This is a genomic window from Rhodococcus sp. 15-725-2-2b (assembly GCF_002259075.1).
Classification (GTDB): domain Bacteria; phylum Actinomycetota; class Actinomycetes; order Mycobacteriales; family Mycobacteriaceae; genus Rhodococcoides.
In genome coordinates this window covers 284,090-340,350 of sequence record NZ_NPFL01000010.1, presented here as the reverse complement: position 1 = coordinate 340,350, position 56,261 = coordinate 284,090, and the positions used below count along the sequence as shown (strand labels likewise).

At 66.1% G+C, this 56,261-nt stretch carries 61 protein-coding genes and 1 pseudogene (2 of these 62 running past the window's edge); 10 read left to right on the top strand and 52 right to left on the bottom strand.

Annotation, left to right across the window (positions count from 1 at the left end):
* A protein-coding gene (locus tag CH306_RS13815) for a PLP-dependent cysteine synthase family protein (RefSeq protein WP_045198946.1) crosses the window boundary here: on the bottom strand, positions 1–596 show its 5' portion. It extends 487 nt beyond the left edge of the window; only the first 596 of its 1,083 coding nucleotides appear in the window; it begins with the start codon at positions 594–596; the stop codon falls past the left edge of the window.
* Positions 593–946 (bottom strand): DUF4229 domain-containing protein, encoded by a 354-nt coding sequence (locus CH306_RS13810; RefSeq protein ID WP_094646901.1) that lies wholly within the window; start codon positions 944–946, stop codon positions 593–595. The genes CH306_RS13815 and CH306_RS13810 overlap by 4 nt, the downstream gene beginning before the upstream one ends.
* A gap of 199 nt (positions 947–1,145) precedes the next feature.
* On the opposite strand from CH306_RS13810, the gene CH306_RS13805 reads away from it, so the two are divergent.
* The gene (locus tag CH306_RS13805; RefSeq protein WP_008713732.1) at positions 1,146–1,361 is read left to right on the top strand and encodes a BldC family transcriptional regulator; all 216 of its coding nucleotides are present in this window, start codon (positions 1,146–1,148) and stop codon (positions 1,359–1,361) included.
* Positions 1,362–1,496: 135 nt separating this feature from the next.
* Positions 1,497–1,694, top strand: coding sequence for a hypothetical protein (locus tag CH306_RS13800; RefSeq protein WP_032393904.1), 198 nt, complete (start codon positions 1,497–1,499; stop codon positions 1,692–1,694).
* Between the two features lie 12 nt (positions 1,695–1,706).
* On the opposite strand, the gene CH306_RS13795 is transcribed toward CH306_RS13800, so the two are convergent.
* From CH306_RS13795 to hemL, 7 genes are all read right to left on the bottom strand, one after another.
* On the bottom strand, positions 1,707–2,933 hold the full coding sequence (locus CH306_RS13795) for a nucleotide-binding protein (RefSeq protein ID WP_441344278.1): 1,227 nt from the start codon (positions 2,931–2,933) through the stop codon (positions 1,707–1,709).
* A 778-nt stretch (positions 2,934–3,711) separates the two neighbouring features.
* Entirely contained in the window at positions 3,712–4,677 is a 966-nt protein-coding gene (gene ccsB / locus CH306_RS13790) for a c-type cytochrome biogenesis protein CcsB (RefSeq protein ID WP_032393902.1), read from the bottom strand.
* A 3-nt stretch (positions 4,678–4,680) separates the two neighbouring features.
* Entirely contained in the window at positions 4,681–6,300 is a 1,620-nt protein-coding gene (gene resB, locus CH306_RS13785; protein WP_032393901.1) for a cytochrome c biogenesis protein ResB, read from the bottom strand.
* Positions 6,297–7,115, bottom strand: a complete 819-nt coding sequence (locus CH306_RS13780; protein ID WP_032393900.1) for a cytochrome c biogenesis CcdA family protein — start codon at positions 7,113–7,115, stop codon at positions 6,297–6,299. The genes resB and CH306_RS13780 overlap by 4 nt, the downstream gene beginning before the upstream one ends.
* Positions 7,112–7,708, bottom strand: a complete 597-nt coding sequence (locus tag CH306_RS13775; RefSeq protein WP_094629718.1) for a TlpA disulfide reductase family protein — start codon at positions 7,706–7,708, stop codon at positions 7,112–7,114. The genes CH306_RS13780 and CH306_RS13775 overlap by 4 nt, the downstream gene beginning before the upstream one ends.
* Positions 7,701–8,363: a histidine phosphatase family protein gene (locus CH306_RS13770; protein WP_032393898.1), complete on the bottom strand. Its 663-nt coding sequence runs from the start codon at positions 8,361–8,363 to the stop codon at positions 7,701–7,703. The genes CH306_RS13775 and CH306_RS13770 overlap by 8 nt, the downstream gene beginning before the upstream one ends.
* A gap of 35 nt (positions 8,364–8,398) precedes the next feature.
* On the bottom strand, positions 8,399–9,718 hold the full coding sequence (gene hemL, locus CH306_RS13765; protein WP_032393897.1) for a glutamate-1-semialdehyde 2,1-aminomutase: 1,320 nt from the start codon (positions 9,716–9,718) through the stop codon (positions 8,399–8,401).
* Between the two features lie 117 nt (positions 9,719–9,835).
* Here hemL and CH306_RS13760 point away from each other — a divergent pair, with 117 nt between their 5' ends.
* Positions 9,836–10,342, top strand: coding sequence for a pyridoxamine 5'-phosphate oxidase family protein (locus tag CH306_RS13760; RefSeq protein WP_032394174.1), 507 nt, complete (start codon positions 9,836–9,838; stop codon positions 10,340–10,342).
* Positions 10,343–10,388: 46 nt separating this feature from the next.
* Here CH306_RS13760 and CH306_RS13755 read toward each other — a convergent pair whose 3' ends face one another.
* The 4 genes from CH306_RS13755 to CH306_RS13740 are packed head-to-tail and all read right to left on the bottom strand — an operon-like array spanning position 10,389 to position 14,140.
* The gene (locus CH306_RS13755; protein WP_094646864.1) at positions 10,389–10,973 is read right to left on the bottom strand and encodes a hypothetical protein; all 585 of its coding nucleotides are present in this window, start codon (positions 10,971–10,973) and stop codon (positions 10,389–10,391) included.
* Positions 10,974–11,015: 42 nt separating this feature from the next.
* Positions 11,016–11,714 carry a dethiobiotin synthase gene (gene bioD / locus CH306_RS13750; RefSeq protein ID WP_094646899.1) on the bottom strand — a complete coding sequence of 233 codons (699 nt, stop codon included), beginning with the start codon at positions 11,712–11,714 and terminating at the stop codon, positions 11,016–11,018.
* Positions 11,711–12,844, bottom strand: a complete 1,134-nt coding sequence (locus tag CH306_RS13745) for an 8-amino-7-oxononanoate synthase (RefSeq protein WP_094646863.1) — start codon at positions 12,842–12,844, stop codon at positions 11,711–11,713. The genes bioD and CH306_RS13745 overlap by 4 nt, the downstream gene beginning before the upstream one ends.
* Positions 12,845–12,868: 24 nt before the next feature.
* Positions 12,869–14,140: an adenosylmethionine--8-amino-7-oxononanoate transaminase gene (locus tag CH306_RS13740; protein ID WP_373453972.1), complete on the bottom strand. Its 1,272-nt coding sequence runs from the start codon at positions 14,138–14,140 to the stop codon at positions 12,869–12,871.
* Positions 14,141–14,227: 87 nt separating this feature from the next.
* Here CH306_RS13740 and CH306_RS13735 point away from each other — a divergent pair, with 87 nt between their 5' ends.
* Genes CH306_RS13735 through CH306_RS13725 form a run of 3 tightly spaced genes read left to right on the top strand, consistent with a single transcriptional unit; the run spans position 14,228 to position 17,835 of the window.
* Positions 14,228–15,571, top strand: a complete 1,344-nt coding sequence (locus CH306_RS13735; protein WP_094646862.1) for a serine hydrolase — start codon at positions 14,228–14,230, stop codon at positions 15,569–15,571.
* Positions 15,572–15,617: 46 nt separating this feature from the next.
* The gene (locus CH306_RS13730; protein ID WP_045198931.1) at positions 15,618–15,824 is read left to right on the top strand and encodes a hypothetical protein; all 207 of its coding nucleotides are present in this window, start codon (positions 15,618–15,620) and stop codon (positions 15,822–15,824) included.
* A gap of 43 nt (positions 15,825–15,867) precedes the next feature.
* Positions 15,868–17,835 (top strand): acyl-CoA dehydrogenase family protein, encoded by a 1,968-nt coding sequence (locus CH306_RS13725; protein WP_094646861.1) that lies wholly within the window; start codon positions 15,868–15,870, stop codon positions 17,833–17,835.
* A gap of 13 nt (positions 17,836–17,848) precedes the next feature.
* Here the strand turns inward: CH306_RS13725 and CH306_RS13720 are convergent, their stop codons facing one another.
* The 17 genes from CH306_RS13720 to CH306_RS13645 form a co-directional block, all read right to left on the bottom strand.
* Entirely contained in the window at positions 17,849–18,646 is a 798-nt protein-coding gene (locus tag CH306_RS13720) for a cyclase family protein (RefSeq protein WP_094646860.1), read from the bottom strand.
* On the bottom strand, positions 18,646–19,824 hold the full coding sequence (locus CH306_RS13715) for a PQQ-dependent sugar dehydrogenase (protein WP_094646859.1): 1,179 nt from the start codon (positions 19,822–19,824) through the stop codon (positions 18,646–18,648). The genes CH306_RS13720 and CH306_RS13715 overlap by 1 nt, the downstream gene beginning before the upstream one ends.
* Positions 19,825–19,987: 163 nt before the next feature.
* Positions 19,988–21,163 carry a PQQ-dependent sugar dehydrogenase gene (locus CH306_RS13710; protein ID WP_094646897.1) on the bottom strand — a complete coding sequence of 392 codons (1,176 nt, stop codon included), beginning with the start codon at positions 21,161–21,163 and terminating at the stop codon, positions 19,988–19,990.
* A gap of 117 nt (positions 21,164–21,280) precedes the next feature.
* Positions 21,281–21,484 carry a heavy-metal-associated domain-containing protein gene (locus CH306_RS13705; RefSeq protein WP_094646896.1) on the bottom strand — a complete coding sequence of 68 codons (204 nt, stop codon included), beginning with the start codon at positions 21,482–21,484 and terminating at the stop codon, positions 21,281–21,283.
* Positions 21,485–21,504: 20 nt separating this feature from the next.
* On the bottom strand, positions 21,505–21,786 hold the full coding sequence (locus CH306_RS13700) for a metal-sensitive transcriptional regulator (protein ID WP_032393890.1): 282 nt from the start codon (positions 21,784–21,786) through the stop codon (positions 21,505–21,507).
* A 16-nt stretch (positions 21,787–21,802) separates the two neighbouring features.
* Entirely contained in the window at positions 21,803–22,054 is a 252-nt protein-coding gene (locus CH306_RS13695; RefSeq protein ID WP_032393889.1) for a hypothetical protein, read from the bottom strand.
* Positions 22,051–22,509, bottom strand: coding sequence for a hypothetical protein (locus CH306_RS13690; RefSeq protein ID WP_094646895.1), 459 nt, complete (start codon positions 22,507–22,509; stop codon positions 22,051–22,053). The genes CH306_RS13695 and CH306_RS13690 overlap by 4 nt, the downstream gene beginning before the upstream one ends.
* Before the next feature lie 19 nt (positions 22,510–22,528).
* The gene (locus CH306_RS13685; protein ID WP_094629727.1) at positions 22,529–22,969 is read right to left on the bottom strand and encodes a hypothetical protein; all 441 of its coding nucleotides are present in this window, start codon (positions 22,967–22,969) and stop codon (positions 22,529–22,531) included.
* 71 nt (positions 22,970–23,040) lie between these two features.
* Positions 23,041–23,214, bottom strand: coding sequence for a hypothetical protein (locus CH306_RS29070; RefSeq protein ID WP_155290783.1), 174 nt, complete (start codon positions 23,212–23,214; stop codon positions 23,041–23,043).
* A gap of 97 nt (positions 23,215–23,311) precedes the next feature.
* Complete coding sequence (locus CH306_RS13675) at positions 23,312–23,950, bottom strand: hypothetical protein (RefSeq protein ID WP_094629728.1); 639 nt, start codon at positions 23,948–23,950, stop codon at positions 23,312–23,314.
* The gene (hemB, locus tag CH306_RS13670; protein WP_094629729.1) at positions 23,947–24,921 is read right to left on the bottom strand and encodes a porphobilinogen synthase; all 975 of its coding nucleotides are present in this window, start codon (positions 24,919–24,921) and stop codon (positions 23,947–23,949) included. Before hemB ends, CH306_RS13675 begins: the two co-directional genes overlap by 4 nt.
* Before the next feature lie 49 nt (positions 24,922–24,970).
* On the bottom strand, positions 24,971–26,533 hold the full coding sequence (locus CH306_RS13665; protein ID WP_032393884.1) for a uroporphyrinogen-III synthase: 1,563 nt from the start codon (positions 26,531–26,533) through the stop codon (positions 24,971–24,973).
* The gene (locus CH306_RS29065; protein WP_156516050.1) at positions 26,530–26,700 is read right to left on the bottom strand and encodes a hypothetical protein; all 171 of its coding nucleotides are present in this window, start codon (positions 26,698–26,700) and stop codon (positions 26,530–26,532) included. Before CH306_RS29065 ends, CH306_RS13665 begins: the two co-directional genes overlap by 4 nt.
* Positions 26,693–27,670, bottom strand: a complete 978-nt coding sequence (gene hemC, locus CH306_RS13660; protein WP_032393883.1) for a hydroxymethylbilane synthase — start codon at positions 27,668–27,670, stop codon at positions 26,693–26,695. Before hemC ends, CH306_RS29065 begins: the two co-directional genes overlap by 8 nt.
* Positions 27,667–29,079, bottom strand: a complete 1,413-nt coding sequence (locus tag CH306_RS13655; RefSeq protein ID WP_032393882.1) for a glutamyl-tRNA reductase — start codon at positions 29,077–29,079, stop codon at positions 27,667–27,669. The genes hemC and CH306_RS13655 overlap by 4 nt, the downstream gene beginning before the upstream one ends.
* Positions 29,076–29,906, bottom strand: a complete 831-nt coding sequence (locus tag CH306_RS13650) for a redox-sensing transcriptional repressor Rex (RefSeq protein WP_032393881.1) — start codon at positions 29,904–29,906, stop codon at positions 29,076–29,078. Before CH306_RS13650 ends, CH306_RS13655 begins: the two co-directional genes overlap by 4 nt.
* A gap of 156 nt (positions 29,907–30,062) precedes the next feature.
* The gene (locus CH306_RS13645) at positions 30,063–30,344 is read right to left on the bottom strand and encodes a glutaredoxin family protein (protein ID WP_032393880.1); all 282 of its coding nucleotides are present in this window, start codon (positions 30,342–30,344) and stop codon (positions 30,063–30,065) included.
* Positions 30,345–30,549: 205 nt separating this feature from the next.
* Here CH306_RS13645 and CH306_RS13640 point away from each other — a divergent pair, with 205 nt between their 5' ends.
* Positions 30,550–31,485, top strand: coding sequence for an HAD family hydrolase (locus CH306_RS13640; protein WP_045200988.1), 936 nt, complete (start codon positions 30,550–30,552; stop codon positions 31,483–31,485).
* Between the two features lie 19 nt (positions 31,486–31,504).
* Here the strand turns inward: CH306_RS13640 and CH306_RS13635 are convergent, their stop codons facing one another.
* From CH306_RS13635 to CH306_RS13590, 10 genes and pseudogenes are all read right to left on the bottom strand, one after another.
* Positions 31,505–31,993 carry a GNAT family N-acetyltransferase gene (locus tag CH306_RS13635; protein ID WP_094646894.1) on the bottom strand — a complete coding sequence of 163 codons (489 nt, stop codon included), beginning with the start codon at positions 31,991–31,993 and terminating at the stop codon, positions 31,505–31,507.
* A 22-nt stretch (positions 31,994–32,015) separates the two neighbouring features.
* Positions 32,016–33,065 carry a lysophospholipid acyltransferase family protein gene (locus tag CH306_RS13630; RefSeq protein WP_045198911.1) on the bottom strand — a complete coding sequence of 350 codons (1,050 nt, stop codon included), beginning with the start codon at positions 33,063–33,065 and terminating at the stop codon, positions 32,016–32,018.
* Positions 33,062–34,189, bottom strand: a complete 1,128-nt coding sequence (locus CH306_RS13625; protein ID WP_256981153.1) for an NAD-dependent epimerase/dehydratase family protein — start codon at positions 34,187–34,189, stop codon at positions 33,062–33,064. The genes CH306_RS13630 and CH306_RS13625 overlap by 4 nt, the downstream gene beginning before the upstream one ends.
* A 144-nt stretch (positions 34,190–34,333) precedes the next feature.
* Positions 34,334–34,435, bottom strand: coding sequence for a 30S ribosomal protein bS22 (locus CH306_RS13620; RefSeq protein ID WP_003402602.1), 102 nt, complete (start codon positions 34,433–34,435; stop codon positions 34,334–34,336).
* Positions 34,436–34,639: 204 nt separating this feature from the next.
* Positions 34,640–34,876, bottom strand: a complete 237-nt coding sequence (locus tag CH306_RS13615) for a helix-turn-helix domain-containing protein (RefSeq protein ID WP_008713658.1) — start codon at positions 34,874–34,876, stop codon at positions 34,640–34,642.
* Between the two features lie 127 nt (positions 34,877–35,003).
* Complete coding sequence (gene proC, locus CH306_RS13610; RefSeq protein WP_032394165.1) at positions 35,004–35,819, bottom strand: pyrroline-5-carboxylate reductase; 816 nt, start codon at positions 35,817–35,819, stop codon at positions 35,004–35,006.
* Positions 35,820–35,838: 19 nt separating this feature from the next.
* Entirely contained in the window at positions 35,839–36,696 is an 858-nt protein-coding gene (locus tag CH306_RS13605; RefSeq protein WP_032393878.1) for a thioesterase family protein, read from the bottom strand.
* 22 nt (positions 36,697–36,718) lie between these two features.
* Entirely contained in the window at positions 36,719–37,561 is an 843-nt protein-coding gene (locus tag CH306_RS13600; protein WP_094629733.1) for a sugar phosphate isomerase/epimerase family protein, read from the bottom strand.
* A 12-nt stretch (positions 37,562–37,573) separates the two neighbouring features.
* Complete coding sequence (locus tag CH306_RS13595; protein WP_094646858.1) at positions 37,574–38,728, bottom strand: hypothetical protein; 1,155 nt, start codon at positions 38,726–38,728, stop codon at positions 37,574–37,576.
* Positions 38,725–38,979 (bottom strand): annotated as a pseudogene (locus CH306_RS13590) (Ppx/GppA phosphatase family protein); the annotation flags it as partial. The pseudogene CH306_RS13590 and the gene CH306_RS13595, both read right to left, overlap by 4 nt.
* Before the next feature lie 111 nt (positions 38,980–39,090).
* On the opposite strand from CH306_RS13590, the gene CH306_RS13585 reads away from it, so the two are divergent.
* Entirely contained in the window at positions 39,091–39,852 is a 762-nt protein-coding gene (locus CH306_RS13585) for a hypothetical protein (protein ID WP_179272857.1), read from the top strand.
* Positions 39,853–39,922: 70 nt separating this feature from the next.
* Here the strand turns inward: CH306_RS13585 and CH306_RS13580 are convergent, their stop codons facing one another.
* The 11 genes from CH306_RS13580 to CH306_RS13530 form a co-directional block, all read right to left on the bottom strand.
* Positions 39,923–40,612: a response regulator transcription factor gene (locus tag CH306_RS13580; RefSeq protein ID WP_032393874.1), complete on the bottom strand. Its 690-nt coding sequence runs from the start codon at positions 40,610–40,612 to the stop codon at positions 39,923–39,925.
* A complete protein-coding gene (locus tag CH306_RS13575; RefSeq protein WP_032393873.1) occupies positions 40,609–41,781 on the bottom strand; it encodes a sensor histidine kinase in 1,173 nt (390 codons plus the stop codon). The genes CH306_RS13580 and CH306_RS13575 overlap by 4 nt, the downstream gene beginning before the upstream one ends.
* Positions 41,782–41,918: 137 nt before the next feature.
* Positions 41,919–42,674: a phosphoglyceromutase gene (locus CH306_RS13570; protein WP_094646857.1), complete on the bottom strand. Its 756-nt coding sequence runs from the start codon at positions 42,672–42,674 to the stop codon at positions 41,919–41,921.
* Positions 42,671–43,813, bottom strand: a complete 1,143-nt coding sequence (locus CH306_RS13565) for a low temperature requirement protein A (RefSeq protein WP_094646856.1) — start codon at positions 43,811–43,813, stop codon at positions 42,671–42,673. The genes CH306_RS13570 and CH306_RS13565 overlap by 4 nt, the downstream gene beginning before the upstream one ends.
* 226 nt (positions 43,814–44,039) lie before the next feature.
* Positions 44,040–44,441 (bottom strand): hypothetical protein, encoded by a 402-nt coding sequence (locus tag CH306_RS13560; protein ID WP_094646855.1) that lies wholly within the window; start codon positions 44,439–44,441, stop codon positions 44,040–44,042.
* A 17-nt stretch (positions 44,442–44,458) separates the two neighbouring features.
* Entirely contained in the window at positions 44,459–45,001 is a 543-nt protein-coding gene (locus tag CH306_RS13555; protein WP_143545377.1) for a DUF3558 domain-containing protein, read from the bottom strand.
* A 158-nt stretch (positions 45,002–45,159) separates the two neighbouring features.
* Positions 45,160–46,362, bottom strand: coding sequence for a lipase family protein (locus tag CH306_RS13550; RefSeq protein WP_254924034.1), 1,203 nt, complete (start codon positions 46,360–46,362; stop codon positions 45,160–45,162).
* A 32-nt stretch (positions 46,363–46,394) separates the two neighbouring features.
* The gene (locus tag CH306_RS13545) at positions 46,395–48,116 is read right to left on the bottom strand and encodes a CocE/NonD family hydrolase (RefSeq protein WP_179272840.1); all 1,722 of its coding nucleotides are present in this window, start codon (positions 48,114–48,116) and stop codon (positions 46,395–46,397) included.
* A 26-nt stretch (positions 48,117–48,142) separates the two neighbouring features.
* Positions 48,143–49,351 carry a lipase family protein gene (locus tag CH306_RS13540; protein WP_094646893.1) on the bottom strand — a complete coding sequence of 403 codons (1,209 nt, stop codon included), beginning with the start codon at positions 49,349–49,351 and terminating at the stop codon, positions 48,143–48,145.
* Between the two features lie 92 nt (positions 49,352–49,443).
* A complete protein-coding gene (locus CH306_RS13535) occupies positions 49,444–50,895 on the bottom strand; it encodes an MFS transporter (protein WP_094646852.1) in 1,452 nt (483 codons plus the stop codon).
* Positions 50,892–52,346 (bottom strand): condensation domain-containing protein, encoded by a 1,455-nt coding sequence (locus tag CH306_RS13530; RefSeq protein ID WP_094646851.1) that lies wholly within the window; start codon positions 52,344–52,346, stop codon positions 50,892–50,894. Before CH306_RS13530 ends, CH306_RS13535 begins: the two co-directional genes overlap by 4 nt.
* Positions 52,347–52,605: 259 nt before the next feature.
* On the opposite strand from CH306_RS13530, the gene CH306_RS13525 reads away from it, so the two are divergent.
* A complete protein-coding gene (locus CH306_RS13525; RefSeq protein ID WP_032393866.1) occupies positions 52,606–53,628 on the top strand; it encodes an alpha/beta hydrolase in 1,023 nt (340 codons plus the stop codon).
* Positions 53,629–53,663: 35 nt separating this feature from the next.
* Positions 53,664–54,629, top strand: a complete 966-nt coding sequence (locus CH306_RS13520; protein WP_094646892.1) for a glucosyl-3-phosphoglycerate synthase — start codon at positions 53,664–53,666, stop codon at positions 54,627–54,629.
* A 69-nt stretch (positions 54,630–54,698) separates the two neighbouring features.
* On the opposite strand, the gene CH306_RS13515 is transcribed toward CH306_RS13520, so the two are convergent.
* Positions 54,699–56,261, bottom strand: the 3' portion of a protein-coding gene (locus CH306_RS13515; protein ID WP_032393865.1) for an AMP-binding protein. 27 nt of this gene lie beyond the right edge of the window; only the last 1,563 of its 1,590 coding nucleotides appear in the window; its start codon lies off the right edge, out of view; its stop codon occupies positions 54,699–54,701.

Genomic DNA, 56,261 nt, shown 5'->3' with positions numbered 1-56,261 from the left:
CCTCCGGTCCCCGCACCGACGACCACCCAGTCGGGAATGGGGCACTCCTCGAGCCGAAGTTGGTCGAAGATGGACTCGGCGATGTTGTTGTTTCCGCGCCAGTCGGTGGCTCGTTCGGCGTGCGTGAACTGGTCCATGTAGTGACTGTCGGGCTCGGCCGCGAGTCGATGCGCTTCGGTGTACATCTCACCGGGCTTGTCGACGAAGTGACATCTTCCGCCGTGAGACTCGATGAGTGCGACTTTGGCGGGACTGGTACTGCGTGGCATCACGGCGACGAACTTCAGTCCGAGCAGTCCGGCGAAATACGCTTCACTGACGGCAGTGGAGCCCGACGAGGCCTCGATCACCGTGGTGCGTTCGGTGACCCAGCCGTTGCAGATCGCGTACAGGAAGAGCGACCGAGCCAGCCGATGCTTCAGGCTGCCGGTGATGTGCGTCGACTCGTCTTTCAGATACAGCGAGATTCCCCAGGCCGCGGGGAGGGGGTATCGCAGCAGGTGCGTGTCGGCGCTGCGCTGGGAATCGGCCTCGATCAACCGGACCGCGTTGTCGACCCACTCCCGGGATCCCGAATGATCGACCGACCTGGTCACTTCTTGCCGTCTTCACCGCGCAGCTTCGACTGCAGGTCCGCGCGCGCGGCGCGCCTGTCCTCGTCGACGGCTGCGATGGACTCGTTGACGCGGATGCGCATGTTCTTGAACAGGAGCAGCGAGAGAGGTAGTGAGATCAGCACCGAGAAAATCGCGGCCACGAGTACCGGGACCTCGACGCCGAAGAGTAAACCGACGCCGACGATGACGGCCGCGATCACGACGACGAGCGCCAGTCGCGCGAAGGTGTAGACACCGAGGTTGACGGCGAGTGACTTCTTCGCCGACCTTTCTGGCGCGGCATTTCCGCTGGTTGAATCGTTGCTCTCGGCATTCGTCGCGTCGCTCACGGGTCCCAATCTACCGGGCTCGGCAGCCACTCCGACCCACCCCCAGCATGACCGATTTGTCCATTACCTCCCCTTTACCAACCTTGTATCAGTCGAGTACCTAGGGGTTCGAGTGCAACCATGGGGATCGAACGCAGCAGACCGATATCTCCGGTTCGACGCATATGCACCGAACCGCATCGTAGGAGGACACGACAAGATGAGCGCACCCACATTTCACAAGGCTCAGGACTCACTGCTCACTCCGGGTCAGGTAGCCGCGCTTTTCCACGTCGACCCCAAGACAGTGACGCGCTGGGCACATGCCGGCCGCCTCGGATCCCTCCGCACTCCGGGCGGGCACCGTCGATTCCGCGAGACCGAGGTCATGCAGTTGCTGACCTCACTGACGACGGAAGCCGGCACACACCACTGATCGGCTGGCTCTGGGGCCGATCCACCCGCAGTATCCGCACCCGTACGAACTCATCGAACATTCTCAGGAATCTTCGACGCTCGACGGGTGCGGAGGTGGTTGCATCACAGCTACTCTCGTAGTAGGAGGTGCGTCGTGATCTATCTTTTGGCGTTGATCGGCTTGGTGGCAGTAATCGTGCTGTTCTGGAAGGCATTCGGACCCAGTACGCAGGCTCCACCCACCCGCACTGTGGGACCCGATGACGATCCCGATTTTCTGTGGCGGATCAACCGTGAGGCTCGCCGCGGAGGGAAAGACGGAACCGAGGCCGGCACCGAACCCAGCGAATAGGTCCGGTGGTTCTCAGTTGCGTTGGGCAGCGGTGGGCGCGTCGGGGAATCCCGCCGCTACCGCCGCCGCGACTTCCAGCAGTGCCTTTCGTGTGCGCCCACGAAGACGATCGAGTTCGATTTCCGCCCCCTCCTCGAGATGCGGGTCGAACGGGATCGTGCGAACCCGAGCGCAACGCTGCTCGAAGTGTTCGACGACTTTCTGCAGGTCGACCTTTCCGGCCCTCTGCCGAACGCCGTTGACGACCGCAACCGATGTGGCGACCAGCTCCCGGTAGCCGTGCGCATCGAGCCAATCCAGCGTTGCCGACGCGCTGCGCACACCATCCACCGACCCCGAGCTGACCACCACCAGAGTGTCGGCTCCCTCGAGAATTCGTTCCATGGCCGAGTGCATCAGACCGGTGCCGCAATCGGTGATGACGATGCTGTAGAACTTCTCCAACAGCGACACCGCGCGATCGTAATCCTCACCGCTGAATGCCTCCGAGGCTGCCGGATCCGAATCGGATGCCAACACCTCCAGTCGATGCACGTTTTGCGACGTGTATGCCCTCACGTCGCTGTAGCGGTCCAGAGAATGTATGTCGCGCAACAGATTACGGACGGTGGAGGTCGTCTCGAGCGGCACCTTCTGACCCAGCGTTCCGCGATCGGGGTTGGCGTCGATCGCGATCACCCGATCACCTCGAATCTCGGCGAAAGTCGAGCCGAGGGTGGCCGTCGTCGTGGTCTTGCCGACACCGCCCTTCAGCGACAGCACCGCGACGCGATGGCATCCGACAAGAGGCCGATCCACCTGCGCGGTCAGGGCCGAGCGTCGCTGCTGGGCGGCACTGTTTCCGACATCCACACGACCACCCGTCATCAGATACAACGCCCGACGCCACCCTCCCAGCGGCGGCGCATTCCCCGATCGGACGAGCAACGAACTGCCCAGATCGAGTGAGGAGACCGGCTGCTCCGCCGACCGACTCTGGTCGAAGGCCGCCGGTGCCGGTGCCGGTGCGACCACCATCGCATCACCCGGGGCTTGCCTGAGCTGCTGTGGCTGACCAGGATGCGGCTGATTCGGATGTTGCCGACCGGGCCACTGGCCGGGCTGAGGTCCCCATTGCGTCTGAGGGTTCCACTGATTCTGGGTATGCCACTGACCCCCCGCCACCGAGTGCTCCTGCGGATCGCCGTGGTTCTGCGGTGCCCAATTGTGTTGCGGCCCAGCCTGATTCTGCGGAGCCAACTGATTTTGCGAAGCCCACTGGTTCTGGGGCCCCGGGTTCTGAGGGGCCCAGTTCTGAGGCACCGAATTCTGAGCAGCCCAGTTCTGCGGAGCCGAGTTCTGAGCAGCCCAGTTCTGCGGAGTCGAGTTCTGAGGCAACGGGCCCGAAGGCAACGGGCCCGAAGGCACCGGGCCTGACGGCATCGGACCCTGCGGCGGGGGTGGTGCCGACGCGACGGGCGGGCTCGCCTCGGGGGGCGTGTGTGGAGGAGTCGGTTTCACGGTCGGCGCCACGGGAGCCTTCGGCGCTTGCACCGGTGTCGTCGGTGTTGCCGTCGCGGTCTTGCCTTCCTCGGCCGGGGTCGCGGCGACCCCGGCATCCTTGCCGTCACCTTCTACCGGCCCAGACAGGTCTTTCGGTCGGGAAGCGCGCGGTGCAGGATTCGGCGGAGGTGTCGGCGCGGTCTCGGGTTGCGGCGCGGGCGGGTTCGAGATGCTTTCGGGCGGCATGGTGATGGGGGTCGATCGAAAGGGCTCGCGCGGCGGTGTGGGTGTGGCCTCCGTCGTCGCTGCGACGGCGATCGGTTCGGACCCCGTGGGCGGCGCTGCATGATCTTCCGGTACATCGTCGTCCAGTGGCCGGACGGGTTGCCAGTTGTCCTCGTGCCGATCGGCCATGACCGATTCCCCCCAGTTCGCGTCCCACATCGAAGATCCGAGCTCGGATGTGTCCCCCATCGAGCCGGATCGGACGCTACCAGCTGGAGGTCCAGCGTGGAGGCTGTGGAACGAGCGAAGGTCAGTTCAGTCCCGCGTAGCTGTGCAGTCCCGAGACCACCATGTTGATGATGAAGAGGTTGAAGAGCATGGCGGTGAATCCGGCGATGTTGATCCACGCTGCGCGGGTGTTGCGCCATCCGGAGGTGGCGCGGGCGTGCAGGTAGGCGGCGTAGATGATCCAGGTGATGAACGACATGGTCTCTTTGGGGTCCCAGCCCCAGAAACGTCCCCATGCGGCTTCGGCCCAGATTGCGCCGAGGATGACGCCTGCTCCGAAGAGCGGGAAGGCGACGATCGTCGTCTTGTAGGCGAGTCGGTCGAGAGCTTGGGCGTCGGGCAGCTTGGAGGCGAATTTGCCCCAGAACCCGACGCTTTCCTCTCCCAGGGGCTGCTTGATGCGGAGCAGGAACAGCAGGCTCGCGACGCCGGAGACCAGCAGGATGCCGCTTCCGACGCTGACGATGGTGACGTGGATGGGCAGCCAGTACGAGCGCAGAGCGGGGACGACCGGTGCGGCGTCGGCGTAGAGCTTGGTGGCGGCGAAGAACATCAGCACGATGATGGGCGCGAGGACGAACACGAGCATCGGGCGCATCGTCTTCTTGCGCAGCACGATCACCGAGGTGAGGGCGGCGGCTGCCGTGGCCATGGTGACGAACTCGTACATGTTGCCGAGCGGGAAGCGGTGGGTGGCGAAGCCGCGGAGTACCACCGAGGCGACGTGCAGGGCGAGGGCTGGGGCGAGCAACGCGAAGCCCATGCCTGCGAGTCGTTCGGACAGCGGTCGCTTCGGTGTTTCGACGACGCGTCCGGGTCGGCTGTCGGCAATGGGGGCACCGGCACCGACGAGTTCCTTGGCTTGTACTGCCGTCGCCTTGGCGGAGGCGTACTGGGCGATGAGCAGGACGAATGCGAGCACGTAGATGGTGAACGCTGATTCGAAGGACCAGTCGCTGTACTGCGAGAGGGTCTCGTTGATCGGCATCGGTCAGTTCTCCTGTTTCGAGGTATCGCCGAGCAGGCGGGTGCACAGGCGGTCGAACTCTTCGCCCCACCCCGCCTGATCGGTGCGTGCAAGTCCGCCGAGGTCTACTACAGTACGTCGTGCCTGGGCGTCGGCGGTGAGTCGGACCCAGATTCTGCGACGTTTGATCACCAGTGAGACGAGCAGTCCGCCCATCATCGTGAGCGCGAAGACGAGTACCCAGGTCTGAGCCGGGTCGTGCGAGACCTGAAGGTTGACGAATTCCTTCGCTCCGTCGAACGTGACGATCGTTCCGTCGCTGAGGGTCGCGGATTCTCCCGGCATCAGGTTGACGCGGTCCTGCTTCACGAGTCTGCCCTGGGCGATCATTTCCTGATCGAGCGAGAAGATGGACTGTGGCAGTCCGGTGTCGAGTCCGGTGTCGCCCTTGTAGATGTCGATGGCGACGGCGGGGTCGTTCATGGCGGGGAAGCTCGACGACAGCAGGCTGCCGTGGAACGACGCCGTCGGCGCGAACAGACCCTCGATGGCGATCTGATTCTTGCGCCGGTCGAGAGGGTCGGGATACAGGCCGCCGGGCGGGTCGACGCGCAGCACTCCGCTGGAGAGGAAGGTCGTGGCGTCCGTCGGCTGCCATTGGATGGTGTCGGTGCGGGTTTCGCCGTTGGGGAACGTCACGGTGAAGGTGGGTGCGTAGCCGTGCCCTTGCAGGTAGACGCGGTCCCCAGCGACGCGCAGCGGGTGGTTGACCTGAAGTTGGTCGTCGCGCCAGACGTTGTTCGTGAGGTCCTGGCCCGCCTGGTACTCGATGTTGGAGGTGAACATCTCGGCCTGGCCGGTGTCGAGGTAGTCGGCGGTGAAGTCCTTGACGCGCACGCACAGTGGCTCGAGGTCGGTGCCGTCGACGAGGTTGCCTGCGCGGAACGAGTCGTAGTTCGCCGGGGTCGAGGTGCAGAAGCCCGGGCCGTCGTCGGCGATGACGATGCGGTTGCCCTCGTAGCCGAGCAGCTTGCCCATGGCGATGGCGGCGAGCAGTCCGACGAGGGAGAGGTGGAAGACGAGGTTGCCGAGTTCGCGGACGTAGCCCTTCTCCGCCGACAGCGTCACTGCTCCGCTGTCCTCGGTTCTCTGGGCGACGCGCCAACCGCGCAACTGAGTGCGCACCTGTGCGGCGATCTCCTCCGGCGTTCCGTCGACGTCGTAGCGGGTGTGGTGCGGCAGGCGGGAGAGGTTACGGGGCGCGCGAACCGGCTTGGTGCGCAGTTGCTTCGCGTGCTCGATGCAGCGCGGCAGGATGCAGCCGATCAGCGAGATGAACAACAGTGCGTAGATCGCGGTGAACCAGAAGCTGCCGAAGACGTCGAACAGTTCCAGCTTGTCCATGATCGGGCCGAGGGTCGGGCGGTTGGCGATGTACTCGTCGACCTTGCCCGCGTTGAGGCTGCGCTGCGGCACCAGGGCACCGGGCACAGCGGCGAAGGCAAGTAGGAACAGCAGAACCAGCGCGGTGCGCATGCTGGTCAGGCCGCGCCAGGTGTTGCGAACCAGGGCCACTCCCCTGCCCAGCACCGATTGCTTGTGCGGCGGCGACGCTTCGGTGCGCTCTTCGGTGTCGGCGGTCATATCGGCAACACCACATCGGAGACGAAGGCGTCGCGCACCCAGCCGACGAACTGATCCCAGGCACCGGTGACCAGTGCAATTCCTACTGCTATCAACATGATTCCGCCGAACACCTGTATCTGTCGTGCATGTGTACGTAGCCAGCCGACGCCTCGCAGCGCGCTGACCGAACCGAACGCGAGGATCACGAACGGTAAGCCGAGACCGAGGCAGTACGCCACGATCAGGACGACGCCGCGCGCTGCCGTCGTACCGTCGGTACCTGCGGCCAACGAGATGACGCCCGCGAGCGTCGGCCCGAGGCACGGGGTCCATCCGAGTGCGAAGACGCCGCCGAGCAGCGGTGCTCCGGCCAGTGAGCCGATCTGTTTCGGCTCGAAGCGCACATCGCGCTGCAGGGCCGGGATCAGTCCGACGAATACCAGGCCCATGGCGATGGTGACGACGCCGCCGATCCGCATGAGCAGTTCGCGGTTGATCGCCAGGACGGAGATCGCTCCGAACACCGACGCGGTGGCGAGAACGAAGACGACGGTGAATCCGAGAACGAACAATCCCGCCGCCCCGGCGACGCGCAATCGACCGCTGCGCACCTTCGTCTGCACAGCTGCCTCGTCGGCGCTGACGGCCGGAGCGTCGGCTCCGACAACTCCGGCGAGGTACGACAGGTAGCCGGGCACCAGGGGCACCACGCAGGGCGACGCGAAGGAGACGAGCCCGGCCAGCACGCAGGCCCCGAGGGCCAGGATCAGTGGCCCGGAGGCCGCAGCTTCCTGGAAACTCGCGCCGATCCCGGCCAGGTGAGTCACGTTCACTGCTGCACTGGCTCCTCGGCTGCCACGCGTTCGACGACGGGTTGCAGGTCCTCGGCGAGCAGCTCACGCAGGAACACTGCTGCGACGCGGTGCTGCCGGTCGAGCACGACGGTCGTCGGAATGACGGAGGTGGGGACGCCGCCGAGCGCGGTCAGGGTGCGCATGGGCGGGTCGTAGATCGAGGAGTAGCTGACGTTGTTGCTGACCACGAAGTCCTGTGCGGCGGTCTGCGACTCGTCGCGCACGTTGATGCCGAGGAACTCGACGCCGAGGGACTTGGTGGCCTCGTAGACGTCTTCGAGGTCGTCGGCCTCACCGCGGCACGGTCCGCACCATTGGCCCCAGACGTTCAGAACCACGACGTCACCGTCGTAGTCCGACAACGAGGTCGTCTTGCCCTCGGTCATCAGATCCGGCCCGGACAGTTCGCCGATGGTGCCGCGTTCGTCGGGCTCGTAGAAGATGTCGGTCTGCCCGCCGGGTGAGACGAACTGGAAAGTGCCGCCCTGCGCCACCGCGTCGGTGCCGGTCGAGCATCCTGCGACAAGAGCGATGGCAGACGCTGCACAGACGGCGAGGAAAAATCTACGCACCGGTGATCCTCGGATCGGATGCTCCCGCGGGCTCGGAGTAGACGAGGTCAACGAGCTGATCGCCCTCGTAGACGAGCGAGGTCAGCGACGCGAGCCCGCACTGACGATTGCGCGGGTCGTGCCAGAGCCGGTCGCCCTGCAGGAACCGGCGCAGCGTCCACACCGGGAGCTGGTGGCTTACGCACACGGCCTCGTGCCCGACGGCTTCGACGCGGGCCGCGTTGACGGCGGCGAGCATGCGGTGCGCGATCTGCAGGTACGGCTCGCCCCAGGAGGGGGTGAACGGGTCGCGCAGCTTCCACCAGTGCCGTGGTCGGCGCAGGGCACCGTCACCGACGGCCACGCGGAGGCCCTCGAATTCGTTGCCTGCTTCGATGAGGTTCTCGTCCTCGGCGATCGACAGACCGTGGGCCGCTGCGATCGGCGCGGCGGTCTGCTGCGCGCGCAGCAGAGGTGATGCCACGACGTGGGTGATGTCGTGGCCTGCGAGCGCATCGGCCACTGCCTTGGCCTGCGACTGGCCGGTCACCGACAGCTTGAAGCCCGGCAACCGCCCGTACAGGATGCCCTTGGGGTTGTGCACCTCGCCGTGCCGGAGGACGTGCACGATGGTGCGCGTCGTCGAGTGCGGATGTGTTGCGGGGGCCTCGGTCACGTCGGGGTCCTGTTTCTCGCTAGTCGGGTGGTGAATCAGTTCGTTGCGGTGGCGGCAGCTGCGGCTTTCGCGGCGGCCGGGGCCGCGTCGGCGATGATCTCGAAGGCTCGGTCGTCGAGGGCAGCGGAGACGAACCAGGCCTCGAATGCACTCGGCGGCGGGTACACCCCGCGGGAGAGGAAGGCGTGGAAGAACGCCGGATATCGCCACGTCTGCGCGGCCTTGGCCTGCGCGTAGTCGGTGACGGGTCCATCGGCGAAGAACACACTCACCATAGTGCCCGCGAACTGCACGTGATGGGTGACGCCTTCGGCGGTGAGGGCGTCGCCGAGCAGTGTTCCGAGTCGCTGCGAGTTGGTCTGCAGCTTCTCGTAGACGGCTGCGTCGGCCAGTTGCAGACTGGTCAGTCCGGCCGCGACGGCGACGGGGTTACCGCTGAGCGTGCCTGCCTGGTACACCGGTCCGGCGGGCGCGAGATAGGCCATCACGTCCGCTCGACCGCCGAATGCCGCGGCCGGCAATCCGCCGGACATGACCTTGCCGAAGGTGTAGAGGTCGCCTGCGATTCCGTCGATGCCGTACCAGCCGGATGCGCTGACGCGGAAGCCGGTCATCACTTCGTCCATGATCAGCAGTGCGCCGTGCTCGGTCGCGAGGCGGCGCAGTCCCTCGTTGAAGCCGGTGACCGGAGGGATGGCGCCCATGTTGCCTGCGGCTGCCTCGGTGATGATGCACGCGATCTGGCCCGGGTTGGCCTCGAAGGCCGCGGTGACGGCGGCGAGGTCGTTGTAGGGAACGACGATGGTGTCCGACGCCTGTGCGCCGGTGACGCCGGGCGAGGTCGGCAGTCCGAGCGTGGCGAGCCCCGAGCCCGCGTCGGCCAGGAGGGCATCGACGTGGCCGTGGTAGCAGCCCGAGAACTTGACGATCTTGGTGCGGCCGGTGAAGCCGCGAGCCAGACGCACGGCGCTCATGGTGGCCTCTGTGCCCGAATTCACAAGACGAACCTGGTCGACGGGGCCGACGCGACGCACGATTTCCTCGGCGAGTTCGATTTCGCGGAGCGTGGGTGCGCCGAACGACAGGCCGGTCGCGGCTGCCTTCTGGACGGCTTCGACGATGGCCGGGTGGGCGTGTCCGTGGATCATCGGACCCCAGGACGAGATGAGGTCGACGTAGGAGTTTCCGTCGGCGTCGGTCATGGTGTATCCGCTGGCCTGCGTGATGAAGCGGGGCGTTCCGCCGACCGACGCGAAGGCACGTACCGGCGAGTTGACGCCGCCGGGAATGACCGCGCTCGCGCGGGCGAAGAGTTGGGCCGATACGGGGGCGTCGTTGCCGGGGGAAACAGTCACGACTTCCAGTGTCCCAGGTTCGGTGAAATCACCAACTACAGGGCGTAATAATCCGGAAAGCGGGGGATCGGCCTGTTTCGGTGGTTGAACGGCGAGTGCGCCGGGTAGTCGGTGCCGATGACCAACACCGATGGCGTCAGCAAAGTCGCCGAATTGATGTCCGAAGCCGGGCTCTGCATGTTCACCACCGTCGGCCGAGACGGTCACCTCATCTCGCGCCCGATGGCGCTGCAGGAAGCCGAGTTCGACGGCGACCTGTGGTTCTTCGCCGCTCACGATTCGCGGAAGGTGAGCGACATCGCGGCGAACCCGACCGTCAACGTCTCGTTCCAGTCCGGCGAGGGCTGGGTGTCGTTGTCCGGTACGGCCGCGGTGGTCGACAACACCACCAAGGCCGAGGAACTGTGGAACACCCGAGCGGCCGCGTGGTTCGAGAAGAACCCCGATTCGCGCGAGGTCGACCTGATCCACGTGGCCGCTGAGGGAGCCGAGTACTGGTCCACCCCTGGGTCGAAGGTCTCGAACCTGTTGGCCTACGCCAAGGCCAAGATCACCAACGAGCGACCGGACCTCGGCGAGCACGACGTCGTCGAACTCGAATTACCGCACAATTCGACCGGCTAGTACCGATCGTGCCGGGCTCGCCCCGGACGGCAGCAGCTTCTACCGGTCAGTTCGTGCGGTGGTGTCCGTTGTCCGTGCGTGGGTCGACGGTGTCGCGAACCTTCTCCCCGGTGCTACGCGGGTCGGCGCTGGTGTGCGTGGCGGCATCACGATCAGCGGCGTTTCGTGTCCCGGAGTCGTGCCGGCCGGGGAAGGTCTCGCCGACGTCTGCCCCGCGGTGATGCGCTCGATCGTGATCATCCGACCGGCCGTCGTTGTCCGTGTGTGCGGCCTCGGCACCCGATCGGTGATCGACGTCCGGATCGAGTTCGTTCGCGCGAGCGAATTCGGCGTCCAGCTCATCGCGCGACTTCGCCGCAACACCCTGATGTGACTGAGCCTGCTGCGCGAGCTTGTCGGCCTCGGCTGCTTTGACATCCGCTTCTGCCCGGGCCCGGCGTGCCTTGGCCTCGCTTTCCCTCGCCAGCAGTTCACGCTCTTCGACGATTGCTGCGTCGTTGGCTGCCTTTTCGCGAATCTCGTTCGCTTCCAACCTCTTACGTTCCTTGCCCTTGCGTGCGACGACGACGGCGAGGGCAACGACGACGAGTACGACTACTACTGCGACGATGATCCATACGGTGGTGCTCATTGGCGGACTCCCATGTTCTCGACTGCCGGACCGGCAGTCGATCTATGCCGGGTACCCGAGTAAAGACTCGACAAACTCACCTAAGGCACCGACCGCCACGGCTTCGAAAGCGCGCAACGGGAGCAGACCCGCCTCCTCCGGGATACACGCGATGAGCCCGACACCCGTCACGAGCGGCAGCTCGTCGAGGTTGACCCGCGCGGCCAGGCTCGGTGCGGCGGGCCACGACCCGATCACCAGACCTGCGCAGTCGACGCCGGCCGCCCGCGCTGCCGCAACGGTCAGAGCACTGTGGTTGAGCGTTCCCAGCTCCGCACCGGCCACGATCACGATCGGCGCAGACATGGCCTTGGCGACGTCGAGCACGGTGAACCCTCCTGCGCCCAAACGCACCGCCACTCCCCCTGCGCCTTCGACCAGCACGAGGTCGTTGGCTGCGTCGAGCTCGCGCACGGCTCCGATCACAGCGTCGAGTTCGAGCATCGGCCGACCCGATCGGCGGGCCGCGACGTCCGGGGCCAGCGGCTCGGGATACCGCGCCAGCTCCACTCCCCGAACGCCCGAAAGGCGTTGCACCACATCGATATCGGCTTCGTCAGGGTAACCGTCTCCGACGCCGGTCTGCGCCGGCTTGCACACAGCGACGGACCGCCCGCCTGCCCGCGCTGCCGCCGCGAGTGCCGCGGTGATCACGGTCTTGCCGACTCCGGTCGACGTTCCGGTCACCAGCAGAACCGTCACCACACAACCGCCGCATTCGACACCGCCGCGAGGACCGACGCGGCACGATCGATGTCGGTGTCGGTGAGATCGGCGCGCGCGGTCAGTCGCAGTCGAGAACCGCCGGCCGGAACCGACGGCGGCCGGAAGCATCCGACGCGGACGCCGAGCTCGAGGCAGTCCGCCGCCGCGCGCACTGCCCGCTGTGCGTCGCCCATGATCACCGGAACGACCGCCGATGTCGTCGGTTCGACGCCTGCTGCGGCGGCAAGTTGTGTTGCACGTATACCGATCGAGTGCACCCGGTCGGGTTCGCCCCGCAGGACGGTCAGCGCGGCCGACGCCGCTCCGACGGAGGCGGGTGCGAGTCCGGTGTCGAACACGAACGTGCGTGCACCGTGCATCACCTGCGTGCGCACCGCTGCCGGCCCGAGCACCACTCCACCCTGCGATCCGAGGGCCTTGGACAGCGTTGCGGTGATCACCAGGTCCGGCGCTCCGGCGAGGCCTGCTTCGTGGACGGCTCCCCTGCCACCGTCCCCGCGTACACCCAATCCGTGCGCCTCGTCGACGACGAGCACCGCGTTCCGTCTCCGGCACACCGCGTACAGCTCGGCCAGAGGCGCGAGATCGCCGTCGGCGCTGAACACCGAATCGGTCACCACGAGGGCCCGCTGTTCGCGACGCTCGCGCAACAGCTGGTCGACGTGGCCGGTATCGCAATGCCGAGCGACGGCCACCCGGGCCCGCGACAGGCGGCAGGCGTCGATGAGCGAGGCGTGCGACGCGGCATCGGAGATCACCAGCGCGTCTCGGCCCGCCAGTGCCGTCACGATCCCGAGATTGGCGGTGTAACCGGAGGAGAACACCAGTCCGGCCTCGGCTCCGACGAACTCCGCGAGATCCTCCTCGAGGCGCTCGTGTGCGGTCGTCGTCCCGGTGACCAGCCGCGATCCGGTGGACCCGCCGCCCCATCGGCGCACAGCGGCGCAGGCTCCGTCGATGACGGCCGGATGCCTGGACAGTCCGAGGTAGTCGTTCGACGCCAGATCGAGGATGTCGTCCTCGGCGGTGCGGGCGATCACGATGCGCTCGAGACCGTCCTCGCGTCGGGCGTGCGCGGTGGCGTCGAGCCAGTCCAGAGCGGTCATGGCAGCACCATACTTGAACGCCGTTCAAGTATGGTCGCGCGCCACCGCCACCAGGGCTTCGGCGATGGTAGCCACCTCCGCATCGGTACAGATGAACGGCGGCATCGCGTACACCAGACGCCCGAACGGCCGCAGCCACACTCCCGCGTCGACGGCCGCTGCCGTGGCCCGTGCCATGTCCACCGGACTGTGCATCTCGACGACGCCGATGCCGCCGAGAACGCGAACATCGTCGACTCCCGACAGCGACCGGGCCGGCGCGAGGCCGGCGGCCAGTCCCGATGCCAGAGCCGCGACCTCGGCGCGCCAGTCACGCGAGAGCAACAGATCCACCGAGGCCACCGCGATCGCGCACGCGAGCGGATTGCCCATGAACGTCGGCCCGTGCATCAGGCCGCCGGCCTCGCCGGCCGAGACCGTCTCGGCCACCTCGGTGGTGCACAGCGTGGCCGCCAGGGTCAGATATCCGCCGGTCAACGCCTTGCCGATGCACATGATGTCGGGCGCGACACCGGCGTGGTCGGCTGCGAACAACTCCCCGGTTCGGCCGAAGCCGGTGGCGATCTCGTCGAAGATCAGCAGGAGGCCGTACTCGTCGGCCAGGCGGCGTAGTTCCACGAGGTAGCGCGGGTCGTGGAACCGCATTCCACCGGCGCCCTGCACTATCGGCTCGACGATGATCGCCGCCAGTTCGCTCGCGTGTTCACCGAGTATCTTCTCGAATTCGGCGACGTAGTCGGCGTCGAACGCCACGGGCGGGGCCGGAGCGAACACCTGCTTCGCCAAAACATCGGTCCACAGCGTGTGCATCCCGCCGTCCGGGTCGCACACGCTCATCGGAGCGAAGGTGTCTCCGTGGTACCCGCCGCGCCAGGTCAACAGCCGCGTGCGGCCGTTCTCGCCGCGCCCACGCCAGTACTGCAGCGCCATCTTCACCGCGACCTCGACCGAGACCGAGCCGGAATCGGCGAGGAACACCTTGTCGAGCCCGGCGGGGGTGATGTCGACCAGCAACTCGGCCAACCTGGCCGCCGGAGCGTGTGTCAGTCCGCCGAACATGACGTGGCTCATCCGGCCCAGCTGATCGTGCGCGGCGGCGTCGAGCACCGGATGGCGGTAGCCGTGCACCGCCGCCCACCACGAACTCATGCCGTCGATGAGCTGCCGACCGTCGGCCAACGTCAGCCGCACGCCCGACGCACTGTCGACCACCAGCGGGGTCGCACTCGCCGGAAACCGGCTGTAGGGGTGCCAGAGATGGTCGGAGTCGAGTCGACGGACGTCTTCGGAAGTCAGCACGCCAGAGCACACTGCCACAGCACCCGACCGGCCGTCCCGAGACTGGCGAGGTGGCGAAATGTCCGAATCCATTAGCATCGCAGCATGACGACGCGGACCGTGACGAGACTCGTGGGGGTGGTCGTGGCCGCAACGCTGACGCTTGCCGCCTGCGGGGGCACGGCCGCAGCGCCCGTGCCCACCACGACCGTTCCGGACTTCGCCGTCGACACCTCCACCCCCGTCGGTGCCCTCAACGAACGCATCCTGCGATGGATCAACGCCGAGGAGGCACCCGACCCCGCCGAGGTCGACGCCGTCACCGGACCCGAGCTGGCCGAGGCTGTCGCTCCGCTGGGTGGTCTCGCCGGGCCACTCGAACAGCTGCGCGCAGGCGCTCCGAACGTGGCCATGGGGTTCGAGGCCGGTCCCGATTCCGGCGTTCTGCGTTTCACCACCGCAGGCATCCCGGCCACGATCACGACGTCGATCGATGCGGACGGCAAGCTCGACGGCTTCCTGGCCCGGCCGGACCTTCCGACGATCTCGTCGTTCGACGATCTCGACGCGGCACTGTCGAAGGTGGCTCCGAACTACTCCTACAGCGCGTCACGGCTCAACGGCGGCGACTGCGAGTCGATCTACTCCACCGATGCGGACTCGGTGCTGCCCCTCGGGTCGGTGTTCAAGCTGTACGTCCTCGGCGCTCTCACCGACGAGATCGAGGCAGGCACGGTCCGATGGGACGAGCAGCTCACCGTTCGCGACGCCACCAAGAGCGCGCCGTCCGGCGAACTGCAGAATCTGCCCGACGGCACGAAGGTGTCGGTCCGCGACGCGGCCGAGAAGATGATCTCGTTGTCCGACAACACCGCAACGGATCTGTTGATGGATCGCCTCGGCCGCGACCGGGTCGAGCGCCAGCTCTTGGTCATGGGTCATCACGATCCGTCGGTGATGACGCCGATGATGGACACTCGGCAGTTCTTCGTCATCGGGTTCGGCGATCCGAACATGCGGGCCGAGTGGTCCGCGGCCGACCCCGACACCCGGGCCGAGCTGCTGGCGCAGGCGGACGCGAGGCCGCTCGAGATCGACTTCGAGAACTTCCTGGACAACCCGGCGTCGGCCGACGGGGTCGAGTGGTTCGCCAACGCGCAGGACGTCTGTGCCGCGATGGGTTACCTGGCGACGAGTGAGTCGGCCGAGGAGAACCGTCGCATCCTGGCGATCACTCCGGGGGTGCAGCTCGACGCGGCGCTGTGGCCGTATTCGGGGTTCAAGGGCGGCAGCGCTCCCGGCGATCTGGCGGGCGCGTTCCTGGCCACCGATGCCGCCGGTCAGGACTGGATCGTCACCGAGCAGTTCCGGGCCGACGACGCGATCGATCCGATCCCGTCCAGCTACGCGTTCCTCGTCGCCCAGCAGGCTTTCGCACTGCTGAAGTGAGTGGGATTTGTAACATCGGTGTTACTGCTGCATTACACTCGCGGTCGTGGAGGCACAACACGAACCAGCCCAATACGCGTGGCCGGAGGGCTTCAAGGAGTTCCTGGTCGGTGAGTTCACCGACTTCAGCCCCCTGGTGAACAGGGCTCTGGAGGACAACTGCGCGTCCCTGTTCCACGACGGTCCGTACGCGAAATCGGGCTTCTGGCGCACCGTCCGCGCGGTGTGGAAAGAATTCGTCTGGCCGGTCTGAGATTCCGGCCTTCACGGGCGGCTGCAAAAGGTTACCGTCGAGTATGGCAACCACAACGGATCACCTTCGGAACACTCTGGACGGCCGCTGGCGAGATGTGAAGAACGAGGCGCGCAGGCAGCTTGCCCGCGACGAGTTCCGTCCGCACTACACGCCGAACACCGTCATCGCCCGCACCAAGGCGATGGAACAGCTCAAGCTTCTCGCCGCTGCAGGCGCTGCCGACAACGGCTTCAAGAAGGAACACGGCGGCACCGGTGATGTCGGTGCAGCGGTGACGATGATCGAGATGCTCGCGATGAGCGATCTGTCGCTGATGGTCAAGGCCGGCGTCCAGTGGGGGTTGTTCGGCGGTGCCATCGAGAATCTCGGCACCGAACGCCACCACGAGGCCTACGTCCCCAAGATCATCAGTCTCGACCTGCTCGGCTGTTTCGCCATGACCGAGACCGGACACGGCAGTGACGTGCAGTCGCTCGAGACCACAGCGACGTACGACCCGAAGACCGACGAGTTCGTCATCAACTCCCCCACGCCGTCCTCGCGCAAGGACTACATCGGTGGTGCCGCCGAAACGGCGACGGTCGCCGCGGTGTTCGCCCAACTCATCACCGCAGGCCCGGGCGAGGAGCCCGAGAGCCACGGCGTGCACTGCTTCTTCGTTCCACTGCGCGACGAGAACGGTGACGACCTGCCCGGTGTCACCACCTCGGACTGCCAGTACAAGGGCGGTCTTCCCGGAGTCGACAACGGCCGCCTGATGTTCGATCACGTCCGCATCCCGCGAGACAATCTGCTCAACAAGTACGCCGACGTGTCCGACGACGGTACGTACTCCTCCCCGATCGAGAACAAGTCTCGACGGTTCTTCACGATGCTCGGCACGTTGATCCGCGGACGTGTCACGGTCGGCGGCAGTGCCGCGGCGGCTGCCCGTGTCGCCCTCGACATCGCGACGCGATACGCGTTGCAGCGCAGGCAGTTCTCCGCGCCCGATTCCGATCAGGAGGTCCTGATCATGGACTACCTGGTGCATCAGCGTCGACTGTTCCCACTCATCGCCAAGTCCTACGCCCTGCAGTTCGCGCAGAACGAGCTCGTGTCGAAGATGCACGAGCTGCAGACCTCGGACAATCCCGACGCCGAGGAGCAGCGCGAGCTCGAATCGAGGGCTGCCGGCCTCAAGGCGGCGAACACCTGGCACGCCACCGCCGCGATTCAGGAGGCACGCGAAGCGTGCGGCGGCGCAGGCTATCTGGCCGAGAACCGGCTGATCTCGCTCAAGGCCGACACGGACGTGTTCACCACGTTCGAGGGCGACAATCATGTGTTGACGCAGCTGGTCGCGAAGGAGCTGCTCACCGCGTACGCCGACGACGTCAAGTCCATGAGCCCGGTCGAATGGGTCAAGTTCGCCGCCGACATGGTGGGCGACCGCGTCGTCAAACGCACTGCGGCCCAAGCGATCATGCAGACCATCCTCGATCGGCGTCAGGACAACGAGGAAGAGGGCTCGCTGTTCAACCGCGGCACCCAGGTCAAGATGTTCGAGGATCGCGAGGAGTACCTGCTCTCCACGGTCGCCCGCCGGCTGCAGTCCAAGTCCAAGGAGACCAGCCCGTTCGAGGCGTTCAACGCGGTGCAGGATCACGTTCTGCATGCCGCGAGCGCGCACATCGATCGGATCATCTTCGAGGCATTCATCGCCGGCATCGAATCGTGCGAGGACCCCACCACCAAGGATCTGCTCGACGAGGTCTGCGACCTCTACGCGCTGTCGGTGATCGAGGCGGACAAGGCCTGGTTCATCGAACACCGCTACCTGTCCACCGAGCGATCCAAGGCCGTCACCCGCGCCATCAACGAGCGGTGCCGCACCCTGCGTCCGCACGCCGAACTGCTCGTCGACGGCTTCGGAGTGCCCGAGGCGTTGGTCGGTGCTGCGATGCTCGGTGAGCCCGGGGCCGGAACCGAGGAAGAGCCGGCCGCGAACCCCAGTCACGCGCACTGACGCGTAGCCGGGTTCAGCCGGGAACTACCGCGAAGACCCGGCAGGGACCGCCGGTCGCGCCTGCGTGCTTCGGAGCGCCGACGACGACCGTCGCCCCTGCCGGGGGCACCGCGTCCAGATTTGCCAGTGCCTCGACTCCGTATCGGCCTGCCCCGAGAACCGCTGTGTGAGCCGGGTATTCGCGGTCGTTCATCCGGTCGAGGCTCAGGGTGTCCACTCCGATTCCGACGATGCCCCGCTCGCGTACCAGCAGCTGCGCCGCGTCCGCGCCGAAGCCGGGGGCCGCACGTTCGGCCAGCCTGTTCTGCCAGCCACTGTGCATCACCACCAGCGCGCGGTCCGGAATCCGGCCGTGCTCGCGCTCCCACTGCGCGATGTCCTCGCTCGTCACCACGGCCTCGGGGTCGGACGCGGCCCGGGCGGAGATGTCAACCACCACCAGCGGGGCGATCAGATCCTCCAGGGGCAGGATGTCGGCCGTCGCGCCGCCCCGAATGCGGTGCGCCGGGGCATCGATGTGCGTTCCCGTGTGCTCCCAGTACGAGAGTTCGTTCACCAGGAACCCGCCCAGTTCGTAGGCGGCGACCGGCCGCATCGTGAACGGTTCGCTGCCCGGCCACACCGGAAACGTCGGGCTCAGGGTGTGGGTCAGATCGACCAGGCGGCCCGCCGGAATCGCCGAACCGACTACGGGTTCGGCGCGCGCCGCCCCGGCCGTCGCAACGGTCAACGCGGCGGCCCCCAACGATCCGAACAGCGCCCTACGGCCGATTCTGCGGTGAACGGTCTCGATGACCTCGGGGCCGCACATCAGTCGGCAGCGGGGGTGACCAGCAGAACCTTGTCGTCCGATCCGTTGTCGGTGGTCAGGAGGAATGCGCCGTCGTCGCCGAAGCTGGTGAGCGAGCGCAGTCGACCGTACGTACCCACCAGGGCGTCGGCCTCGTCGACGTATTCCGTGCCGTCCTCGGACAGCTTCAGAAACGTCAGCTTCTCGCCCTGCTGACTCGAGATCACCGCGGCCCCGTTCCAGGAACCCCATCCCGCGCCGTTCGCGAAGGTCAGACCGGGCGTGGCGATGGTGGGACTACCCGAGCTCCACACGGCGGCGAGTGCACCGGGCACGCGGGTCGGATCGGTCATCGGTACCGACTCGTCGTAGATGAACGGGAGTCGATCGGGGCGGTAGCCGTAGTTGCCGCCGGGCACCAGCAGGTTCATCTCGTCGTCTCGGGTCGTGCCCTGCTCCACCTCGTAGATCTGACCGGTGCCGGGTCGAATCGCCAGGCCTTGCACGTTCCGATGTCCCAGAGTGAAGATGCGATCCGGGGCGTCGGGTGCGGCGGTGCCGTCTGCATTGATATGTAGCACCTTGCCGCCCAATGAGTTCCGATCCTGCGGAACCGTCGGCGTCGCCGTGTCTCCGGTGCCGACGTACAGGGTGCCGTCGGGGTGGGCCAGGATGCGGCAGCCACCGTGACGACCGCCGTCGGCAACGGGAATGTCGTCGACGAGGGTGCCGGTGCGGGTCAGAGCGGTCCACTCCGGGTCCACGGTCCACGAGAGCACGGCGATGTGGTTCTCGCTCGCGCCTCCCGCACTTCCGGTTCCGGCGCTACCGGTACCGCCACTACTGCCGCCCTGCACACCCTGGCACGTGTAGATGGTTCTGGATGCGGCGAAATCCGTCGCGAGAGCTATGCCCATCAGGCCCGTCTCGCCGGACGCGTACAGGTCGTCGAGGTCCGCGGCGAGTTCGCGGGTGGCACCGCCGACGTCGCGGATCACGAACCGTCCCGAGCGTTCACCCGTCAGCACCGTTCCGTCCGGCGCGACCACCGCATCCCACGGCTTGGCGAGTCCGTCGAGCACGGTGGTGACCGTCAGATCGGGGAGCGGGTCGGCCTGCGCCGTCGCGGTGGTCGTACCGGCGAGCGTCAGGAAGACGCTGGCAGCGATCACTCCGGAACTGGACACCAGCTTGTTCATCCACACTCCTGACGACGATCCGCGACCGGCCCGATATGACCGGTATCACATGATCTTAAACACACTCTTCGGGCAAACCGCCGACTCATGACGCGATTCGGTTCCCGGCAGCAGAACGAATCCCCGGCAATCCTCCGTCCCACGTAGTGGCGGCAACCCCTGGTCAGCCGACCCCGGGGGTGACGAGCAGCACCTGGTCGTCGGAGCCGTTGTCGGTGGTGAGCAGAAAGCCGCCGTCGCTTCCGAAGGGGGTCAGCGACCGCAGCCTGCCGTACGTGCCCTCCAGTGCCTCGGCCTCGGCGACGTACTCGGTTCCGTCGTCCGACAGTGCCAGGAAGACGAGCTTCTCGCCCTGCTGACTCGAGATCACCGCCGCACCGTTCCAGGAACCCCACTGCTCACCGTCGGTGAACGTGACGTCGGGGGTGGCGATGGTGGGATCACCCGAACTCCACACTGCGGGCAGGGCACCGGGAACCCGGTCGGGGTCGGTCATGGGGACCGATTCGTCGTAGACCGACGACCGTCGATCGGGGCGGTAACCGTAGTTGCCGCCCGGCACCAACAGGTTCAGCTCGTCGTCTCGGCTCGTCCCCTGCTCGACCTCGAAGATCTGGTCGGTTCCGGGACGGATCGCCAATCCCTGCACATTGCGATGACCGAGAGTGAAGATCCGATCCGGGGCATCGGCTGCGGCGGTGCCGTCTGCGTTGACGTGTAACACCTTGCCGCCCAGTGAGTTTCGATCCTGAGGAACAGTGGGGCTCGCCGTGTCCCCGGTGCCGATGTAGAGCGTGCCATCGGGATGGGCCAGGATGCGGCAGCCACCGTGACGCCCGCCGTCGGCAACGGGAATGTCGTCGACGAGGGTGCCGGTGCGCGTGAGGGCCGTCCACTGCGGGTCCACGGTCCACGACATCACGCCGATATGGTTACCGTCGTCGCCGCGCACACCCTGACAGGTGTAGATCGTTCGCGACGCAGCGAAATCGGTAGCCAGTGCGATCCCCATCAGTCCGGTCTCACCGGCGGCGTAGAGATCGCCGAGGTCCGCATTCAGTTCACGCTGGACTCCGGCCGAGTCGCGGATGACGAACCGGCCGGAGCGCTCCCCCGTCAGCACCGTTCCATCGAGAGCGACCACCACGTCCCACGGTTTGTCGAGGCCATCGAGCACGGTGGTGACCGACAGGTTCGGTAGCGGCCCGGCAGGCGCGGCCGGGGAAGGAGCAGCGTCGGAAGAGCTCTGCGACGCGGTCGCGGACGACTCGCTCGGCTCTGCGCTACTGCCCTGGTCGGTGGTGTCCGCCGAACAGGCCGCCAGCAGGGCGACGCTCATGGCGAGGACGGCTGCGCCGGTGACAGGTTTCTTCACGAGCGCTCCTGACGATGTTCGATGAGTCCCATTTTTCCGGTATCACCGTTTTCGCGACTTCCGAACCACCGACCGAGTGTGTCAGGACACCAATCGATACCCGGCTTCGGCGACTGCGGCGTCCACCGCCGCGGTGTCGAGCGTCGAATCGCTGCTCACCACGACCGCACCGGAATCCACATCGACGTCGACGCCGGTGACTCCCGAGATCTCCGATACCTCTTCCGTCACCGATGCGGCGCAGTGCTCGCACGTCATGCCCTGGACCGAATATGTCGTCTGCATCTTCACTCTTCCCTCTCGAGTCAGGAACGAACCAGGCGCGCGATGGCCTCGGAGGCCTCTTTCACTTTCGCGTCCGCCTCGGGTCCGCCGTGTTTCGCGGCTTCCACCACGCATCCAGCGAGGTGGGCGTCGAGCAGCTTCAACGACACCGACTGCAGAGCTTTGGTCACCGCGGACACCTGGGTGAGAACGTCGATGCAGTAGCGATCGTCTGCGACCATTCTCGATATCCCGGCCACTTGGCCCTCGATACGACGCAATCGCTTCAGCAGGTCGTCCTGCTCGGCGCTGTAGCTGCTCATGTCCGCCATGATACCCCTACCCGGTAGGGGGTGCGCCTCCGGACACGAGTCGCCGGACGCCGTCGACCGTCAACAGTCCGGCCACGATGGCGGCAAGAGCGGCCAGCGCGATCCAGGACCCCGAGTAGAACGTCCCCGAATACGCCGGGGACACCTCCGGAACAGCGGGAAACTCCGTGGTGCGCACCCCGGCGTTCCAGCACGCCACCGCTCCGATCACCGCGAGCAGAGCCAGCACCAACTCCGCCCACCCGAGGGACTTCCTCACAGGTACTCCCGCTTCGCCGTTTCGAGAGCCGCGCGCAGACCGTCGTCGTCCTTCGCCCACGCCTGCACCAGTCCGCCGCCCACCAACCGCAGCCCGATGCCGTGCCGCTTGCGCGGGACGCCCGACAGCTCTCCGAGTACCCGCGCGGTCTCCCACTTCTTCGGCTCGTATTCGCCGTCGGCGTACTCGGCTGGGGGCAGAATGTCGTCGATCTCGTCGAGGTCGACGGTCTCGGTTCCCTGTCGCAGCCGACGGGTGGTGAGTTCGACGCTGACGTGCATCCGCGCGGCGCGGAGCTGGACGTACGTGAAACCGACGAGAATCAGCGAGAAGAGAGCGAGAGCGAACCAGTGGACCACCGGTCCTGATGCGAGCTCGACCGCGAGTACTACGAGGCAGAACACCGGCCCCCAGGCCAGCATCCGCCACCGGCCACCGGGCTCGTGGAAGAGCATGGTCTCGTCGATGGGGGTATCACTGCTCACGGATGAACCACTCCCGTGCCGACGGCCGGTAGACCAGGACCGCTGCGACCACCAGCGCGACGGTGATCACCAGCAGCACGAACGGGAACACCAGCGCGGCGAAGGTCAGCAGCAGCGCGGTGGCTCCGGACAGCGCGACCAGGGCGCGTCGGAACCGGCGGTCTCCGCTCCGGACCGGGCCCGACATCAGGCCGACGGCCAGCCCGACCACACCGAAGATCACGCCGAGTCCACGAAAGACCGTCAGGAAGGAATCGACCTGTTCGTCCGTCGCACCGCCGGTGGTGAACGACGCGCGGATCTGGTCGGCGGGGAGCGTCAGGGCGATCATGCACACGACGATCAGCAGCACCGCGGAGGTCAGCCACAGCCAGTAGGCGGCGGAAACCACTCGGGGCCGGACGATCGGTGTGTCGGTGTCTGCGCTCACGCCAGACATCCTGCCACCGGGGGTGAGCTGTGCGTTCGGCCGGCAGAGATTTCCGCGCCGACGCGACGTGCTCAGCCTGCAGAAATTCCCAGTGCCATGATCGCGATGGCGGCCGAGACGGCGAGCAGCAGCCCGAGCAGGGCCCAGCCGGGGCGACCGCTCTCGGCGGGACAGGGCTCGCGATCGACGGCCGGTGCTGCGGTCGGCTGCGTGATGCTCGCTGCTGCAGGGGTGTGCTCTGCCATGTCGGTTCCGATCACTCGAGACGATATCGACAGTGATGCTAGTCACACAGCCCGTACCGCAGCCCCGAACACGCCCGAAATTATCGAGTTCTGAAAACTACCGCCGTCCCGAAGCGACGAAGTATTCGTTGGATTCCCGACGGTGCATCAGGTAGATCGCCCCGGCGGCCAGCACTCCCTGGCCGATGCCGAGCACACTCATCACGATGTTCATCGCTCCTGCGCTCGACGCAATGGCGAACAGTTCGAGGATCATGGTGAACACGGTGAACGATCCGATGATGGTGAGCAGCATGCGCGCCCACATCTTGCCTGCGCGCATCCGCTTGACCCAGAACAGGAACAGCGCCCCGAAACCGAGTACGACGAACACCGTGACGACGAGCATCACCGTCACCATCGACTGCGTGGACTCCACCGTCATGTCGGCGGCTGCGTCCTGCGCTGCGAGGTCGTCGAGGAGGGACTGCGCGAATTCCTCGCGCGCCCCGAACAGCGTCCACACCGAGAACAGCGCCGAGAGCGCCCCGATCAGCGCCACTCCCCACCACAGGTGGCGTGCGGTCTCGACGTCGACGGGCGCCGGACGCGGGGTCGGCTCGAGCTCCGGTCCTGTCTGCGGGAACCCGTGCTCGAGCTCCCAGCGCTGCCAATCCGGCTGCGGCGGTGGGTTACCCGGCCTGTTGCTGTCTGGGTTGGTGCCGTCCGGGTTGTTGTTCGGAGGAAATTCGTTCACAACCAGCCCGCCACTTCGGTAGCCCAATAGGTCAGTACGACATCGGCACCGGCGCGTCGAATGCCGACGAGCGATTCCAGCACCGCTGCGTCGCGGTCGATCCACCCGTTCTGAGCGGCGGCGGTGATCATGGCATATTCCCCGGAGATCTGATACGCCGCAACCGGAACCGGTGACATCTCGGCGACGTCGCGAAGAATGTCGAGGTACGACATCGCCGGCTTGACCATCACCATGTCGGCACCCTCGGCGAGATCAAGTTCCACCTCGTGGGTGGCCTCGCGGCGGTTCGCCGCATCCTGCTGGTACGTCCGGCGATCGCCCTGCAGCGAGGACCCCACTGCTTCGCGGAACGGGCCGTAGAACGCCGAGGCGTACTTCGCCGAATACGCCAGCTGACCGACCTCGACGTGGCCTGCAGCGTCGAGTCCGGCGCGGATGGCCCCGACCTGCCCGTCCATCATTCCGCTCGGTCCGAGCAGGTGCGCACCGGAATCCGCCTGTGCGACGGCCATGTCGACGTACCGCAACAGGGTGGCGTCGTTGTCGATGGAACCGTTTTCGCCCAGGACTCCGCAGTGCCCGTGGGAGGTGAACTCGTCCAGGCAGGTATCGGCCATGATGACCGTCGAATCCCCGAGGTCGGCCTTCAGCCGCGCCAGGCCTCGATTGAGGATTCCGTCCGGGTCGGTTGCCCCCGAGCCGGTTTCGTCCTTGTCCTCGGGCCTCGGTACGCCGAACAGCATGACGCCGCCGACGCCTGCCGAGACGGCCTCCTCGGCGGCAGCACTGAGCGAATCCAGCGTGTGCTGAAACACTCCCGGCATCGAGCCGATGGCCCGCGGCTCGGTGATGCCGTCGGCCACGAACATCGGCAGCACCAGATGCCGTGCCTCGAGCGAGGTCTCGGCCACGAGTCGACGCAGTGCCGGCGTACGGCGCAGGCGTCGGGGACGGTCGGTGGGGAACAAGCGAACTCCTTACGGACCGGGTGTGCTGAGCGTGAGATCGGCGGCCGAGTTACCGGCGGCGCGACTTCTTGCGCGGCGGGGGCAGTGCGCCCTCGGCCCGCAGGCGGGCCGCGTGCTCGGCGAGAGCCTCGACCAGCGGTCCGACCTGTGCCGACTCGGGCTGCACATCCACGCGCAGACCGAATTCGACGGCCGTCTCGGCGGTCTTGGGGCCGATGCACGCCACCAGGGTGCGAGCGTGCGGCTTTCCGGCGATGCCGACCAGGTTCCGGACGGTGGAGCTCGACGTGAAGCACACTGCGTCGAAGCCGCCGGTCTTGATCATCTCGCGGGTCTCGGCGGGGGGCGGTGCCGCCCGAACGGTGCGGTAGGCCGTGACGTCGTCGATCTCCCAGCCGCGTTCGCGCAGCCCCTCGGCGAGCGTTTCGGTGGCGATGTCGGCGCGCGGCAGAAGGACTCGGTTGACCGGGTCGAAGACCTCGTCGTACGGCGGGAAGTCCTCGAGCAGTCCGAGCGAGCTCTGCTCACCCGATGGCACGAGTTCGGGGTTGATGCCGAACGAGCGCACCTTCGCCGCGGTTGCCTCACCGACACAGGCGATCTTGACGCCGGAGAACGCGCGAGCGTCCAGGCCGAACTCCTCGAACTTTTCCCACACGGCGCGAACGGCGTTGGTCGAGGTGAAGACGACCCACTGGTAGCGACCGTCGACCAGGCCCTTGACGGAGCGTTCCATCTGGGCCGGGCTGCGCGGGGGCTCGACGGCGATGGTCGGAACCTCGATGGGGATGGCACCGTGGGTGACGAGGCGATCGCTCATCTCCCCTGCCTGATCCTTGGTGCGAGGCACCAGCACGGTCCAGCCGTACAGGGCGCGAGATTCCCACCAGGACATCTTGTTTCGACCCGAGACGACCTTGCCGACAGTGACGACGAGGGATCCGACGAGCTCGGATCCGGCGTCGTTGAGGGTGGCGAGGGTGGCCTCGACGGTGCGTTGCTGACGGGTGGTGCCGCGGACGGTGATGGCCGCGGGTGTCTGCGGTGCCAGGCCGTGTTCGACGAGGGCACTGGCGGTTTCGGCCAGGTGACCCGATGTCGCGTGCAGTACCAGCGGGCCGGGGGCCGCGGCGAGAGCTGCCCAGTCGACCTCGCCTCGGACGTCGGCCTCGGTGTGACCCGAGCCGAGTGCCATTCCGGCGTAGCTGGGCACGGCCGATCCTGCGGGCAGGCCGGGGAGCACCTCGAACGGCACGTGCGTGCGTGCGACGGCGCCGACCTCGGCGATCACCGAGTCGGTCGTGAGCGGATCACCGGAGACCAGGCGAACCACGTCGTGGCCGTTCTTGGCTTCGGCGAGAAGGGTTTTGGCGACCTCGGCCGGTTCGCCGAGTGCCGGACGAACCTCGACACCGTTCTCGCCCGTCTCCGGGTCACGCGGAACGTCGGCACCGACAAGGGCGGTGACGCCCTTGTCGACGTCGGGATCGGTGAATGCGAGCTCGGCCGCTCCGAGCACTTCCCGTGCCCGGACCGTGAGCAGAGCCGGGTCACCCGGCCCGGATCCCACGAACAGGATCCGTCCGTTGGTGTTCTTGCGGACTGGGCTCATCGGTTGTTCTCCAGTGCTGTCTTGTGTGGGTACTGCAGTTCTATCGGGGTTGCGGTGCCCCGTTTCGGAATCAGTCGAGCGGTGGCGATCGACTCTCTTCGCACCACGGGACGGGTCGCCTTGCGTTTGGCGCGTCCGCGGACGGGTGCCGTTATGGCCCTAGACATGAGATCCACCCCGTAGACGAGAATCGGCCTGTGCCGGTTCGGTGACCGAAACGAGTTCGCGCGCACCGAGATCGAGCAGTTCGCGGGCCAATTCCCGGCCCAGCTCCTCGGCTCGCTCGGGTGATCCGACGATCGACGCGCGGATGGTGTCGCTGCCGTCGATGGCGGCGACGCAGCCTCGCAGGGACAGTTCGTCGAAGATTCGGCCGTCCTCGTCGATGGATTCGACGACCTCGGCGATCGCGCCGACCGGGGCGGTGCAGCCGGCTTCGAGTTCGGCGAGCAGTCCGCGTTCGGCTGCTACCGCGGCGCGTGAGTGCGCGTCGTCGAGGGTGGCGATGGCCGCCGCGAGATCGGTGTCCTCGACGCGGCATTCGACGGCGAGCGCACCCTGGGCAGGTGCCGGAAGCAACTGAACCGGGTCGAGTGCTTCGGTGACCACGTCCAGTCGGCCGATGCGGGCCAGTCCGGCGCGGGCGACGATGACGGCGTCGAGCTCGCCCGACGCCACCTTTCCGATCCGCGTGTCGAGGTTGCCGCGCAACGGCTGAACGTCCAATCCCTGTCCGAGAGCGCGCAATTGAGCGATACGACGCGGGGCTGACGTGCCGACCTTCGCGTCGGCGGGCAGTTCACCGAGTACCAGTCCGTCACGGGCAACCAGGGCGTCGCGCGGGTCCTCGCGAGCCGGGATGGCGGCGATGGTGAACCGGTCGTCGGCCGCGGTCGGCAGATCCTTGTACGAGTGCACCGCGATGTCGACGGTGCCGTCGGCCAGTGCCTCACGCAGCGCCGCGGTGAAGACGCCGACGCCGATCGTCTGCACGGGAGCAGCAGACAGGTCGCCTGCGGTCTTGACGATCACCAGTTCCGCTTCGACTCCGGCTGCCGCGAGGGCCACCCGAACCGTGTCGGCCTGGGTGGTCGCGAGAAGGCTTCCGCGAGTACCGATCTTGACGACGGCGGTCATTCGGCACGCTCCTGACCGGTGGTTCCGCCGGGGTAGGAGTCCGAGCGTAGATCGGTGCGGCTGGCGGTGAAATCGTCCACCAGTTCCAGCGAGCCGATCTCCATGGGTGTGGCGACGGCATCGACCGAGCCGGGGCTCAGCTCGAACAACTCGCGCAGCGCAGCGGCATAGGAATCTCCACCCGGTGTGCTGGCGAGCTGCTTGACCCGCACGGTGGGCGAATGCAGCAGCTTGTCCACGACGCGGCGCACGGTGCGCGCCACCTCGTCGCGCTGCGGCGAGTCGAGCCCTGGCAGTCGCGATTCGAGACGGAGCAGCTCTCCCTCGACCACCTCGGCAGCGCGCTGGCGCAGCGCCGTGACGGTGGGGGTGACCTCGGCAAGTCGTTGTCCGGCAAGGTAACCCGAGAGTTCACTGGATACGATCTCGCGGGCGGCCGACGCGTCGTTGGCTGCGGCACCGGCAGCAGGATCGCGCTGCAGGGACTCCATGTCGAAGACGGTGACGCCCGGCAGACCCGACACCGCGGCGTCGACGTCGCGCGGCAGACCGAGGTCGCAGATCACCAACGGTCGATCCGAGCCGCGGCGGGCGAGCGCGAGGTGGGCGTCGGCGATGGAGACCACGGCCCCCACCGCTCCGGTACAGGTGAGGAGGATGTCGGCCTCGGCGACTGCGTCGGCCAGGTCCTCGATGGCGACCGAGGTTGCTGCGATCCCGTTGGAGACGGCGTTCTCGGCCAGGTGGTCGGCTCGCTCGCGGGTGCGGTTGACCACGGTCAGCGCGCCGATGCCTGCGCGGCCGAGGTGGGCGACGGCGAGGCCGCCCATCGCTCCGGCTCCGAGGACGACGGCCTTGCGGCCGGCGAGGGAACCGTCGAACTTGTCGGCGGCGCGGTCGAGGGCGACCGAGACCACCGAGGCTCCGGCGGCGTCGATTCCGGTTTCGCTGTGCACGCGCTTGCCCACGCGCAGGGCCTGCTGAGCCAGTTCGTGCATCACGCGGCCCGAGGCCTGCTGGCCGTCCGAGGCGGCGTAGGCCGAACGGATCTGGCCGAGGATCTGCTGCTCGCCGATGACCATCGAGTCGAGGCCACTGGCCACTGCGAAGAGGTGCTCGACGGCGGCTTCGCTGTAGCGGACGTACGCGTGCTTGGTCAGGTCCGCGATCTCGAGCCCTGAGTGTTCGCCGAGAACTTCGCCGACGGCGGTCAGCGCGCCGTGGAAGGCGTCGACGACGGCGTAGATCTCGACCCGGTTGCAGGTGGACACCACCATGACCTCGGAGATGCTTCCGCTGGCCATCAGCTTGTCGGTCAGTTTCGGGCGATCGGTGTCCGTGATGGCGACACGCTCGAGAACTGCGACGGGAGCGCTACGGTGCGAAATCCCGACGAGAAGGACACTCACGGTGCAATCACCGATCCGTTTCTTGTCGAACTGTTGACTGGGCTTGGATTGCCGGCGATGCGCGGGCCGTGACTGCGGCCGAGGCGTGCCGTTGACGTGAGCGGGGGCGGCGATACCGGCTGCGGCCGGGGGGCGGTGACGATGGCCGGACCGTCGATGTCGGTCGGTCCCGAGACGTTGCGGGAGCTGTTGAAGGAGAGCACCTGCATCTCCACCGCCAGGTCCACGCGCCGCACCTCGACATGCTCGGGGACGTCGAGAACCATCGGCGAGAAGCTCAGGATGGATTCGACGCCACCGGAGACGAGTTGCTCGGCGACGCTGTGCACGGATTCGTCGGGGGTGGCGATGACGCCGATGGTGGCTTCGAGTTCACGGCAGGCGACCACGAGTTCGTCGACGTGCCGGACGGTCAGTCCGTCGATGTCGATGCCAACGCGCGCCGGGTCGTTGTCGAACAGTCCGACCATCGTGAAGCCGCGTCGGGCGAATCCGCCGTAGCCGGCCAGCGCCTGTCCGAGGTTGCCGACTCCGGCCAGGACGACGCGATGGCCGCGATCGAGCCCGAGCGCGCTGTCGATCTTGGCGCGCAGGCGCGCCACGTCGTAGCCGACTCCGCGAACGCCGTTGGGGCCGAGAAAGGACAGATCCTTGCGGAGTTTGGCCGATCCGACGCCTGCTGCGGTGGCCAGTTCTTCACTGGAGACGATGAGAACGCCCTCGTCTGCGAGGATGGAGAGGACCCGCAGGTACGTCGCCAGACGGGTGACCGTAGCCTGAGGGATGACCCGCTCTACGCCGCTGGGCGACGGGCGCTCTTCGGTCACGTCTGGGGCTCCTCGTCCGAACGGCGTCGATGCCGGTCTTCACGCTGATCCTGCGTTCGTGTCTATTTCACGGACGCTGTTCACACCACGGTAACTGCTTGTGAACGAATGAACAAAGTTGCGCACACCGGCCCTCACCTGCACACGCGAGAGCAATCACACGTTCTTAGGGTGCCCTGCCCGGGTGAGATCGGCTCGCAACCGCGGCACGTCTACCTCCCAGTAACTGTGTTCGATGCCGTCGAGGAGCACCACGGGCACTCGATCCCCGTACTCCGCACGCAGGTCAGGCGATTCCGCTGCCGCCTCGTCGACGTCGACGACGGTGACCGGCACGTCGAATTCGCGGCACACCTCGCTCAAGACCTCGAACGCGTGCGTGCAGGAATGGCAGCCTGCGCGGGTGAGAAGAGCCACGCCGGTGGGAGTCGTCTGCATGAATCCACTGTGACACGAGCTCGGTGGAGACGAAGGTCACAGTCCCCGGTCCGATCGGGGGCCGAACGACGGGCGCGCAGTACTGCCCTTCGCCTGTCGTCCGGACGACCCCGACTAGGCTTGCGGCGAGCGACTCGACTGGGAGGTGGACATGGTGAGCGACGGGGGAACAGACCTGCCGATCGAGAACACGCCCGATATCGACATGGTCGATACCAACGATCCGAGCGAGGACAAGCAGTTCAAACGCCGCATCCGCAGGATTCGCAATCCATTCGGTCCGACCGACGCCGAGGTCCGCGCCAACGTGGCAGGCCAGGCCAGTGCCGATGCCGCCCTGGCGTTGCAGATCGAGTCCGAGGCGGCCGTTCCGCGGGATCTGACTGCTGCCGCCTTCTTCGACGTGGACAACACGATGGTGCAGGGCGCGTCGATCATTCACTTCGCTCGCGGGTTGGCCGCGCGAAAGTACTTCACCAGCGGCGATCTGGCCCAATTCGCTTGGCAGCAGGTCAAATTCAGGGTCAGCGGCAAGGAGAACAGCGAGGACGTGGCCAGCGGCCGCGAGAAGGCGCTCTCGTTCATCACCGGCCGTCCCACCTCGGAGCTGACCCGGCTCGGTGAGGAGATCTACGACGAGTTGATCGCCGACAAGATCTGGGCCGGTACCCGGGCTCTCGCGCAGATGCACCTCGACGCCGGTCAGCAGGTCTGGCTGGTGACGGCCACTCCTCTCGAACTGGCCCAGATCATCGCCAAGCGCCTCGGCTTGACCGGGGCTCTGGGAACGGTCGCCGAGAGCAAGGACGGGGTGTTCACCGGCCGTCTGGTCGGCGACATCCTGCACGGCATCGGTAAGGCGCACGCGGTGCGTTCGCTGGCGGTGCGGGAAGGTCTCAACCTCAAGCGCTGCACTGCGTACTCGGACAGCCACAACGACGTGCCGATGCTCTCCCTGGTCGGCACCGCCGTGGCGATCAACCCCGATACCGACCTGCGTGAGCTGGCCAAGAACCGGGGTTGGGAGATCCGCGACTACCGCACCGGACGCAAGGCAGCCAAGATCGGAGTGCCCACGGCGTTGGCCCTGGGAGCGGTGGGCGGTGGGCTCGCCGCGGTGATCGGCCGTCGCAAGTCCTGATCCATCCCGGTGACGACAGTCAGAGCGTGAGCTGCATCAGCGTCAGGTCCAGCCAGCGACCGAACTTCACACCCACCTGCGGCATCTGCCCGACGGTGACGAACCCGAGTTTCTCGTGCAGTGCGATCGAGGTGGTGTTCTCGGATTCGATGAACCCGACCAGCACGTGCACCTCGCTCGCCTGCGCCCGCTCGATCAGTTCGCTCAGGAGCGCACTGGCCAGTCCGCGACGGTAGAAGTCTCGGTGGATGTACACCGAGTGTTCCACCGAATACCGATAGCCGCTCTTGACCCGCCACTGCCCGTACGACGCGTATCCGGCCACCCGTCCGTCGACCTCTGCGGTGAGGACCGGGTATCCAGCGGCGATCCGGCCCTCGAACCAGGCCGTGCGATCGGCGAGATCGACCTGTTCCTCGTCCCAGATGGCGGTGGTGTTGGCGACCGCATCGTTGTGGATGTCGAGAATCTCGGGTAGATCGGCAGCGGTGGTGTCGCGGATATGCACTGCCACAGGGTAACCCGAGCGTCTAACCCAGGAAGACGTTGCGCCTCTTGGCAAGCAGTCGATACAGCGTGTGCTGGATGGTCTCGCGGACGTGGTCGGTCAACTCGAACAGCACCATCGGATCCTCGAACGCGGTGGAGTCGTACCCGTCGGTGGGGATCGGTTTGCCGAATTCGATGTACCACTTGGACGGCATCGGAATCAGACCGAGCGGACCGAGGTGCGGGAAGAAGGGCGTGACCGGAAAGTAGGGCATGCCCATCAGTCGGGCCAGCGGTGCGATGTCGCCGATCTTGGGGTAGATCTCCTCCGAGCCGACGATGGAGCACGGGATGATCGGCACACCCGTCCGCAGCGCAGCCGAGACGAATCCGCCGCGGCCGAATCGCTGCAACTTGTAGCGCTCACTGAACGGTTTGCCGATGCCCTTGAACCCCTCGGGGAACACCGCGGCGACCTCGCCGGTACGCAGCAGACGCTCGGCGTCGGGGTTGCAGGCCAGCGTGTGCCCGGCCTTGCGGGCGATCGTGCCGACGCCGGGCATCTCGAATGCCATGTCGGCGGCCAACATTCGCAGAGGCCGGTGCGCCGGGTGGTGATCGCGCACGGCGACCGACGCCATCAACGCATCGACGGGCACCACGCCTGCATGGTTGGCAACGACCAGTGCGCCGCCGTCGGACGGAATGTTCTCGATGCCTTTGACCTCGACGCGGAACCACTTGTCGAACAGCGGCCGCAGCAACGGAAGCCAGATCGCGTCGGCGAAGTGCGGGTCGTAGCCGAACTCGTCGACGCTGTAGTCACCGGCCAGCCGCCTGCGTACGAACTCGGCGACCGAGGAGATCTGGTCGACGATCGTGGACTTGGTGTCGTCGATCATCGACAGCAGCGGAGCCGGTATCGACGGCGTCACGGTCGATGCGGCGGTAGGCGCCGGGTCCAGCAACGGCGTCGGCTCTCGGGGATCGGTGTAGGCGGAGGGGTGCCGCTCACGCGAGCCCGCAGCCGCTCGGGCCGAGCGTCCCGAGGTGCCGCCGTGCAATGGAATCACTTTGGCCACTTCGCTCACCCGTCCCCTCCCGAACTACGTACCGCTCCGGAACGCGGCAGTGCTGCCAGTGCACGCGCCGTGGACGCGCCCGTCTCGACGGCCGAGACCAGTCGATCCTCGACGCTGTCCACCCATTCGGTTCTGATGACCGGCCGCAGCGCTGCGCCTCGGACGAAGTCGTCGAACGCCTGAACCGTGGTCCACCGCGGCTCGAATCCCAGGACAGACCGCATGCGGGTGGTGTCGAGTCCGCAGCCGAAGTGGAAGTAGTCGAGTTGCTCGGTGGTGAACTCGCGCATCATGCCGCCCATCAGCGCGCGGCCGACGCTCTTGAAGAGCGGGAACGGTACCGGCACCTGAACGCGGCCGGCTCGGCGAATCGCCTGGGAGAGCATGATCGTGCCGTCGGCTCCGATGTTGAACGTGCCCGCCGACCCGCCGAGAGTGGCGCGCTCGAGCGCAGCCAGGGCGTCCTCTTCGTGCAGCAACTGCATGCGGGCGTCGCGACCGACGATGCTGGGGATCAGCGGCGAGGTCATGTAGCGCGAGATGGTGCCGTTCAGTCGCGGACCGATCAGCGGTGCCATGCGCAGGATCGACACCGCGATGTCCGGTCGTCGACGGCCGAGGCCACGTAGGTATCCCTCGATGTCGATCGTGTCCCGCGCGTACGCACCGCTCGGGGGGCGTCGGGCACTCATCTCCTCGGTGAATTGCACCGGGTCCTTCGCGCTGCAGCCGTACACCGAGGACGACGAACGCAGTACGACCCTCTCGACGGTCGGTGACTTCTGGCAGACCGCGAACAGCTGCATCGCGCCGATGACGTTGAGGTCCTTCATCGTCGCGCGGCCACCGGATTTCGGAGGCTTGGCGACGGTCGCTGCGTGCACGACGGTATCGACGCCTGCATTGCGAATCACTTTGCCGATCAGCGGATTACGAATGTCGGCGCGGACGAATTCCGCGCGACCCATCCGGCGCAGCAGATCCTTGCTCGGAGACACGGCGTCGACGGCGATGACGCGCTCGACGTTCGGATTCTGGGCCAGCCTGGTGACGAGGTAACCGCCGAGGAATCGACTCGCTCCGGTCACGAGGACCACTCGGGGCGCGGTCGATCCACGATCGCTCGGACTCACTGCGCACCCCCAACGTCGGTTCCGCTGCAAAGCCTACTGGATCAGCAGGTGTCCGGGTGGGTGAGAAGCAAAGCCCGTTCTTCGAACGGAAGAAGCCCGCCACCGACGGTGACGGGCTTCTTCGTGAAGCAGATGACGGCAGGCTTATTTGCCGAGTTTCCTGCGCTGCACGCGGGTACGACGAAGCAGCTTGCGGTGCTTCTTCTTCGACATGCGCTTGCGACGCTTCTTGATCACTGAACCCATGCGGGTGTCCTCACGTTCTTCTCTAGCGTTTTCGCGCACGCCGTTTGCGTACGCCTACCTGACAACCAAGCCCTGGGGCTGCGGTCACCGAGCTGGCGCTGGGGCCACGTACTCGCCCACGGCTACACACCGGCTGGCTGGCACGACGAGCGCCAATCCTACCGGTGTGAACCAGGACTTACGAAACCGGCCCCACGTGCACTACTAGCCTGCGTCGAAGTACGAGGTCTCGAGATAGTCGTGGACCGCCTTGGCGTGCACACGAAAAGATCGACCCACTCGTACAGCGGGCAATTCTCCGCCGTGCACCAGCCGGTACACGGTCATTTTCGAAACCCTCATCAGCGTCGCCACTTCGGCGACCGTGAGGAACTGCGTTCCGGCCAGAGCCGGTTGACCGTCCGGGGACGAACCCTTGGACGGCTTGTTTATAGACGCCATCAATCCACATACCTCCGGCACGTCTCATGCGGCAGGCTTCCCCTCCTGCCGAACAGACACGCACGTGCTGCCCCCGAGCCTATAGGGACAGATGGGGTTACTGCGACGGGAGTGGGGAAAAGATTTTTTATTCTGCTGTGATGCCCATCTCAACGGATCGGGCATTCGCGGCACCGAGGGCATCGAAAAACGCTGCTCGGAGACCGTTTCTCTCCAGTTCGCGCACCGCAGCGGCGGTGGTTCCGCCCGGAGAAGTCACGGCGTATCGGAGCTCGCTCGCGCTCTCGTCGGAGCGATCGAGCATCGCCCCCGACCCCACCATCGTCTGAACCACGAGCGCCGACGCCACGTCGCGACTCAATCCCAGGCCTACTCCCGCGTCGATCATGGCCTCGGCCACCAGGAAGAAATAGGCCGGGCCGGAGCCGGACACGGCCGTCACGGCGTCGAGCTGATTCTCCTTGACCACGACCACCTTGCCGACGGCCGAGAGGATCGAGCGCACCAGTTCGAGGTGCTCGGCGCGGGCGTACTTGCCCGGCGCCAACACGCTGACGCCCTCCCCCACCAACATCGGGGTGTTGGGCATGACCCGAACGACCGGGAAACCGGCGGGGAGCTTGGGCTCGAACTTGGCGGTGGGGACGCCTGCGGCCAGCGAGACGATGAGTTGTTCGCGATCGCCGTCGAGTTCGATCTTCGTGATCTCGTTCAGTGCCGCTTCGACGTCGGCCGGCTTGACCGCCAGCACGATCACGTCGGCACCCTCGGATGCGTCGCCGACGGTGGTGGTCAGTACTCCGAATTCCTCGGCGATCTCCTTGGCGCGGGCCTCGGACTTCTCGGCGACCACCAGATCGCGCACAGCGTGGCCGGACTCGAGGAGTCCCGCAATCAACGCCTCGCCGATCCGTCCGCCGCCGATCACTGCAATTCTCGTCATGGACGCCAAGCCTGCCATGTCAGTTCGAGCGCGGCACCATCGCCAACTGTCTGCTCTGCACCACGACGGCACCGGTCGAATCCAGCACCACGTGGTCCTCCTCGAACCAGGTGCTGCCGATGACGGTGCTGGTCGCCGCCACGCGCAGCCACCCCGGTGCCGGACGGCGTCGCAGGTAGGTCGTCAGCTGCACGGTCGGAGCCCAACCGAACATTCCGCGGTTCATGGTCACCGGGGCCGAGATGTCTCCGGTCATCAGCGCGAACAGCACGGCGGTGTCGACGTCGGCCTCGTCGCCCGCGAATGGGCGCACCCACAATCGAATCTCCGCCTCGCCCTGCTGACCGGTCAGGAACGACGCCGACGATGCGTCGATACGCATCTCGCAGCCCTTGGCGACGTGCACGATGGACGCCATCGGATGATCGCCTGCCACCGCGAGTGTCTCGGCGGGAGGTTCGACGGCCATCGACGACAACGACGTCGGTGTCTCGTGGTGGGGTTCGTCGGAGTCCGGACGACCGAGGGTCACCACCGCCCGCACGGCAACGCGTCCGGCCTGGGTGAGCTCGACGTCGACGTGGGAGACCTGGCGACCGCGCTTGCGCACGATGGTCGTCAGCGCTACCTCGCCGGGATCGGGTGCGGCCAGGTAGCTGACGCTCACTGCGAGCGGCTGGATCTCGGTCTGCTCCGGGTCGGTCCTTACGATCTGCTGACGCGCTGCTGCGGCGCAGACCGCGAGCATCGCGCCGCCGTGCACCTTGGGACCGATGGTCCAGGTGGAGTCGATGGCGCCCGCGAACGATCCGGTGTCGGCGTCGACCTCGAGCGCGGTCAGGGTGGTGGCGGCCTTGAAGGGGCTGGCGGAACTCATTGGCGACAACTTACCGGCGGCCTCAGGACAGGTGTGCGCGGGAGAACTGCAGTGCTTGTCCGAGCATCGACGATCGTTCGGGGACCGTGCGCGCGTTCTGCGTGTTGATCTCGATCACTGCCTGACCTTCGAAGCCGCGGCGCACCAGTTCGGTGCACACCTCGACACATGGCTGGCTGCCGTGACCGGGGATCAGATGCTCGTCGACCGATGCGCCCCGGCCGTCGGCCAGATGCAGGTGCGCGATGCCCTCGCCCATCCGGTCGAGCATCTCGAGCGCGTCCGAGCCTGCGGTGGCGGTGTGCGAGAGGTCGAGCGTGTAGTGATCGTGGCCGACGTCGGTCGGGTCGTACGACGGCGAGAACGCCGACAGGGCTGCGCCCGGACCACCGCGTCGTTCGAGTCGCTGTGCGGATTTCTCCTTGCGCCCGAAGAAGCGGTCGGCCCGCATCGGGAACATGTTCTCGACGGCGACCACCACGTGGGAGTTCGCTTCGAGTTCGGCGACCTGATCGGCGAAGCCGTCGCTGTACTTGCGCTGCCACCGGAACGGTGGGTGCACCACGACCGTCGCCGAGTCCAGCTTCTCGGCCGCCTCGACCGAACGGGCGAGTTTGGCGACCGGATCCGATCCCCACACTCGCTGCGAGATCAGCAGGCACGGCGCGTGGATGGCCTGCACCGGCACCGAGTACTCCCGCGAGAGCGCGGCCACCGCGTCGACGTCCTGGCTGACCGACTCGGCCCACACCATCAGCTCGATGCCGTCGTACCCGAGCTCCGCCGCGTACCGGAACGCCGCCTCGGTGTTCTGCGGGTAGACCGAGGCCGTGGACAGTCCCACCCGAATTCGCTGCGCACCCATCGGCGTGCCGGCTCAGCCGGTACTGAGCTGGAAGGCGAGCGGACCGAGCGTGACGAAGACACCGACGGCGATCGCGATGACGATCGACATCAGATCGTCGGTGCGCCGCAGAATTCTCACCACTGCGACGAGCCCGACGATGACCAGCACCGACAGCACCAGCGCGACCCACGGCAGCACGTCCCACAGTTGCTCGAAGCCCTTGAACAGCAGCGCGCCGACGGCGATCGACACCACGGCCTGACCGATCAGCACCAGCCATTGCCGGACGGCACCGCCCTTGCCCTTGACGGCCGCTGCCCGTCGATCGGTGCGCGAGGCCGCAGTCGCGCTGTCGGCCTCCGCGTCCGGTGCGTCGTCGGTTGCCGTGTCGGTCTCGACGTCGGTCGCGGTCTTCGGCTCGTCGTCGATCCCCGGCTTCACGAGATCGACGACCTCGGTGGCGGCGGACGTCTCGACCCCCGCCGACTCAGCTGTGGTGTCCTCGACGCGCGCGAGGCGCGGCGACACCACGGTCTTGGTCAGGTCGTCGACGTCGACTACCGCTGCTCGCGGAGCGACATCGGTGTTCGGCTCGGCCACCTCGACCTGCCGCGGTGCGCGGAAGCCAACCGGCTTGCGGGTCCGACTCTGCTCGGCCGGGGTGGATCCGTACGGAAGCCGATCCGACGTCGGCGTCGCAGCCGCCGTCGGTGCCACCGGGTGCCTGGCGCGTTCGGTGTCGTCGTGCGAGCGGTTCAGCAGGTCACCGGCAACCGTGGTGGAACCGGACAACAGTTCCGGCTCCGGCTGCTGCTTCTCGCGCTTGCCTGCCGGTTGGAACGGGGTGGGGCGAGTGCTCTGCGGCCGAGCCGGCTGTGGCCGCGAGGAGACGGCGGCGGGTGCAGCGTCCTCTGCCGCATCGTTGCTCTGCGGCGCTGCCGGAGCGACGTCGGACGTCTCGGGCTCGGGCTCGTCGGGGGCCGGGGTCTCGACAACCGGGGCGCTGCGGTTGCCGGGCTCGTCACGAACGACGGGGATCTCACCGGTCAGCTCGGCGACGGAGATGCCGCCCTTGACGCCACGGCGACGGCGACCGCCCGCGCTCAGGTTCGTCTTCTGACCGTTTCGGGCCAAGAGCTCGGCAACCGAGATCTGTCCGGTGTCCTCCGGGTTGGTGTCGCTCATCTCGAACTCCCCACCAGATCGCCGTCGGTTTCGGGGTCCAGCTTCCTCAACATCAAACCTTCCTTCAGCGCCCACGGGCATATCTCGAGTGACTCCGTTGTCGATGCCCGCATGCTCGCCTCCGCGACCAGAGCCCCGGCCGCCAGTTGTGGCGACCCGTCGGCGCTGACACCTACCGATTCTGCACGGTCGGCCGCCATGATCCGCGATACGAACGCTACGAGTTGCCTCGAGGAGTTGACTCGAGCCGCGTCTGCACCGACGTCGAGCACCCCTATTCGCACATGCCCACGGTACTGGGTCTACCGTCGTCGTTTGTGACAGCAGGTCGTGAGCAGCAGCCGTTCGCTGCAGAGGTCGAGATGGATTTCCCTCGAGAATGGGTCGAGTTCCCCGACCCCGACAATTCGGAACACCTCATCGTCGCGGATCTGACGTGGTTGTTGTCCAACTGGACCTGCGTGTTCGGGACTCCGGCGTGTCAGGGAACCGTCGAGGGCAGGCCCGACGACGGGTGCTGCTCCCACGGCGCGTTCCTGTCCGACGACGACGACAAGCGCAAGCTCGACGAGTCGGTGAAGTTGCTCACCCCCCAGGACTGGCAGCTCATGGACAAGGGTCTCGGCAAGAAGGGGTACGTCGAATACGACGATCTCGACGACGAGCAGTCACTGCGTACGCGGCGCTACAAGGGTGCCTGCATCTTCCAGAATCGACCCGGGTTCGAGGGCGGAATCGGGTGCGCGCTGCACTCGATGGCACTGCGCAAGGGCATCGAACCGCTCGAGGTCAAACCCGACGTGTGCTGGCAGCTGCCGATCCGGCGTACTCAGGACTGGGTGACGCGGCCGGACGGCTCCGAGATTCTCAAGACCACGATCGGTGAGTACGACCGACGCGGCTGGGGCGAGGGTGGTCTCGATCTGCACTGGTACTGCTCCGGCTCGCCCGACGCGCACGTCGGATCGAAGCAGGTGTTCGAGTCCTACAAGCCGGAGTTGACCGAGCTGCTCGGCAAGGCTGCGTACGACGAACTGGCGTCGCTGTGCAAGCGTCGCCGCGGTCTGGGTCTGATCGCGGTGCATCCGGCCACTCGTGAGGCGGAGCGGCTGCGCCGCACGTGAGCGAAACTTCGTAGCCCACTACGAATTTCCGCTCACATGCCGCAGGCTCAGCGCTCACCTGCCGCAGGCTCTACCCCTCGAGTTTGTAGCCCAGTCCGCGCACGGTCACCAGGTGTTCCGGCTTGGCCGGATCGGATTCGATCTTCGAGCGCAGTCGCTTGACGTGCACGTCGAGTGTCTTGGTGTCGCCCACGTAGTCGGCTCCCCACACGCGGTCGATCAACTGCCCGCGGGTCAGCACTCGACCGGAGTTGCGCAGCAGATACTCGAGTAGGTCGAATTCCTTGAGCGGCAACGTGATCTGCTCGGATCCGACCATCACCACGTGGCGTTCGACGTCCATGCGCACCGGTCCGGCTTCGAGCACTCCGGTGTCGACTCCACCGTCGACCTCGGCGTCGGAGCCGCGCCGAAGAACTGCGCGGATGCGGGCGATGAGTTCGCGTGCCGAGTACGGCTTGGTTACGTAGTCGTCGGCACCGAGTTCGAGCCCCACGACCTTGTCGATCTCACTGTCGCGTGCGGTCACCATGATGACGGGAACCCCTGAGCGCGAACGCAATTGCTTGCACACGTCGGTTCCGCTCATGCCGGGGAGCATGAGGTCGAGCAACACGATGTCGGCTCCTGCGCGATCGAATTCCGCGAGTGCCGACGGTCCGTCTCCGACGACGGTGGCCTCGAAGCCTTCCTTGCGGAGCAGGAAGGCCAGTGGATCGGCCAACGACTCTTCGTCTTCCACGATCAGAACGTTGGTCACTGATTCTCTCTTTCTGTAACCGAAGCGTCGTCTTCTTCTTCGAAGTACGCAGGGATCTGGAGGGTGAAGGTGGATCCGGTGCCCAGCTTGCTCCACAGCGAGATGCTGCCGTTGTGGTTGGCTGCGACGTGTTTGGCGATGGCCAGGCCGAGGCCCGTGCCGCCGGTGGCCCGCGACCGAGCTTTGTCGACGCGGAAGAATCTCTCGAAGACGCGTTCCTGGTCTGCCTTGGCGATGCCGATGCCGCGGTCGGTGACGGCGAACGCCACGTTGTCTCCGCGCAGAGCTCGGCTCACCGAGACGGGCGAGCCGTCCGAGGAGTAGGCGATGGCGTTCTGGATGAGGTTGGCCAGGGCCGTCACCAACAGCGCTTGGTCTCCGAGGACCTCGAGGCCGCTCGGGTGGTCGGTGGTGACGGAGATTCCGGCGTTCTCGGCGGCGAGCTTGGATCGATCCATCGCCTCGTTGACGACGGTGTCGACGTCGACCACCTCGAGGTCGGGTAGCTTCTCGGCTCCCTGGAGTCGCGAGAGCGCGATCAGTTCGGTCACCATGTTGCCGAGCCGTTTGGATTCGGCGACGACCTTGCCGCCGAAGTGCCGGACGGAGTCCGGATCGTCGGCCGATTCGAGCAGCGCCTCGGCCAGCAGGCTCATCGCGCCGACGGGGGTCTTCAGTTCGTGGCTGACGTTGGCGACGAAGTCCCGACGCGTCGCCTCCATCCGGACCTGCTCCGAGTCGTCGTCGGCGAACAGCACCACGAAGCGCTTGTCTTCCTTGCTCAGCAGGCGCGCGACGCAGCGGACGGCGATCTTGTCGCGGCCGGTTCTCGGGTTCTTCGAGCTGAGGTCGACCTCGACGGGGTTTCCGTCGGCCAGGACCTTGAGAACGGTCTCCCAGGCACGATCGTCGATCAGACGGTTACGCACCAGTCCCAGCTCCTCGGCGCGCGGGTTGAACAGCACCACGTCGTGAAACTGGTCGACGACGGCGATGCCGCTCTCCGATGCGAGGACGATCAGGTCCAGTACCTGCGACATCGTCAGGCCGGAGCTGGCTCGGCGACGCTCCGAGTGTCGAGTGTTGAGGTACGGGATCAGAACACCGCCGACGAGGTATCCCACGAAGGCCGCGGCGATAGCCAGTAGTACGGCCGATGCGACACTCACACCGGAATCGTACGTTCGATGGACAGCTCACATACGCAGGGTGCAGGCATTTCCCTGGTCGTCATAGTCCCCGTCGGCAGTGTTCTTCGATCGTTCACCTGCAGTTACGACAAAACGTCGGTTTGCGGGAGGTGGCGCTACTTGCCGCCCTGGTTTGCCACGGCAGCTGCGCCTGCGGCCGCTGCTTCCGGATCGAGGTAGGTGCCGCCCGGGTTGGTGGGCTTGAGCTTTCCGTCGACCTCCTCGAGGTCGTACTGCAGCGGAATGCCGGTGGGGATGTTCAGTTCGGCGATGTCCGCGTCGGAGATCTCGTCGAGGTACTTCACGAGAGCGCGCAGCGAGTTGCCGTGCGCGGCGACGAGGACGTTCTTGCCTGCCTTCAGGTCGGCGACGATCGTCTCCTCGAAGTACGGGATCAGGCGCTCGACGACGTCGGCGAGGCATTCGGTCAGCGGAACGCTGTCCAGATGGGCGTAGCGCGGATCGGCGTCCTGGCTGTGCTCGCTGCCGATCTCGATGGGCGGCGGCGGGGTGTCGTAGCTACGACGCCACAGCATGAACTGCTCGTTGCCGTACTTGTCCTTGGTCTCGGCCTTGTTCAGTCCCTGTAGTGCGCCGTAGTGCCGTTCGTTCAGACGCCAGTCGCGGACGACGGGTATCCAGTGCCGGTCGGCCGCGTCGAGTGCGAGGTTGGCGGTGCTGATCGCGCGACGCAGCAGCGAGGTGTACAGCAGGTCGGGAAGGGTGCCCGCCTCGGCGAGGAGCTGGCCTGCGCGCTTGCCCTCGGCCTCACCCTTCTCGGTCAGTCGCACGTCCACCCAACCGGTGAACTGGTTGGACGCGTTCCATTCGCTCTCGCCGTGACGAAGCAGAATCAAGGTTCCGATACTCATGTGGTCAGTTTCTCATGCTCCGGCTGCGCCGGCCCGCGTACGACGAGCACGCCGACGACGACGATCATCACGACGGCGGTGAGGGTGATCGGGATGGGAATGACGGGGTCGAACAGCACGAGGACGGCACCGGTGGGGACGACGACGTTGACCACTCGATCGGCGTGGGCACGAATAGCGATGAGCCAGACCCCGAACACGAACACCGCGATCGGGATCGTGACCGTGAACGACGCGGCGGTGTCGCCGAGCTTGCTCTGCTCGGTCAGTACGTCGATCTCGACCTCGATGCCGGCCGAGAACGCGCCTGCTGCCGCGAAGATGAAGTAGTGGGCGTAGCCGTAGATCACCGAGTTGCCGAATTTTCCGATCGCTCGGTGATGCGGGGGCCAGAAGTAGATCCACCACAGGCTCGCGGTGACGACGAGAGTGAGGACGGAGATCGAGATCAATGGTGCGAGGGCGGTCTCGTCGTGAATTGCCTCGATGATCGCGTTGGCCGACGCGAGGAGGGATTCGCCGAGCAGAATCAGTGTGAACAGTCCGTAGCGTTCGGTGATGTGGTGCGGATGCCACGGTGTCGTGCCCCGCCGCTCGGCGATCAGCGGTACCGACATCTCGACGCCCGCGAGTACGACGAACACGACGATCGCGGCGGTGCCGTCGAGCAGCAGTACCCAGAGAATCCACAGAACCTGCACTCCCGCAATGCCTATCGCATAGGTCAGCGCGGTCTGTCGATGTTCGGGGCTTCGCGATGCCCGCAGCCACTGAGTCACCATCGCCACGCGCATCACCACGTACCCGATCACCACGATGGTGAAATCCTGGTCCACGAACGCCGATTCGATTCCTGCGGAGAGCACCAACACCCCGGCCATCTGTACGACGGTCAGCGTCCGATACAGCCAGTCGTCGGTGTCGAAGGACGTCGCGAACCACGTGAAGTTCATCCACGCCCACCAGATCGCGAAGAACACGAGCGCATAGCCGAGCAAACCGTCGGCGATGTGGTTCTCGGTGAGGTCGTGATGGAGTTGAACCGACGCAATGCTGACGGCCACCACGAACACCAGGTCGAAGAACAATTCGAGTGGGCTCGCGGAGCGATGCGGCTCGTTCGGATCACGAGGTCGCATCGGCACCAAACGGGCAGCGGAAGGGTTCACGATCGCAGACTAGGTCATCCCATTCGTGAGCGTTGTCTCGATTGTGTTGCGAGGGTTGATATTGCGGACATTTCGGACATTGTTCGACGCTTCGCCGCCGGGACTGTCGACACCTCACCCCTTTTCCCGACTGCGCGCCGGGGTTCGAGTCCTGGCTGGTGTGTGAGGTCGACAGAAAGGGTGTGAGGTTACCGGCTCACTCCCCCAGGTCCGCCCCGATCGCGCCGATTCGAGCTCTCACACTCTCATCGAGCTCCTCGGTCTCGACGAAATAGCGACGAAACACCGAGCGCATCAATTCGATGACTTCGATGTGCTGTCCGAGGACAACTCGAAGCGACCGGTCACCGCTGTAGGTGATTCTCTCGAACTTCTCACCCAGTTTTCTGGAGGAATCGAAATCACCGAACGCCCCGACATCGATGACGTATTGCAGGCCGTCGATCATGTCTTCGAGATGGTCGACGTACTTGGCGCAAGCAGCGTCGCATTGCGCGGCGACACCTTCAGGGATTTCGAGCTGCCCGGCTTGCGCCTGCGCGGACATATTTCGCCAGTACTGCATCGACGCGTACAGCTGATTCGAGTCGAGCCCCATGCCGTTCTCCTTCGCTGCTAACCGACTACAGGCGGCATCGATGATCGAAGTGCCATCGCTGTTCGCCCGACTTCTGTGCACGGGTCCCCAAGGGCATCACGAACAACCCGTTTGTCGAGGACGAAATAGACGACGCCGCCTTCCACCTCGTATGCCACACCGCAACTTTCACTTCCGTCCTGTCCTGATCGAAGGAATCGCTCCCCCCCGAGCGCAGGATCTTCGGTGAACTGTTGAAAACGTTCGTTCTGACGGACGTCCTCGATCGAGGAGTTCGACGATGAGAAGATGCCCAGTAGGTACCACGAGCTCGGCTCAGGATTGTTCCAACTGCAAACTCTCCAGTTCGCTATCTCGGTGATCCCGCGCGCACCCGACTCCTTAGAGTCCACATCCAATCCCGCTGCCTCGATGGCGTCGTTCGGGATGGTGCAGGGATCCCATGGCTCGTCTTCCACCGGTGTCGCGACCGCCGAGCTCGTCGGCTCTGCAACCGGCGCGCTCTCCGTCGCCCCGCCACATCCGGAGACCGACACCATCACGCCGACCAGACCCGCCACCCACCACCGCGTTGCCCTCACCTCTGGTTGGACGCGGCGAATGTCGGTTCGGTTCCGCGACGACCTCACACACCTACTGACGAGTGGGCACCCCCGCTCACTTCGGAGCGGGGGCGCGCAGTCGTCAGAAAAGGTGTGAGGTCACCATCGAGCAGAGGTCAGCCGCAATTCGACGGAGCCGGCTCCCCTCGGAATCGCGCGTCCACGTAGGCGTAGGCCTCGGGCAGTCCGACGAGCGATCCGCTGAAGTGTTCGGCGAGTGGGTAGGCCCGGAACTGCACCGTTGCGCCCGCTGCGCAGTAGCGGTCGACCGTCTCTTTCACCGGTGCGAAGGGAGTGATGAAGTCGTTGATCCCATGCCAGATGTACACCGGGGCGGTGGGAACGCCCTCGTAGTCCACGAGGCTGTTCTTCTTCAGAACCGCCTGCGCAGAAGGCAGCGAGGCAATGTCGACGTTCGACAGGTCCCGGGCGCTCTTGAACGCTCCGCCGATGATGATGGGACGCCTGCATTCGTTGCTCACGCGATCTCGCAGGGCCAGGCCCGCCGCATTGAGGTTCTCCGAGACGGGGAACTCGGTGGGGTATTCACGTTCGAGTCCGAGGGATGCCGCCAGCGCCATTCCGAAGGCCGGATGCGGAATCGCGCTGTAGCCCAGGTTCTTTGCGATCAAGCCCAGGTCGGCGGGAGTTCCGCCGTGCACACTGGCCACGATGTTCAGCTCCGGCGCGTAGGTGGGTGCCATGGCACCGGCCCACGACGTCGCCAGGGCACCTCCCGAGTAACCCAGCAATGCAACAGGACTGTCCTTCAGCGGCAACTGCTCGAAGTTCTGCACGGCTCGAACCCCGTCGAGCGTCAACCGACCTTCGTATTCGGCAGCGCCGTAGGCACCGGTCGGTCCGAGGTAGTCCGGCACCGCAACCGCCCAACCGCGGGCGACCATACCGAGGTACAGGCTCGGCGCTTCACCGATCTCGTAGGTGAAAAGTCCGTGCGACGGGGCACATTTGACGCCCAGAGCATTGATGACGGCCTGGTAGGACACCAGTGGGGTTCCCGCGCCTCTACCTCGGGGCATCAGCACCGTGGTCACTGCGGCAACCGGTGCACCTGCGGAGTTGGTGGACCGGTACTTCAGTTGCCAGATGTCGGTGTTGGGGTACATCCAGGCGTCCGCACGACGGCTGGCCAGGATGTCACCCGGCGCGTGATCGGCGATGTCGGCCGGTGCCGCATAGAAGACGTCCGGATCGGGGGCCGTCGGCGCGGGAGCCGCCGACGCTGTTGTGCCCGTTGCGAACAGGTACACGCAGAGTGCCACCAGGATGGACCCCAGGGTCGAGAGCTTTCGGATCACGGTGCGCCTTTCGGAGTGAGCAAGATCGAAGATCACGGAACTACGGGAAGAGAGAACTGGTTGATCGGATCCGTCGAGGACACGACGACGTCCGCTGGGCCCGGCCCACCCGCGAAGGACGGATCCGACGCGGTGATCTCGACGGCGATGCGGTGTCCGAGGTCGAATCGATGGACGATGCTCGGTAGCGAGATGGTCACCGGCTCGCCGGATCCGGTGAGTACGGCAGGTGCAACCAGTCCGTGGATCGGACTGCGCGCACCGTCGGGTGCTACGTCGAGCACGGTGACGAAGACGGTCGCGGGACCGGACACCGTGGGACTGATGGACAACGTCGGTGCGCCGACGACATCGATGGGTTCGGTCAGTGGCGGGGTCGTCCAATTCGCGGCAGAACCGGGTAACGAGACCCGCGGCACGGGCAACTCGCCCGGGAGATTCGGCAGTCCGAACGTGGTGGGCATCGACGCACCTGCGCCCCGAATCGTCTGTTTCCAAACACCATTCGTCGAATCACCCTCGGACAGCGATCCATTCGACAACTGAAACGTGCGCCGGGCACCTACCGGAAATGTCTCGGATTCGACGTACGCGGGCGACGCGACGCCGCTGTAGGGCACCCAATCTCGGAAATAGGTGAATGCCGGCCCCGGGTCGACGTCACGATCTTTGAGGTGTCGGTCGAGCCAGTTGCCCACCAGTGCCGCTTCGTGCTGAGTGAACGGGTCGGGTGCCTTGATGTCGAACTCTCCCGGATAACCCTTGCGATCGTTGTGTCCCCACGAGTGCCAGATCATCGACGTCTCGACGCCACGCGAACGCAAGGTCTCGTAGGTGGCGGCCGCCTCGTCGAGGCTGAACAGTGAATCCTTCTGGCCCTGCGTGAGCAACACCGGGACATCGACGCGATCGAGGTAGTCCACCGGCGATACGTGACGCATCGCCGCCAGAGTTTCCGGGCCGGGTTCGCGATTGGCAGCGAAGGCGGACGCGGCGTCGCACACCCACTGGGCGTAGTTCGGGCACCCCTGCGCCCGTGCCGGATCGACTGCGTATCCGCCCGGGCCGGTCAGAATTGCGCCCGCCGCCAGAAACGCCGACCCGAACACGCTCTTGACCGGTCCGACGGATCTGCGGCCCGCCCCGTCCGGTGCCATCGACCGCGCCAGATCGTTCCAGGTGATCATCGACGCCACGGTGTCCAATCGTGGATCGACCGATGCCGTGGCCAATCCTGTTGCGCCGGCGTAGGAACCGCCGAGGTAGCCGACGCGCGGGTCACCGGGTCCGTCGAGTCGAACCACGTCGAGTGCCGGAGCGGCCACCGTCCGTGCGGGGTCGGTGAACACTCCGCCGCTCTCGCCTGCGAGGTAGCTGACGAGAGCCGACGCGGCCATTCCGTCGTAATCAGGATCGGCGAAGTAGATCTTGCACGTCGAGCCGCCGAAACCCAGGGCCGAGTAGGACAGCACCACGTAGCCGTGGGTGGCGAATCTGGCAGCGGCACCTGCCTGGTCGTCCTTGGACCCGCCGAAACCGTTGCTGGTCAGAATGGCCGGGGCTCGGTGGTCCGGTCCGAGCCCGGCAGGAACATAGATATCTCCGACGACGGTGCAGTGCTGATCGCGTTCGGGTCCCACTGCGATGTCGAAGTACCGAGTCTGCACCGAGAAGCCGCCGAGCGTCTGCGGTGCCAGGACCGGAAGATCCGCTGCGTATCCGGGCACCGACGCCGCAACCAGAGCTGTCGTCACAGCAGCGACGACAGTTGCCCACCGTCTCATCGGAGGCAGTTGGTCGGCGGCGCGACGCCCCGAAACCTGTTGTCCAGGAATGTCAGTGCGGCGGGAAGCCCCTCGAATGCCGCCTGGATGTGCTGCGGTGCATGGACGACGTCGAACTGCAACGTGGCCCCACTCGCGCAGTACCGCGCAGCAGTGTCACGCAGCGCACCGATCGGAATGAGCGGATCGTTGTCGCTTCCCCACAGAAGTGTGGGTGCCGTCGGCACACCTGCGTACTTGACCAGACTGTTCTCGTCGATGATCTGCTGTGCCTCGGGGCTGTCCACCAAAGAGGTGGTGGTCGAGACGGCCAGCGCACTCTTGAACGCTCCGGTCGCCCGGATCACCGGCGTGCACGCATTCGACACCTGATCCTTCAACGCCAGACCGGTGGAATTGAGTTGTGCGGTGATCGGCAAGCGATCCGGGTACTCGCGTTCGAGTCCGAGGGCGGCGGCGAACGCGAGACCGAATGCCTGGTGGGGCTGAAAACCCAATGCGCGGGCGATGTTGTCCAGATCTGCGGGCACACCTCCGGCTGCGGCACCGACGATGTTCAGCTCGGGTGCGTAGCTGGGAGCGAGCGCCGCGGCCCACGCCGTCGCCATTCCGCCACCGGAGTAGCCGGCCATACCTACCGGGCTCGCTGCCAGACCGAGTTCCGGCACGCGCTGTGCGGCGCGGACGCCGTCGAGCGTGATCTGTCCGCCCAACTTGGCTGCGCCGTACGCACTTTTCGGCCCGAGATGGTCCGGTACCGCCACGGTCCATCCACGCATCAGCGCGAGATTGAGAAATTCACGTTCCTGCACGCCGGTCGTCGGGTCGGCACCGAACAGAGACTCCGACGGAGCGCACTGCAACCCGAGCGCGTTGACGAAGGGTTGATAGGACAGCAATGGTCCGCCCGAGGCGCGGTTCATCGGTGCCAGAACGGTTGTCACTGCGGCGATGGCGTCGCCTCGGGAATCGGACGACCGGTACTGGAGCTGCCAGATGTCGGCGCCGGGATACAGGGGGCTCGAAAACCGCCGACTGGCAACGACATCACCGTTGTTCTTTCCGTTCAGGTCTGCAGCCGCCGCGTACAACGTGCCTGGTACCGGGGCCGGATCACCGGGCGCTGCCGACGCGTGGGGAGCCGAAGCGAACAACAGCGACATCAGCCCGACGACGAGTGTGAGGGTCACGAGGGTGCGAAGCATGGCGAAATTCTTCTCGATTTCGATCGGCCCGAACGCAAGGTTCGGGTGAGAGATATTCGGATACCGTTGACGGACAATCGACTTCGAAACAGTCACGGCGCACCCTGGGAGACCATCGGCGAGTTGCGGTCGACCGACTCGCGATCGCCGCGGGGCAGCGCGGCCGCGACTGCGGTGGCCAACCCCATGGTCGCGGCCAGCCCGAACAGCACCGCCCGCTGCGACGTCAGGTAGTCCGCGGCGACCGGCTCCGCGGGAAGCAGGTTGAAGTACACGGCACCGGTGACCGCAGTACCCACAGCAGATCCCACTTGCTGGACGGTCGGCATGATCCCCGACGCCGAGCCGATGGCGTGCGGGGCCACCCCGGCGACGATGGTGCTCTGCAGCGGCGCGATCACCGACCCGAGACCCGCGCCGAGCACACCGAGCGGGACGACCGCCCACCAGGGGAAGCCTGCACTGTCGAGATACTCGGTGGTGACGCCGAGAACGAGCAGAGCCAGTCCCATAGCCCCCGCACCGGCCACAACGACTCGACAATCCCAGTGACGGAACGAGATCGGCGCAGCCGCGGAGGCGAGCACGGCTCCGAGCGCGAAGGGAACGGTGATCGCTGCCACCGTCGACGCGCTCTCACTCAGTCCGGATTGCAGTGTCACCGACATCGTCAGAACGAATCCGGTGAAAGTGCCGTACACGAGGGCCGACACGGCACATCCCACGGAGAATCCGCGTGCACCGAAGACACCGATGTTCACCATGGCGTGCGCTCCCGCTGCACGTCGACGACGCTCCCACACCACGAACCCGGCCAGGGTCGTCAGACCGAGCGCAACCGCGGGCATGGCAGCGAGGGCACTCGAGCTGATCATGACGGGGCAGACGATCAGCAGAGCCCCGATCGACCACAGGGCGGCACCGACCGCGTCGAACCGTCCTCCGTGTCCTGCCGGGACCTGCTCTGAACCCGGTGCGACGAAGCTGCGACCGAGAACGACTGCCGCAGCGGAGATCGGGACGTTGATCAGAAACATTGCGCGCCAACCGGTTCCGAGGATGTCGAGGTGCAGCAGCGCTGCGCCGATCGACGGCCCGGCGAGTCCGGTCAGCCCCGCGGTGCCACCGTACAGCGCGAACGCGGTGGTGCGCCGGGTGCCGGAGTAGGCCGCTGTCACGATCGCCACCGTCTGGGCCGACATCGCCGCTCCCGCGAGCCCTTGCAACACGCGAGCGAGGACGAGCAGTTCGACCGTCGGCGCGTACGCACAGAGCACCGATGTCACGGCGAACAGCACAGTGCCGGTGACGAATACCGTTCTGCGACCGAAGACCTCACCGGCGCGTGCCATCGTGAGCAGCGCGCAGGCGATCGCGAGCAGGTACGCCGTCGGGATCCAGACCTGCCCGGTGCCCGACGCGTCGAGGTCACGCGCGATCGTCGGCAACGCCACGGTGACGGCGGTGACGTCGATCATCTGCATCGTGACGGCCAGCAGACAGGCACCCAGCGTCAGCCACGAGCCGCGGCGAGGGTGCGTCATACCCGGCTGACGTCCGGAAGCTCGTGGGCGAACACGTGAGCCTCGGGCGGCTGTGGAATGTAGTCACCCTTGTCGACCACGGCGGAGTAGATTTCGGAGATCTTGGAGAAGTACAGGTCGATCGAACGATCGGCCTCGTCCGTGCCCGGGTACAGGAACTCGACGCCGGTGTGGTCCTCGAAGCGGTTGATCCACATGAAGACTTCCTCGGAGCTGCCGCGGTTGCCGTAGAGACCGGCTCCCGCCGCGTCCAATTCGGCTTCGCCCGGTAGCTTGCGAACGTCGACGTAGGAGATCATCGGCGCGGTCCATCCCGGCTGCGTCGTGATTCCGTGTTCCGGTAAGGCCAGCTCCAGCACCCGGTGGTACGAGGTGTTCGCCAGCAGCTTTCCGGAGTCGAATGCCTCTTGCGCGAGCACCGCGAGAGTACGGAACGTCGGCTGCTCACCGAGGTCGAATTGCACCGGAATCAGGCTTGAGTACCACCCGATCGACGCGAATTCACCCGGCGTCGACCGAGTGCTCTTGGGTGTCAGCCCGAGGTAGCTGTCCCGGCCGGCGAGCTCGTACTCCGCCAGGGCTGCGGCGGCGAAGATTCCGCCGATGAACTTGACTCCCACGGCTGCACACGCCTCGTCCACTGCCCGCGCCGTGGCACCGTCGAACAACGGGAACGAGCTGTGCGAGGTCCGTGTGTAGTCGACACTGCTGCGTCCCAACGGAAGTGGGAACGTCGGAAGATCACCTCCGTTGTCGGTGACCAGATCGATCCAGGTCCGAACAGCAGGACTGTCCAGGGTTGTGGCGTCGCTCTCGAGACGTTCACGCTGGCAGTATTCGAGGTAGCTGCCCGGGGTGAACAGGCCGTCGGACTCCCCTGTCACCGCATTGCGGTAGAGCTGGCGCAGTTCGTAGTAGGTCAGAGCCTGCGAGATGCCGTCGGTGTCGAGGTGATCGACCGCCGCGTACACCACGAAGTGATCGTCGTGTTCGATCGTTCCGAACGAGAAGCAATCCCAGCTCTCGGGACCGGGCGTGCTGTCCTGCACGTGACGCCGGATGGCCTCGGAGTCCGCCGGCACTCCGAAATCGGTCGGTTCGAGCGCGATGTCGGCGATGTCGACGAGGTGGCGCGTAGAACCTTCTGCTGTGGTGGAGAACCAGCTGCGGAACGAATCGTGCCGGGTGACGAACGTGTTGAATGCGCGCCCCATCGCGGCGCGGTCCAGTGCGCCCTCGATCTCGAACGTCACCAGGCACAGCCGGGAGAATCGGAACGACGATCCCCGGTTGCGGTACGCGGCTTCGAGATACGCCTGCTGGATGTGCGAGGGCGGTGCCGGGTGAACGGGTGCGGCCGCGGCAGCAGCTCGTGAAGCGACGGTGGGTGACCACGTGGTGAGCGATCCTGGAGCGGGTTTCCACTCGTCGATGAGTCCGAATGCGACCACGACACAACCTTTCGAAGGAGACAGAGCGATTCGACGCGGAGAAGTGCGTCGGAGGAGCCAGTGCATCATCCGGGCCGAGGCCGAGAAACCCGCCGACGAGCATTTTGGAAAATTGACAACGATCCGCGGGATATCTGTGTCAAAACTGAGCAATCGTCAGCATTGTTGTCGATGACAGTGTTCCGATCTACCGTCTGAGGTCGTACCGCGTCGGACACAGGCCGCTCGCGCATTGCTCCCACGATGTCAGGAACCATTGATGCCCAGTCGATTTCGCCTCGGTCAGGCGACCTCGTCGGCTCTGAGCGCGCTCGCTACCGCCGTCGTTCTCCTGTCGAGCACGGCGGCACCGGCTACCGCCGAAACCACCTCGTCGGTGGTCGGCGTCGAGGGCATTGCCGACCGACGAGACATCGTGTGGGTGCATTCGGCAGCCATGGACCGCGATATCCAGGTCGACGTATTTCGGTCGGCACAGCCCGGTTCACCGACGCTCTACCTACTCAACGGAGCGGCGGGCGGCGACGGGGGAAGCAGCTGGTTCGATCAGACCGACATCGCCGGCTTCTTCGGAAACAAGAACGTCAACGTGGTGGTCCCGCGCGGCGGCGCAGCGAGCTACTACACCGACTGGCTGCACGACGATCCGGTTCTGGGCCGAAACATGTGGTCCACCTTCCTCGGTCGGGAACTTCCTCCGTTGATGGATGCTCTGCTCGACGGCAACGGGGCAAATTCGGTCGCCGGTATCTCGATGGCAGGCACGTCCGTCCTGCAGTTGGCGATCGCCCACCCGTCGGTGTATCGATCCGTCGCGGCGTTCAGCGGATGTGCGCGTACCAGCGACCCGGTAGGTGCCATGTACGTCAGGTCGGTGGTAGAAGCCCGCGGCGGTGGGTCGACCGCCAACATGTGGGGACCCCAGGGAAGCGCCGACTGGATTGCCAACGACCCCTATGTCAATGCCGAGGGGTTGCGCGGCATCGACGTGTACATCTCGTCCGGAACGGGAGCGCCCGGGGCATTCGACGTACCGGGTGGTCCCGGTATCGGCAGCGATTACGGCAAGCTCGCCCAGCAACTCGCCGTCGGTGCCGTGATCGAGGCGACGACCGATGTGTGCTCGCAACAGATGCAGAAACGCTTGCAGGAGCTCGACATCGAGGCCACCTACAACTTCCGACCCAACGGGACCCACTCCTGGGCCTATTGGCAACAGGATCTGCACGACTCGTGGTCGGTGATCGCACCGTCGTTGGGGCTGCCGACCGGCACGTCCTGACCCGTGACTCCTCGAGCGATGACGAAGGAAAAGCGATGAACCGAACCGACGCTGCGGGCACTCCGGCTCTGGCTGCCACCTGGGCCCGCTCACCGTGGCCACTCGCCGACATCATTCGGGCCAAACGTGGCCGGACCGTCTCGGTCGTGCTACCCGCTCTCGACGAGGAGGAGACCGTTGCCGGCGTCATCGCCTCGATGACTCCTCATATGGGCAGCCTGATCGACGAACTGGTGGTGCTGGATTCGGGATCGACCGACGCCACCGCCGCTCGGGCCCGCTGCGCCGGTGCCACCGTCGTCTCCAGGGAGGACGCACTACCCGGCACACCCGTGGTCCGCGGCAAGGGTGAAGCGCTGTGGCGCGGCGTGGCTGCGACCTCGGGGGACATCGTGGTGTTCGTTGACTCCGATCTGGTCGATCCCGGTTCGCACTTCGTTCCCTCCCTCGTCGGCCCGCTGGTCATGGACGACGACGTCGAGTTGGTCAAAGGCTTCTTTCGTCGACCCCTGACGATCGGTGACACCACCGACGAGGACGGCGGCGGCCGCGTCACGCAGCTGACGGTACGGCCGCTGCTGACGGCACTTCGGCCCGAGCTCGCCGGTGTCTTCCAACCCTTGGGCGGAGAATACGCCGCGACTCGTCGCCTCTTGGAGGCACTTCCGTTCGCGCCCGGCTACGGCGTCGAGATCGGTGTCCTGCTCGATACGTGCGACCGGTTGGGTATCGGCGCGATCGGTCAGGTCGGACTGGGAACCCGACGGCATCGAAATCGACCGACCTCGGAGCTGGCGGTCATGAGTCGGCAGATCATCGCCACGATGTTCTCGCGCCTCGGCCTGAACGATTCCGGAGCCGAGTTCACCACATTCTCGACCACCGGCTCTCAGGTCTCGATGAGCGTGGCACCCTTGTCTCTTGTCGACCGTCCCCCGCTGATCACCGTCGACCACTACCTCCGTGCCACTCGCCGGAACTCGGTGAGCGCCCCGGTGTGAGACGAAGCCAGCCGCGCCCTCCACCGTCGAGCACGGTGGAGGGCGCGGCTGGGGCTTTCGAGAAACGAGCTACTTGCCTGTCTCCGCGGCACGGAGGTCCTTGCGCAGAATCTTGCCCGCCGCAGACTTGGGGACGATGTCGATGAACTCGACGCGTCGCACCTTCTTGTGCGGCGACACGCGCTCGGCGACGAAGGCGATGACGCCCTCTTCGTCGATCGTGGCACCCTGCTGGCGGACGACGAATGCCTTGGGAATTTCCTCGCCCTCGTCGTCGAGCACTCCGATGACGGCGGCGTCGGCGATCTCCTCGTGCGTGAGCAGCAATGCCTCGAGCTCGGCCGGGGGCACCTGGTAGCCCTTGTACTTGATCAGTTCCTTGAGGCGGTCGACGATGTAGACGACACCCTCGGGATCGACGACGGCGATGTCGCCGGTGTGCAGGTAACCGTCGGAATCGAGGGTTTCTGCGGTGGCGGTGGGGTTGTTGAGGTATCCGACCATCACGTTCGGTCCCTTGACCCACAGCTCACCGGGCTTGCTCAATCCCTCAGTGGGCAGCTCGATCTCCTCGAGGGTGCCCGGGTCGACGAGCTTGTTCTCGGTGTTCGCCAGCGGCTGGCCCACCGAGCTGAGCGGCATGTCGTCGCGATCGAACGGAATGGCGTGGCTGACGGGGCTGAGTTCGCTCATGCCGTAGCCCTGACGCACCCGCGTGTTCAGACGCTTCGCGACGGCCTTGCCGAGTTCCTCGTCCAGCGGTGCCGCGCCCGAGAAGATGGTGTGCACGCTGGAGAGGTCGTACTGATCGATCATCGGGTGCTTGGCGAGCGCGACGGCCACCGGCGGTGCGATGAACAGATACGTGAGCTTCTGATCCTGGATGATCCGCAGGAATTCGACGAGGTCGAACTTCGGCATCGTCACCAGGTGCGCGCGCAGCTTGAGCGCGATGTTGAGCAGCACCGTCAGGCCGTAGATGTGGAAGAACGGCAGCAGCGCCAGGATCGCGTCGTCGCTGTCGATCCCGACGCGCGGTTCCATCTGAGCCACGTTCGCGACGAGGTTGCGGTGGGTGAGGATGACGCCCTTCGGCACACCCGTCGTGCCGGAGGAGTACGGCAGCACTGCAACGTGGGTGGCCGGATCGAACGAGACCTCGGGGGCGGGTGCGCCCTGGGTGAGCAGGTCGCGCAGGTTCGGGTGGCCCTCTGCGCCGTCGAGCACGATGACGTGATCTGCGTCGAGGCCGACCTTCTCCGCGGCGGCCTTGGCCTGCGGGTACAGCGGGGAGACGGTGAACAGGAACTTCGCGCCCGAGCCGGTGAGTTGCTTGGCGATGTCCTCTGCCGTGTACAGCGCGTTGATCGTCGTCGCAGTTCCACCCGCGCGCAGGATGCCGTGCAGCACCGACGCGAACGCGGGCACGTTCGGCGAGTGGAGTCCGACGACGTCGCCGACCTCGAGTCCGCGTGCGGCCAGAGCGCCCGCGATGGCGTCGATCTGGCCGATCAGCGTCTTGTAGGTGGTGACCGCACCCGACGTTCCGTCGATCAGTGCAGGCTTGTCGAGGTCGGACTCGGCGATCGATCCGAACAGGAAGTCGTAGACGCTGAGTTCGGGAATCTCGAC

Excerpts from the sequence above, each read along its gene's own strand:
- CH306_RS13665 (WP_032393884.1), bottom strand. The coding sequence starts at position 26,533 with ATGAGCCCAGTCCGCAAGAACACCAACGGACGGATCCTGTTCGTGGGA.
- CH306_RS13805 (WP_008713732.1), top strand. The coding sequence starts at position 1,146 with ATGAGCGCACCCACATTTCACAAGGCTCAGGACTCACTGCTCACTCCG.
- CH306_RS13595 (WP_094646858.1), bottom strand. The coding sequence starts at position 38,728 with ATGAGCGACACCAACCCGGAGGACACCGGACAGATCTCGGTTGCCGAG.
- CH306_RS13700 (WP_032393890.1), bottom strand. The coding sequence starts at position 21,786 with ATGAGCAGCTACAGCGCCGAGCAGGACGACCTGCTGAAGCGATTGCGT.
- CH306_RS13755 (WP_094646864.1), bottom strand. The coding sequence starts at position 10,973 with ATGAGCACCACCGTATGGATCATCGTCGCAGTAGTAGTCGTACTCGTC.
- CH306_RS13525 (WP_032393866.1), top strand. The coding sequence starts at position 52,606 with ATGCCCAGTCGATTTCGCCTCGGTCAGGCGACCTCGTCGGCTCTGAGC.
- CH306_RS13585 (WP_179272857.1), top strand. The coding sequence starts at position 39,091 with ATGGATTTCCCTCGAGAATGGGTCGAGTTCCCCGACCCCGACAATTCG.
- CH306_RS13615 (WP_008713658.1), bottom strand. The coding sequence starts at position 34,876 with ATGGCGTCTATAAACAAGCCGTCCAAGGGTTCGTCCCCGGACGGTCAA.
- proC (WP_032394165.1), bottom strand. The coding sequence starts at position 35,819 with ATGACGAGAATTGCAGTGATCGGCGGCGGACGGATCGGCGAGGCGTTG.
- CH306_RS13720 (WP_094646860.1), bottom strand. The coding sequence starts at position 18,646 with ATGTGCGGCCCCGAGGTCATCGAGACCGTTCACCGCAGAATCGGCCGT.
- CH306_RS13565 (WP_094646856.1), bottom strand. The coding sequence starts at position 43,813 with ATGCGACCTCGTGATCCGAACGAGCCGCATCGCTCCGCGAGCCCACTC.
- hemC (WP_032393883.1), bottom strand. The coding sequence starts at position 27,670 with ATGACCGCCGTCGTCAAGATCGGTACTCGCGGAAGCCTTCTCGCGACC.
- CH306_RS29070 (WP_155290783.1), bottom strand. The coding sequence starts at position 23,214 with ATGGCAGAGCACACCCCTGCAGCAGCGAGCATCACGCAGCCGACCGCA.
- CH306_RS13540 (WP_094646893.1), bottom strand. The coding sequence starts at position 49,351 with ATGCTTCGCACCCTCGTGACCCTCACACTCGTCGTCGGGCTGATGTCG.
- CH306_RS13600 (WP_094629733.1), bottom strand. The coding sequence starts at position 37,561 with ATGGGTGCGCAGCGAATTCGGGTGGGACTGTCCACGGCCTCGGTCTAC.
- CH306_RS13520 (WP_094646892.1), top strand. The coding sequence starts at position 53,664 with ATGAACCGAACCGACGCTGCGGGCACTCCGGCTCTGGCTGCCACCTGG.
- CH306_RS13705 (WP_094646896.1), bottom strand. The coding sequence starts at position 21,484 with ATGCAGACGACATATTCGGTCCAGGGCATGACGTGCGAGCACTGCGCC.
- CH306_RS29065 (WP_156516050.1), bottom strand. The coding sequence starts at position 26,700 with ATGTCTAGGGCCATAACGGCACCCGTCCGCGGACGCGCCAAACGCAAG.
- CH306_RS13760 (WP_032394174.1), top strand. The coding sequence starts at position 9,836 with ATGACCAACACCGATGGCGTCAGCAAAGTCGCCGAATTGATGTCCGAA.
- CH306_RS13620 (WP_003402602.1), bottom strand. The coding sequence starts at position 34,435 with ATGGGTTCAGTGATCAAGAAGCGTCGCAAGCGCATGTCGAAGAAGAAG.
- CH306_RS13535 (WP_094646852.1), bottom strand. The coding sequence starts at position 50,895 with ATGACGCACCCTCGCCGCGGCTCGTGGCTGACGCTGGGTGCCTGTCTG.
- CH306_RS13570 (WP_094646857.1), bottom strand. The coding sequence starts at position 42,674 with ATGAGTATCGGAACCTTGATTCTGCTTCGTCACGGCGAGAGCGAATGG.
- CH306_RS13710 (WP_094646897.1), bottom strand. The coding sequence starts at position 21,163 with ATGAGCGTCGCCCTGCTGGCGGCCTGTTCGGCGGACACCACCGACCAG.
- CH306_RS13735 (WP_094646862.1), top strand. The coding sequence starts at position 14,228 with ATGACGACGCGGACCGTGACGAGACTCGTGGGGGTGGTCGTGGCCGCA.
- CH306_RS13560 (WP_094646855.1), bottom strand. The coding sequence starts at position 44,441 with ATGGGGCTCGACTCGAATCAGCTGTACGCGTCGATGCAGTACTGGCGA.
- ccsB (WP_032393902.1), bottom strand. The coding sequence starts at position 4,677 with ATGCCGATCAACGAGACCCTCTCGCAGTACAGCGACTGGTCCTTCGAA.
- CH306_RS13745 (WP_094646863.1), bottom strand. The coding sequence starts at position 12,844 with ATGACCGCTCTGGACTGGCTCGACGCCACCGCGCACGCCCGACGCGAG.
- CH306_RS13725 (WP_094646861.1), top strand. The coding sequence starts at position 15,868 with ATGGCAACCACAACGGATCACCTTCGGAACACTCTGGACGGCCGCTGG.
- CH306_RS13715 (WP_094646859.1), bottom strand. The coding sequence starts at position 19,824 with ATGAACAAGCTGGTGTCCAGTTCCGGAGTGATCGCTGCCAGCGTCTTC.
- CH306_RS13640 (WP_045200988.1), top strand. The coding sequence starts at position 30,550 with ATGGTCGATACCAACGATCCGAGCGAGGACAAGCAGTTCAAACGCCGC.
- CH306_RS13645 (WP_032393880.1), bottom strand. The coding sequence starts at position 30,344 with ATGCAGACGACTCCCACCGGCGTGGCTCTTCTCACCCGCGCAGGCTGC.
- CH306_RS13690 (WP_094646895.1), bottom strand. The coding sequence starts at position 22,509 with ATGCTCTTCCACGAGCCCGGTGGCCGGTGGCGGATGCTGGCCTGGGGG.
- CH306_RS13605 (WP_032393878.1), bottom strand. The coding sequence starts at position 36,696 with ATGAGTTCCGCCAGCCCCTTCAAGGCCGCCACCACCCTGACCGCGCTC.
- resB (WP_032393901.1), bottom strand. The coding sequence starts at position 6,300 with ATGACCGCCGACACCGAAGAGCGCACCGAAGCGTCGCCGCCGCACAAG.